The 56,644-nt window shown below is 69.3% G+C and carries 52 protein-coding genes (2 of these 52 only partly in view); 25 read left to right on the forward strand and 27 right to left on the reverse strand.

The window, feature by feature from the left end:
• Both BM396_RS10715 and BM396_RS10720 read right to left on the reverse strand, forming a co-directional pair.
• Positions 1–1,261, reverse strand: partial view of a phytoene desaturase gene (locus tag BM396_RS10715; protein WP_043379955.1) — the 5' portion only. It extends 263 nt beyond the left edge of the window; only the first 1,261 of its 1,524 coding nucleotides appear in the window; its start codon is at positions 1,259–1,261; the stop codon falls past the left edge of the window.
• A 73-nt stretch (positions 1,262–1,334) separates the two neighbouring features.
• Complete coding sequence (locus tag BM396_RS10720) at positions 1,335–2,759, reverse strand: hypothetical protein (protein WP_043380179.1); 1,425 nt, start codon at positions 2,757–2,759, stop codon at positions 1,335–1,337.
• 277 nt (positions 2,760–3,036) lie between these two features.
• Here BM396_RS10720 and BM396_RS10725 point away from each other — a divergent pair, with 277 nt between their 5' ends.
• From BM396_RS10725 to BM396_RS10735, 3 genes are all read left to right on the forward strand, one after another.
• Positions 3,037–4,008, forward strand: coding sequence for a GDP-L-fucose synthase (locus BM396_RS10725; protein ID WP_043379956.1), 972 nt, complete (start codon positions 3,037–3,039; stop codon positions 4,006–4,008).
• Positions 4,009–4,083: 75 nt separating this feature from the next.
• Complete coding sequence (locus tag BM396_RS10730) at positions 4,084–5,106, forward strand: lipase (RefSeq protein ID WP_043379958.1); 1,023 nt, start codon at positions 4,084–4,086, stop codon at positions 5,104–5,106.
• A gap of 3 nt (positions 5,107–5,109) precedes the next feature.
• The gene (locus tag BM396_RS10735) at positions 5,110–5,787 is read left to right on the forward strand and encodes a GDSL-type esterase/lipase family protein (protein ID WP_043379961.1); all 678 of its coding nucleotides are present in this window, start codon (positions 5,110–5,112) and stop codon (positions 5,785–5,787) included.
• On the opposite strand, the gene ilvD is transcribed toward BM396_RS10735, so the two are convergent.
• Positions 5,788–7,617, reverse strand: coding sequence for a dihydroxy-acid dehydratase (ilvD, locus tag BM396_RS10740; RefSeq protein ID WP_043357638.1), 1,830 nt, complete (start codon positions 7,615–7,617; stop codon positions 5,788–5,790).
• Positions 7,618–7,745: 128 nt separating this feature from the next.
• Between ilvD and ade the strand changes: the two genes are divergently transcribed.
• Together ade and BM396_RS10750 are read left to right on the forward strand one after the other, a co-directional pair.
• Positions 7,746–9,467 (forward strand): adenine deaminase, encoded by a 1,722-nt coding sequence (ade, locus tag BM396_RS10745; protein WP_043379963.1) that lies wholly within the window; start codon positions 7,746–7,748, stop codon positions 9,465–9,467.
• Positions 9,468–9,553: 86 nt separating this feature from the next.
• The gene (locus BM396_RS10750; RefSeq protein ID WP_043357630.1) at positions 9,554–9,979 is read left to right on the forward strand and encodes an organic hydroperoxide resistance protein; all 426 of its coding nucleotides are present in this window, start codon (positions 9,554–9,556) and stop codon (positions 9,977–9,979) included.
• Between the two features lie 171 nt (positions 9,980–10,150).
• On the opposite strand, the gene BM396_RS10755 is transcribed toward BM396_RS10750, so the two are convergent.
• From BM396_RS10755 to BM396_RS10780, 6 genes are all read right to left on the reverse strand, one after another.
• Positions 10,151–10,984 carry an HTD2 family dehydratase gene (locus tag BM396_RS10755; protein WP_043379965.1) on the reverse strand — a complete coding sequence of 278 codons (834 nt, stop codon included), beginning with the start codon at positions 10,982–10,984 and terminating at the stop codon, positions 10,151–10,153.
• A 1-nt stretch (position 10,985) separates the two neighbouring features.
• The gene (locus BM396_RS10760) at positions 10,986–12,134 is read right to left on the reverse strand and encodes an acyl-CoA dehydrogenase family protein (protein WP_043379968.1); all 1,149 of its coding nucleotides are present in this window, start codon (positions 12,132–12,134) and stop codon (positions 10,986–10,988) included.
• Between the two features lie 10 nt (positions 12,135–12,144).
• Positions 12,145–12,894, reverse strand: coding sequence for a glucose 1-dehydrogenase (locus BM396_RS10765; RefSeq protein ID WP_043356292.1), 750 nt, complete (start codon positions 12,892–12,894; stop codon positions 12,145–12,147).
• A gap of 42 nt (positions 12,895–12,936) precedes the next feature.
• A complete protein-coding gene (locus tag BM396_RS10770; protein ID WP_043379970.1) occupies positions 12,937–14,073 on the reverse strand; it encodes a CaiB/BaiF CoA transferase family protein in 1,137 nt (378 codons plus the stop codon).
• Positions 14,074–14,227: 154 nt separating this feature from the next.
• Entirely contained in the window at positions 14,228–17,392 is a 3,165-nt protein-coding gene (locus BM396_RS10775; RefSeq protein WP_043379972.1) for an efflux RND transporter permease subunit, read from the reverse strand.
• A 49-nt stretch (positions 17,393–17,441) separates the two neighbouring features.
• Positions 17,442–18,695 (reverse strand): efflux RND transporter periplasmic adaptor subunit, encoded by a 1,254-nt coding sequence (locus BM396_RS10780; RefSeq protein WP_091994798.1) that lies wholly within the window; start codon positions 18,693–18,695, stop codon positions 17,442–17,444.
• Between the two features lie 254 nt (positions 18,696–18,949).
• On the opposite strand from BM396_RS10780, the gene BM396_RS10785 reads away from it, so the two are divergent.
• Both BM396_RS10785 and BM396_RS10790 read left to right on the forward strand, forming a co-directional pair.
• A complete protein-coding gene (locus BM396_RS10785; protein WP_043353185.1) occupies positions 18,950–19,177 on the forward strand; it encodes a hypothetical protein in 228 nt (75 codons plus the stop codon).
• A 454-nt stretch (positions 19,178–19,631) separates the two neighbouring features.
• Positions 19,632–19,811 carry a hypothetical protein gene (locus tag BM396_RS10790; protein WP_043353187.1) on the forward strand — a complete coding sequence of 60 codons (180 nt, stop codon included), beginning with the start codon at positions 19,632–19,634 and terminating at the stop codon, positions 19,809–19,811.
• Here the strand turns inward: BM396_RS10790 and BM396_RS10795 are convergent, their stop codons facing one another.
• Genes BM396_RS10795 through BM396_RS10805 form a run of 3 tightly spaced genes read right to left on the reverse strand, consistent with a single transcriptional unit; the run spans position 19,812 to position 21,788 of the window.
• Complete coding sequence (locus BM396_RS10795; protein ID WP_236952948.1) at positions 19,812–20,000, reverse strand: hypothetical protein; 189 nt, start codon at positions 19,998–20,000, stop codon at positions 19,812–19,814.
• Between the two features lie 19 nt (positions 20,001–20,019).
• Positions 20,020–20,634, reverse strand: coding sequence for a cysteine hydrolase family protein (locus BM396_RS10800; RefSeq protein ID WP_043353190.1), 615 nt, complete (start codon positions 20,632–20,634; stop codon positions 20,020–20,022).
• Positions 20,631–21,788, reverse strand: a complete 1,158-nt coding sequence (locus BM396_RS10805; protein ID WP_244538858.1) for a GNAT family N-acetyltransferase — start codon at positions 21,786–21,788, stop codon at positions 20,631–20,633. The genes BM396_RS10800 and BM396_RS10805 overlap by 4 nt, the downstream gene beginning before the upstream one ends.
• A 193-nt stretch (positions 21,789–21,981) precedes the next feature.
• Between BM396_RS10805 and BM396_RS10810 the strand changes: the two genes are divergently transcribed.
• From BM396_RS10810 to ureG, 6 genes are all read left to right on the forward strand, one after another.
• Positions 21,982–22,995, forward strand: coding sequence for a LysR family transcriptional regulator (locus tag BM396_RS10810; protein WP_043379981.1), 1,014 nt, complete (start codon positions 21,982–21,984; stop codon positions 22,993–22,995).
• Positions 22,996–23,121: 126 nt separating this feature from the next.
• On the forward strand, positions 23,122–23,742 hold the full coding sequence (locus tag BM396_RS10815; RefSeq protein WP_051975955.1) for an urease subunit gamma: 621 nt from the start codon (positions 23,122–23,124) through the stop codon (positions 23,740–23,742).
• A 2-nt stretch (positions 23,743–23,744) separates the two neighbouring features.
• A complete protein-coding gene (gene ureC / locus BM396_RS10820; protein ID WP_043379983.1) occupies positions 23,745–25,472 on the forward strand; it encodes an urease subunit alpha in 1,728 nt (575 codons plus the stop codon).
• Positions 25,473–25,485: 13 nt separating this feature from the next.
• A complete protein-coding gene (locus BM396_RS10825; RefSeq protein WP_043379985.1) occupies positions 25,486–25,983 on the forward strand; it encodes an urease accessory protein UreE in 498 nt (165 codons plus the stop codon).
• Complete coding sequence (locus BM396_RS10830; RefSeq protein ID WP_043380184.1) at positions 25,970–26,659, forward strand: urease accessory protein UreF; 690 nt, start codon at positions 25,970–25,972, stop codon at positions 26,657–26,659. The genes BM396_RS10825 and BM396_RS10830 overlap by 14 nt, the downstream gene beginning before the upstream one ends.
• A gap of 9 nt (positions 26,660–26,668) precedes the next feature.
• Positions 26,669–27,286 (forward strand): urease accessory protein UreG, encoded by a 618-nt coding sequence (gene ureG, locus BM396_RS10835; RefSeq protein ID WP_043353197.1) that lies wholly within the window; start codon positions 26,669–26,671, stop codon positions 27,284–27,286.
• A gap of 39 nt (positions 27,287–27,325) precedes the next feature.
• Here ureG and BM396_RS10840 read toward each other — a convergent pair whose 3' ends face one another.
• Positions 27,326–27,556, reverse strand: a complete 231-nt coding sequence (locus BM396_RS10840; RefSeq protein WP_043379988.1) for a hypothetical protein — start codon at positions 27,554–27,556, stop codon at positions 27,326–27,328.
• A gap of 200 nt (positions 27,557–27,756) precedes the next feature.
• On the opposite strand from BM396_RS10840, the gene BM396_RS10845 reads away from it, so the two are divergent.
• Entirely contained in the window at positions 27,757–27,960 is a 204-nt protein-coding gene (locus tag BM396_RS10845; protein ID WP_043379990.1) for a DUF3311 domain-containing protein, read from the forward strand.
• Positions 27,957–29,417, forward strand: coding sequence for a sodium:solute symporter family protein (locus tag BM396_RS10850; RefSeq protein WP_043379992.1), 1,461 nt, complete (start codon positions 27,957–27,959; stop codon positions 29,415–29,417). The genes BM396_RS10845 and BM396_RS10850 overlap by 4 nt, the downstream gene beginning before the upstream one ends.
• Positions 29,418–29,423: 6 nt before the next feature.
• Here BM396_RS10850 and BM396_RS10855 read toward each other — a convergent pair whose 3' ends face one another.
• The 4 genes from BM396_RS10855 to BM396_RS10870 form a co-directional block, all read right to left on the reverse strand.
• Entirely contained in the window at positions 29,424–30,197 is a 774-nt protein-coding gene (locus BM396_RS10855) for an ABC transporter permease (protein WP_043379995.1), read from the reverse strand.
• Complete coding sequence (locus BM396_RS10860) at positions 30,194–31,108, reverse strand: ABC transporter permease (protein WP_043379998.1); 915 nt, start codon at positions 31,106–31,108, stop codon at positions 30,194–30,196. Before BM396_RS10860 ends, BM396_RS10855 begins: the two co-directional genes overlap by 4 nt.
• A 64-nt stretch (positions 31,109–31,172) precedes the next feature.
• Entirely contained in the window at positions 31,173–32,231 is a 1,059-nt protein-coding gene (locus BM396_RS10865) for an ABC transporter ATP-binding protein (protein WP_081948576.1), read from the reverse strand.
• Positions 32,232–32,235: 4 nt separating this feature from the next.
• Positions 32,236–32,922 carry a Crp/Fnr family transcriptional regulator gene (locus BM396_RS10870; protein ID WP_043353212.1) on the reverse strand — a complete coding sequence of 229 codons (687 nt, stop codon included), beginning with the start codon at positions 32,920–32,922 and terminating at the stop codon, positions 32,236–32,238.
• 244 nt (positions 32,923–33,166) lie between these two features.
• Between BM396_RS10870 and BM396_RS10875 the strand changes: the two genes are divergently transcribed.
• Entirely contained in the window at positions 33,167–34,069 is a 903-nt protein-coding gene (locus tag BM396_RS10875) for a UDP-3-O-acyl N-acetylglycosamine deacetylase (protein WP_043380002.1), read from the forward strand.
• Positions 34,070–34,097: 28 nt separating this feature from the next.
• On the opposite strand, the gene BM396_RS10880 is transcribed toward BM396_RS10875, so the two are convergent.
• Entirely contained in the window at positions 34,098–35,144 is a 1,047-nt protein-coding gene (locus tag BM396_RS10880) for an HD-GYP domain-containing protein (RefSeq protein ID WP_236952950.1), read from the reverse strand.
• A gap of 276 nt (positions 35,145–35,420) precedes the next feature.
• Here BM396_RS10880 and BM396_RS10885 point away from each other — a divergent pair, with 276 nt between their 5' ends.
• The gene (locus BM396_RS10885) at positions 35,421–37,286 is read left to right on the forward strand and encodes an ABC-F family ATP-binding cassette domain-containing protein (RefSeq protein ID WP_043380004.1); all 1,866 of its coding nucleotides are present in this window, start codon (positions 35,421–35,423) and stop codon (positions 37,284–37,286) included.
• A gap of 108 nt (positions 37,287–37,394) precedes the next feature.
• Here the strand turns inward: BM396_RS10885 and BM396_RS10890 are convergent, their stop codons facing one another.
• Positions 37,395–38,696, reverse strand: coding sequence for an aspartate aminotransferase family protein (locus tag BM396_RS10890; RefSeq protein ID WP_043380185.1), 1,302 nt, complete (start codon positions 38,694–38,696; stop codon positions 37,395–37,397).
• 95 nt (positions 38,697–38,791) lie between these two features.
• Here BM396_RS10890 and BM396_RS10895 point away from each other — a divergent pair, with 95 nt between their 5' ends.
• The gene (locus tag BM396_RS10895; RefSeq protein ID WP_043380005.1) at positions 38,792–39,646 is read left to right on the forward strand and encodes a LysR family transcriptional regulator; all 855 of its coding nucleotides are present in this window, start codon (positions 38,792–38,794) and stop codon (positions 39,644–39,646) included.
• Between the two features lie 72 nt (positions 39,647–39,718).
• On the opposite strand, the gene BM396_RS10900 is transcribed toward BM396_RS10895, so the two are convergent.
• Positions 39,719–40,399 (reverse strand): hypothetical protein, encoded by a 681-nt coding sequence (locus tag BM396_RS10900; protein WP_043353219.1) that lies wholly within the window; start codon positions 40,397–40,399, stop codon positions 39,719–39,721.
• 795 nt (positions 40,400–41,194) lie between these two features.
• On the opposite strand from BM396_RS10900, the gene BM396_RS10905 reads away from it, so the two are divergent.
• Complete coding sequence (locus tag BM396_RS10905) at positions 41,195–42,259, forward strand: WcbI family polysaccharide biosynthesis putative acetyltransferase (protein WP_043353222.1); 1,065 nt, start codon at positions 41,195–41,197, stop codon at positions 42,257–42,259.
• An 80-nt stretch (positions 42,260–42,339) separates the two neighbouring features.
• On the forward strand, positions 42,340–43,368 hold the full coding sequence (locus BM396_RS10910) for an alpha/beta fold hydrolase (RefSeq protein ID WP_043380007.1): 1,029 nt from the start codon (positions 42,340–42,342) through the stop codon (positions 43,366–43,368).
• Here BM396_RS10910 and BM396_RS10915 read toward each other — a convergent pair.
• Complete coding sequence (locus tag BM396_RS10915) at positions 43,337–44,071, reverse strand: dihydrofolate reductase family protein (RefSeq protein ID WP_043380009.1); 735 nt, start codon at positions 44,069–44,071, stop codon at positions 43,337–43,339. The two genes, BM396_RS10910 and BM396_RS10915, sit on opposite strands and share 32 nt — an antisense overlap.
• 187 nt (positions 44,072–44,258) lie before the next feature.
• Here BM396_RS10915 and BM396_RS10920 point away from each other — a divergent pair, with 187 nt between their 5' ends.
• From BM396_RS10920 to BM396_RS10935, 4 genes are read left to right on the forward strand one after another with little or no spacing between them, the layout of a single operon-like run.
• Positions 44,259–44,696 carry a GlcG/HbpS family heme-binding protein gene (locus tag BM396_RS10920; protein ID WP_043380013.1) on the forward strand — a complete coding sequence of 146 codons (438 nt, stop codon included), beginning with the start codon at positions 44,259–44,261 and terminating at the stop codon, positions 44,694–44,696.
• A gap of 2 nt (positions 44,697–44,698) precedes the next feature.
• Positions 44,699–46,285: a peptide ABC transporter substrate-binding protein gene (locus BM396_RS10925; protein ID WP_043380015.1), complete on the forward strand. Its 1,587-nt coding sequence runs from the start codon at positions 44,699–44,701 to the stop codon at positions 46,283–46,285.
• The gene (locus BM396_RS10930; RefSeq protein WP_043353232.1) at positions 46,282–47,205 is read left to right on the forward strand and encodes an ABC transporter permease; all 924 of its coding nucleotides are present in this window, start codon (positions 46,282–46,284) and stop codon (positions 47,203–47,205) included. Before BM396_RS10925 ends, BM396_RS10930 begins: the two co-directional genes overlap by 4 nt.
• Positions 47,172–48,305, forward strand: coding sequence for an ABC transporter permease (locus tag BM396_RS10935; RefSeq protein ID WP_081948577.1), 1,134 nt, complete (start codon positions 47,172–47,174; stop codon positions 48,303–48,305). The genes BM396_RS10930 and BM396_RS10935 overlap by 34 nt, the downstream gene beginning before the upstream one ends.
• A 25-nt stretch (positions 48,306–48,330) precedes the next feature.
• Here BM396_RS10935 and BM396_RS10940 read toward each other — a convergent pair whose 3' ends face one another.
• The 6 genes from BM396_RS10940 to ugpC form a co-directional block, all read right to left on the reverse strand.
• A complete protein-coding gene (locus BM396_RS10940) occupies positions 48,331–49,287 on the reverse strand; it encodes a D-2-hydroxyacid dehydrogenase family protein (RefSeq protein ID WP_170861851.1) in 957 nt (318 codons plus the stop codon).
• Positions 49,288–49,526: 239 nt separating this feature from the next.
• Positions 49,527–51,155 (reverse strand): dihydroxyacetone kinase subunit DhaK, encoded by a 1,629-nt coding sequence (locus tag BM396_RS10945; RefSeq protein WP_043380016.1) that lies wholly within the window; start codon positions 51,153–51,155, stop codon positions 49,527–49,529.
• A 132-nt stretch (positions 51,156–51,287) separates the two neighbouring features.
• Positions 51,288–52,175 carry a carbohydrate ABC transporter permease gene (locus BM396_RS10950; protein ID WP_043353258.1) on the reverse strand — a complete coding sequence of 296 codons (888 nt, stop codon included), beginning with the start codon at positions 52,173–52,175 and terminating at the stop codon, positions 51,288–51,290.
• Between the two features lie 47 nt (positions 52,176–52,222).
• A complete protein-coding gene (locus BM396_RS10955; RefSeq protein WP_043353236.1) occupies positions 52,223–53,179 on the reverse strand; it encodes a carbohydrate ABC transporter permease in 957 nt (318 codons plus the stop codon).
• A 23-nt stretch (positions 53,180–53,202) separates the two neighbouring features.
• Complete coding sequence (locus tag BM396_RS10960; protein ID WP_043353238.1) at positions 53,203–54,510, reverse strand: ABC transporter substrate-binding protein; 1,308 nt, start codon at positions 54,508–54,510, stop codon at positions 53,203–53,205.
• A 70-nt stretch (positions 54,511–54,580) separates the two neighbouring features.
• Entirely contained in the window at positions 54,581–55,642 is a 1,062-nt protein-coding gene (gene ugpC / locus BM396_RS10965; protein WP_043380019.1) for an ABC transporter ATP-binding protein, read from the reverse strand.
• Positions 55,643–55,942: 300 nt separating this feature from the next.
• On the opposite strand from ugpC, the gene BM396_RS10970 reads away from it, so the two are divergent.
• Positions 55,943–56,644: the 5' portion of a fumarylacetoacetate hydrolase family protein gene (locus BM396_RS10970; protein ID WP_043380021.1), read on the forward strand. It continues 492 nt past the right edge of the window; the window shows 702 of its 1,194 coding nt (coding positions 1–702); its start codon is at positions 55,943–55,945; the stop codon falls past the right edge of the window.

A 56,644-nucleotide genomic window follows, 5' to 3' on the forward strand; every position in this document is an offset into this window, starting at 1 on the left:
CGGGCATCACACTCGCCTCCAGCATGGCGGCGATCCGGCGCCGATACGGTTCGGCAAGCGCCTGCCAATCCTGGCCACCCGCGAGATTCGGCACCGGGGCCAGGACGTAGAAGGCGTCGCATCCCGGGGGGGCGAGACTCGGGTCGGTGGCGGTCGGCCGGTGCAGGTAGAGGCTCGCGTCCTCGGCCAAGACCTTCCGGTCGAAGATGTCGGCCAGCAGTTCGCGGTAACGCGGTCCGAGCAGAATCGTATGATGATCTACCCCCGGATACTGCCGATTGGTGCCGAAATACCAGACGAAGAGCCCCATCGACGAGCGGGCCCGCCGAAACCGGGTGCGGCTCCAGCGCTGCGCTTCCGGCAGCAGACTCGCATGCGTCACGGCCGAGTCGGCGTTGGAGACCACGAGGTCGGCGCCGATCACCTCGCCGCTGGTCAGTACGACACCCGTGGCAGCGCCCTCCTCCACCTCGATGCGCGCGACGTCGACGCCGAGGCGGAGGCGGCCGCCCTGTGTCCGGATCAGACGCACCAAGCCGTCGACCAGCTGCCCGGTCCCGCCCATGGCGAAGTGGACGCCCCAACGCCGCTCGAGATCGGCGATCAGGCAATAGATGGCGCTGGCTCGGAACGGGTTGCCGCCGATCAGCAGCGGGTGAAAGCTGAACACCGTGCGCAGCCGCTCGTCGCGGATGAACCGCGCCACCACCTCGTAAACGGAACGGTGTCCGGACAGGCGCAACAGGTCGGGTGCGATCTTGAGCATCGATCCGACACTGCCGAAAGGCACATGACCGAGCTGCTCGAAGCCGATCCGGCAAACGGCCCGGCTGTGAGCCATGAAGCGCTCGTAGCCCGCGACGTCGTCCGGTGCGAAGCGCGCGACCTCGGCGCGCATGCGATCCACGTCGCCACTGTAGGCGAAGGATGTCCCGTCGGCGAAGCGGATCCGGTAGAACGGATCCATCGGCACCAGCGTCACATCGTCCGCGAGCTGGCGGCCGGCGAGCTGCCAGAGTTCCTCGAAAAGCTGCGGGGCCGTGACGATCGTCGGACCGGCATCGAAGGTGAAGCCGTCCTGCCGATGGACCCGGGCACGGCCCCCGGCCTGGGCCAGGCGTTCGAGGACGGTGACGCGGTAGCCCCGCGCACCCAAACGGATCGCGGCGGCGAGACCCCCGAAGCCTGAGCCGACGACGACGGCGTGCGGACGCCCATCGATCGAATGCGCAACCCTGTGGTCGACCGCGAGTGTCAGCATTGGTTGACACTACTGCGGCCTTTCACCGACGCGCAAGGTCGAAGTGCCGTCCGCCGTGCCGGGTCCCAGTCGTTCAGAACTCGCCGGCCAGTCCGGCGCGGACGCCGACGGCGTTGTCGCCGCCATAGGCCATGCCGGCCGTGACCGCGATCGGGACGCAGCAGGTCGGCAAGCGGTGCGCTACCGCAAGGCCGCCGGCCCACTCGCCTCGATAGGTCGCGCCATTCGTTGCCCAGGTGGTCTTGCCCGGCGCGGACGGCATCGGCGCGGTCGCCATCGCGATGGCCATCGCCACGCCCTGCCGGGCCTCCTTGCGGGTCTGGATGGCGTAGCGCTGCACGGAATCCGTCTTGGCCTCCAGCGCGTTGACCTGTCCCTGGACCGAATCGATCCGGTTGCCGAGACCTGCGATCGTCGACGGCCCGTAGGCCGAGGCCGCAAGGTTGCCGCTGGCATCGGTGGTCACGAAGGCCGTCGCTCCGCTCTGAGCGGCAGCGCTCGCCTGAGATGCGACGCCGGCCAGCCGGTAGGTGTTGGCGGAATTGCCGATCGCCACTTGGTTGGCCTGCGTGGTCTTCACGTTGGCGCCGATGGCGATCGTGTTGGCTTGGTTGGCGGCAGCCCCGTTGCCGAGCGCGACGCTGTTGTTTCCGGCGGCCGAAGCGGCCGCGCCGATGGCGGTGGAACCTGTCCCGGTCGCGCCGGCGACGAACCCGAGCGCTGTGCTCCCGGCCCCCGACGCCGCAGACGCCGTACCGATGGCCGTTCCGCCGAGGCCCTGAGCGCTCGCCGCAAAGCCGAGGGCGACGCTGCCGGTATTCGCCGCGCTCGCGCCGGTGCCCACGGCGGTCGATGCAGAACCGGCCGCACTTGAACCGGCGCCCACCGCGAGGGCGTCGGCGCCGACAGCGATCGGGGCGGCCAAGCCGCTGGTGTTGTTGGCGGCGACGCCGGTGATGCTGGACAGCTGTGAGAGCCTCAGGTCGGTGATTACGGTCTGGCCCTGGGACTGCGTGATGGTCCCTGTGACGATGTAGAGACCCTGATTGGCGCTGGCGGCTGCTCCGCTTCCCGCTGTTCCGCCGGTCCCGCCGCCGGTCACATTTCCGCCGTTTCCGCCGGTGGTTCCAGTTCCGCCAGTTCCGGTTCCGCTCGCCGTCCCGAGGTTGAGACCGGTGCCGAGCAGTCCGTCGCCTGGGCCAGTCGTGCCGACGACCAGACCGGTTCCGAGGACGCCTCCGCTCGTGGTCCCGACGTTGAGGCCGGTCCCGAGGATGCCGGTCCCGGGAGCGGTGGTGCCGAGCGTCACGCCGGTGCCGAGAATGCCACTCTTGGTTGTGTCCAGGGTGCCGCGAAGAAGCTGCGCCTGGACCGGTGTCGTCTGCGCCGTGCAGATCAGGAGGCCGGCGGTGAGCGGGATGGTCGGCGTGATCCACCAGCGGGGGACGGCGAGCCAGGCAGCCCGGGCGTGAGCCGGCACGAGGGTCGAGGGACGCATCTGGAACTCCATTGCTGCGCAGCGGGACGGGGTTCCGAACCGGCCATGCAACTCAGCGATCAGCGAGCGGGAACAGAATGCATCTTCTAGTGGAATAATTAACGCTAACTTTCGGTTGTATTGATATTGGAAGTGCCCGTACAGATAGGTGTTCTCCCGGCGGCCGAGGGGGCACCGGCAGCCGCCTCAGAAAACGCGTGTTTGCGCGGCGATATCCCGACGGAAAGGGGCTATAGGGGCTTGGAAATCCGAGCTTTCGGCAGGGAACGGACGCGTGATGGACGGTCGAGGTCAGACCATTTTCGTGGCGGGCCATCGGGGCATGGTGGGCTCGGCGATCGTGCGTCGGCTGCGTGAGCTGGGCCACGAGCGCATCCTCACGGCCGACCGCCAGAGTCTCGACCTTCTCGATCAGGCGGCGGTCCGTCGCTTCTTCGCCGACAACCGAATCGATCAGGTCTACCTTGCGGCCGCCAAGGTCGGCGGCATCCACGCCAACAACACCTATCCCGCCGAATTCATCCACGAGAACCTGCTGATCCAGTCGAACCTGATCGACGCCGCGCACACGCACGATGTCGACCGGCTTCTGTTCCTCGGCTCGTCGTGCATCTACCCGAAGCTGGCCCCGCAGCCGATGCGGGAGGACGCGCTCCTGACCGGGCTCCTGGAACCGACCAACGAGCCCTACGCGATCGCCAAGATCGCCGGGATCAAGATGTGCGAGAGCTACAACCGCCAATACGGGCGGCGCTACCGCAGCGTCATGCCGACGAACCTGTACGGGCCGAACGACAATTTCCATCCCGAGAACGCCCATGTCCTGCCGGCGCTGATGCGCCGCCTGCACGAGGCGAAGGTCGAAGGCCGCCCGTCGGTCACGGTCTGGGGCACCGGCCGGGCGATGCGCGAGTTCCTGCACGTGGACGACATGGCCCGCGCCAGCGTCTTCGTGATGGAGATGGACGACGGGGTCTACGCGGCCAACACGCGGCCGGACCTGTCGCACATCAATGTCGGCACTGGCGAGGATTGCACCATCCGGGAGTTGGCCGAGGCGCTGGCCCAGGTAATCGGCTACGCAGGCCAGCTCGACTTCGACGCCACCAAGCCCGACGGGACGCCGCGCAAGCTGATGGACGTGTCGCGCCTCAGGGCCATGGGCTGGCGGCCGGAGATCGGCCTAGAGGACGGGCTGCGCCAGACCTATGGATGGTTCCTCGAGAACCACGCCTCGATTCGGAGCTGAACGGCCGCGCCGGCGCGGCCGCCTCATCCTTTCACTCCATCGCCACCGACCATCCGCTCGGGGAGGAGACGGTTCATGGCCCATCGGCCACCCGATGACAGCGCCGATGCGCGACGCCGAAAGTTCCTGCAGAGCTTCCAGAACTTCGACGCGAACAGCCGGTTTCCCGCACCGTACGTCCAGTTCGCCGGCAAGCCGCTGACGGTCGCGGGCGGCCAGGATTGGCGCTACGACGCCCTCGGGTATCGCAACGACGCGCATGCGGATACGCGGCCATCATCCGAGACGCTGCGGGTCTTCGTCGTCGGCGACAGCACCCTGATCGACGGACAGGTCTTCGCCGATACCGTGCCGGGGCGGCTGGAGACCGGGCTGAAGCAGGCCCATGGGGCGGGGGCGCGCGTCTACAATTTCGGCGCCGTCTCAGCCTGCCTGAATCAGATGATCGCCCTGGTCACGACGCGGCTGATGGATCTTCAGCCCGATGTCATCCTGATCGTCGGCGGAGCGACCGACATCTTTCAGCCCTGGAGCTTCGATCCGCGGGCCGGCGTTCCATACAATCACTTCGCCAATGAAAGTCTCTACGATTACTTCTTCGACCCGAGGAAGAGCGCAGAGGACACGGTAGCACTGTCCTATGACGGCCTGCAGGCGATGATCTTCGACCGTCTCGAGAATCTGCGGGCGCTGACGAACTGGCAGTCCGAGATCTGGGAATGGGAGGTCGTGCGGCAGTTCGAGCTGGCGCTCAGGCGGCTCGCGCGACTCGCTCCCGGCATCGGTGCCCCGGTTCGGTTCCTCCTGCAGCCCACGATCGTCCGCAAGGGCGCGCCCGTCGGCACGGAGGCGGGCACGGCCTCCGACGCGTTCCTGGCCTATCTCGATCGCCAGTATGCACGTTTCGAGGGTGTTCTCGGCCGGCTGGATACGCAGGATTCAGCCTTTGCGGCCCGGGACCTCAGCCGCCTGTTCGAAGGCGACGCCCGAAACCTTTTCACGGACATCGTTCACGTGACCTCAGAGGGCCGGCAGATGATGGCGGACCGCCTCCAGGCGGAGGTGGCCGAGACCCTCGGGACCGCGACGCCGGCCTGAACCGTGCGCGAACCGATCGTCTTCATCGGGGATTCGATCACCGAATTGTGGGGCTTCCACCGGGCCGGCACCTTCGAGGCCTACAACCTGATCCCCCGCGGCGGGTCCGGTCAGACGGCCCGCTGGATCACCATGCGGTTTCGGCGCGACCTCGAGGAAACGCGAGCCCGGGGCGTGCATCTTCTGTGCGGTGTGAACGATATCGGCCGCAACGAGGGCTTCTTCGTCCCGGCCGACGAGATCGCCCGAACGCTCGCCGGCATGCTCGACGAGGCCCGTGCCATGGGCGTGAAAGCCTGGATCGGCTCGATCATGCCCGCCGCCAGCATCCCCTGGAATCCGGAGGTGCGCGACGCGCCGGCGATGATCGCGGCGGTCAATGCATGGTTGCGAGACCATGCGCACGAGCACGGCGCGACATTCATCGACTACCATGCGGTGCTGGCGACCGAGACAGGCGGACTCCGGCCCGAATACGGCACCGACGGGCTTCATCTGAGCCCGGCCGGCTACGCCGCCATCGAGCCGCTGATGCTCGCCGCGCTCGGACGCATCCCGCCGCCGACGCCCGGAGGGGTGGGGCGGGGCGCAGCCAAGGTCCGCCGGCGGTGGATCGGTCTTGCGGTGGCGGCGGCAGCGCTCCTCGGTGCTGCCGCCGTTCTGGTTCTCGGCGCCCGCTGATCAGAGCCGGCGCACCGCCCCGTGGGCCGCGCTGGTCGTCAGCATGGCATAGGCACGCAGTGCCGTACTCACCTTGCGCTTGCGCGGGGTCGCCGGCTGCCAGCCCGCCGCGTCCTGCGCGATCCGCCGCCGATCCAGCTCCGCCTGATCCACGTCCAGATGAATGCGCCGGTTCGGGATATCGATGGCGATCCGATCGCCATCGCGCACGAGGCCGATCAGGCCACCCTCGGCGGCCTCCGGCGAGACGTGGCCGATGGACAGGCCCGAGGAGCCGCCGGAGAACCGCCCGTCGGTGACGAGGGCGCAGGCCTTTCCGAGCCCCTTCGATTTCAGGTAGCTCGTCGGATAGAGCATCTCCTGCATGCCGGGGCCGCCGCGGGGCCCCTCGTAGCGGATCAGCACCACCTCGCCGGCCGTGACCTTGCCGTTGAGGATGCCGTCGACGGCCGCATCCTGGCTCTCGAACACCCGCGCCGTCCCGGTGAAGGTCAGGATCGAGGCATCGACGCCTGCGGTCTTCACGATGCAGCCCTGCTCGGCGAGGTTGCCGTAGAGGACCGCGAGCCCGCCATCCTGCGAATAGGCGTGTGCGGCATCGCGGATGACGCCGCCTTCCCGGTCGAGATCGAGTTCGTCGAAGCGCGATTCCTGGCTGAAGGCCACCTGGGTCGGCACGCCGCCCGGGGCCGCCCGGTAGAAGGTCTGGACCGACGCGCTCGGCGCGGCGCGCACGTCCCAGCGGGCAAGGGCGTTGCCCAGCGTGCCGGCCGAGACGTTGCCGACCTCGGTGTCGATCAGACCGGCCCGGTCGAGCTCGCCGAGGATCCCCATGATGCCGCCGGCCCGGTGCACGTCCTCCATATGGACGTTGGCCACCGCAGGGGCGACCTTGCACAGCACCGGCACCCGCCGGGACAGCCGGTCGATATCGGCCATGGTGAAGGGCACCTCGCCCTCGTGCGCCGCCGCCAGCAGGTGGAGGACCGTGTTGGTCGAGCCGCCCATGGCGATGTCGAGGGTCATGGCGTTCTCGAACGCCTTGAAGCTCGCCACGGCGCGCGGCAGCACGCCCGCGTCGTCCTGCTCGTAGTGGCGGCGGGCGAGATCGACGATGAGGTGACCGGCCTCCACGAACAGGCGCTTGCGGTCGGCATGGGTGGCGAGCACCGAGCCGTTGCCCGGCAGCGCAAGGCCCAGCGCCTCGGTGAGACAGTTCATGGAATTCGCCGTGAACATGCCCGAACACGATCCGCAGGTCGGGCAGGCCGAGCGCTCGATCACCGCGACATCCTCGTCGGAGATGCGGTCGTCGGCTGCGGCGATCATCGCGTCGACGAGATCGACCTTCCTGGCGATGCCCGGCAGCTGGACCTTGCCGGCCTCCATCGGGCCGCCCGAGACGAACACCGTCGGGATGTTGAGGCGTAAGCTGGCCATCAGCATGCCGGGTGTGATCTTGTCGCAGTTCGAGATGCACACCATCGCGTCGGCGCAATGCGCGTTGACCATGTACTCGACGGAATCGGCGATCAGCTCCCGGGACGGCAGCGAGTACAGCATCCCGTCATGGCCCATGGCGATGCCGTCATCCACCGCGATGGTGTTGAACTCCTTGGCGACGCCGCCGGCGGCCTCGATCTCGCGGGCGACCAGCTGGCCGAGATCCTTGAGGTGGACATGGCCGGGCACGAACTGGGTGAACGAGTTCACCACGGCGATGATCGGCTTGCCGAAATCGGCATCCTTCATGCCGGTGGCGCGCCAGAGGCCGCGGGCGCCGGCCATGTTGCGGCCGTGGGTGGTGGTGCGGGAACGATAGGCGGGCATCGAGAGCTTCGACTGGTTCAAAGGTGAAAGGCTTCTGCGCCGGTGCTCGCGCCTCTGCAAGCGTCGCGGAAGGGGCCGCCCCCGTGGCATGCTCCTGGCAGATGGCAGGAGGGAGGGAGCATATCGTGATGACACAGGTGGAATCGCTCCGGCGGGCTATCGCGCAGGGCCAGGGTCGCACGGAGGCTGACCTCGTCCTGAAGGGCGGCCGTTTCCTCGACCTCGTCACCGGGGCGCTTGTCGCCTCCGATATCGCGATCTGCCGCGACCGCATCGTCGGCACCTTCGGCCACTATCGCGGGGCGCGGGAGATCGACATCTCCGGCAAGGTCGTTGTGCCGGGCTTCATCGACACGCATTTCCACGTCGAATCCTCGCTGATGCCCCCGCAGGAATTCGAGCGCTGCGTTCTCCCCCACGGCGTCACCACGGGGATCTGCGACCCGCACGAGATGGCCAACGTTCTCGGAACGGACGCCTTCCGATGGTTCCTCGCTTCGTCCGAAACGCTGGCGATGGACCTGCGCGTGCAGCTCTCGTCCTGCGTCCCGGCCACCGACCATCTGGAAACCTCGGGGGCGCGGATCGACGCGCAGGATCTGTTGTCCTTCGTCGGCCACCCGAAGGTCATCGGGCTCGCCGAATTCATGAACTTCCCCGGCGTGCTGGCGGCCGATCCCGGCGTGCTCGACAAGCTCGCCGCGTTCCAGGGCCGGCATATCGACGGTCACGCCCCGCTCCTGCGCGGCCTCGGACTGAACGCCTACATCGCGGCCGGCATCCGCACCGAACACGAGGCCACCACGCCGGAAGAAGCCCTGGAGAAACTGTCCAAGGGGATGATGGTGCTGATCCGAGAGGGCTCGGTCTGCAAGGATCTGCACGCGCTGGCGCCGATCCTGACCGAGCGGACGGCGCCGTTCCTGGCCTTCTGCACCGATGACCGGAATCCCCTCGACATCGCCGAGGAGGGGCATCTCGACTTCGTCATCCGGACCGCCATCGCCCTCGGCGTCCCACCCCTCGCCGCCTACCGTGCGGCCTCGTGGTCGGCGGCCCGGGCGTTCGGGCTTTACGACCGGGGGCTCGTCGCCCCCGGCCAGCGCGCCGATCTCGTTGTGCTTGACGATCTCGACACCTGCGCCGTGTCCCAGGTTCTCAGTGCCGGACGCCCGGTGAACGAGGCGTTGTTCGCCACGCGACCCGCCGTGGAGCCGATCGGCCGCGGCAGCGTGCGGGCGCGGCGGGTCAGCGCCGCGGATTTCGCCGCGCCGGGCTCCGGGCCTTCGACGCCGGTGATCGGGGTGATCCCGGGCCAGATCATCACCCTGCGTCACGACCTCGCCCTGCCCTATTCCGGCGGGGAGCGCCGGATCGACCTGGACCAGGACGTCATCAAGGTCGCGGTGGTCGAACGGCACGGCCGCTCCGCGCCGGGGGTGCGCGGCATCGGGGTCGCGTTCGTGAAAGGCTTCGGCCTGAAGCGGGGGGCCATCGCCTCGTCGGTCGGGCATGACAGTCACAACATCACGGTCGTCGGGGCGGATGATTCCGACATGGCCGTGGCCGTGAACCGTCTGGGCGAGATCGAGGGCGGCTTCGTCGTGGTCGAGGGTGGCGAGGTGCGCGCCGAGATCGCGCTGCCCGTCGCCGGCCTGATGAGCCTGATGCCGTTCGACGACATCCGCCGGTCGCTCGTGACTCTGCGGTCGGCCGCCAGAGGCCTCGGTGTCGTGCTGCCGGAGCCCTTCCTGCAGGTGGCGTTCCTGCCGCTCCCGGTCATCCCCCATCTCAAGATCACCGACCGGGGGCTTGTGGATGTCGACCGTTTCGCCCTGATCGACCCTTGATTTCGATTGTGCGCAATTTAAATGGGGCTGTGCGAAGGCCCGCCGGCGCCTACATGCCGACTTTCTTCCTCCAACCGGAGATCGATATGTCCGTAGATGTGAAGTATCGCACCACCGCCACCGCCACCGGTGGCCGCGACGGTGCCGCCCGCACGGCCGACGGCAGCTTCGAGGTCAAGCTGTCGACGCCGAAGGAGCTCGGTGGCGCGGGTGGCCCGGGCGCGAACCCGGAGCAGCTCTTCGCCTCCGGCTACTCGGCCTGCTTCCTCGGCGCCATGAAGGCCGTGGCCCCGTCGCTGCAGCTCAAGGTCCCGGCCGATACCAGCGTCACGGCTGACGTCGGCATCGGTCCGCGCTCCGAAGGCGGTTTCGGCATCACCGCCGATCTCACGATCAGCCTGCCGGGCCTCGACCGCGCGGACGCGCAGAAGCTCGTGGACGCCGCTCACCAGGTCTGCCCGTACTCCAATGCGACCCGCGGCAACGTCAACGTCGGTCTGAAGCTGGCCTAAGACGGTGTCCGGCGGGTTTCGCGTCCGCGAGGCCCGCCGTCGCACCACCCGCGGGCTCGATCCGCGGGTCGATGCCGTGCCGTCGTGGCGCCGCGACGCGTACGCTGATGGCGCCGGTCCGCAATCCGTGCCGGACAAGGCCGCCCTCCGACTGACCTCGCGCGCCGGATCTCACATGTCGGCGCGGGCGCGCATGCAGACCTTCCCGGCTGCATCGAGGGTCACACCCTCGAACCCGGACCCGCGGGTTCGGCCGCAGACGCGAAAGGTCTGGTTGGCCGTCATCGGCGAGACGCCGCGATAGGTGAACGTCCGCGGCACGTGTCCCAGGAGCGTGGCTGCGAGGTTCATCAGCAGCGTGGCCTGCATCGGGCCGTGGACGACGAGATCGGCATAGCCCTCCACCTGCGTCGCGTAGGGCTGATCGTAGTGGAAGCGGTGGCCGTTGAAGGTCATCGCCGAATAGCGGAACAGCAGCGTCGGCGTCGCGGGCACTGCCCAGATTGCCGCGTAGTCATCGGGATCGTCGCGTTCGGGCGCGGCATCGGTTCCGGTCTGCGCACCGGCCGCCTCGCGATAGACGATGTCCTGCCGTTCACGGATCGCGACGCCCCGTCCCGTGGCGACGGCGTGCTCGACGGTGACGAAGCACAGGCTTCCGCTTCGCCCGTCCTTGAAGACGACGTCCCGCACCGTCTCGGTGCGGGTGACGGCGTCTCCCGCGCGCAGATCCGAAAGGGTCTCGATCTGTCCGCCCGCCCACATCCGCCGGGGCAACGGCACGGGCGGGAGGAACCCGCCCTTCGCGACGTGGCCGTCCGGCCCGAGGGCGTCGGCGGCCGGCGTCTCCGGGGCGAGACACCAGTGCAGCGCCGGCCACGCGATGCCGTCGGCGACCGGGGCGAGATGCGGCCCGAGTGTCGCGCGGAACTCGGCCATCAGGCGTGGGGTGACGAGGTCGGAGGCCTCGCGTGTCCGGCCGATCCAGGCGGCGAAATCGGTCATGTCAGTACGAACGCGGCAGGCCGAGCACATGCTCGGACAGGTAGGCGAGGATCAGGTTCGTGGAGATCGGCGCCACCTGGTAGAGGCGGGTCTCCCGGAACTTCCGCTCGATGTCGTATTCCTCGGCGAAGCCGAAGCCGCCATGGGTCTGGATGCAGGCGTTGGCGGCCTCGAACGAGGCGTCGGCCGCGAGCATCTTGGCCATATTGGCCTCGGCTCCCGGATTCGCGCCGCCCTCGTAGAGGGCCAGCGCCTCCCGGACCATCAGCTCGGCCGCGCGCATGTTGGCGTAGGCCTTGGCGATCGGGAACTGCACGCCCTGATTGGCACCGATCGGACGGCCGAAGACCGAGCGCTCGCCGGCATAGATCCGTGCCTTCTCGATGAACCACTTGGCGTCGCCGATGCATTCGGCGGCGATCAGGATCCGCTCGGCGTTCATGCCCGACAGGATGTAGCGGAATCCCTTGCCCTCCGCGCCGATGAGATTCTGGGCCGGCACCCGGAGGTTGTCGAAGAACACCTCCGTGGTGGCATGGTTCATCATCGTGCGGATCGGCCGGATGGTGAGGCCGTTGCCCCTGGCCTCCCGCATGTCGACGAGGAGCACCGACAGGCCGTCGGTGCGTTTCATGCCCTCGGTCCTGGGCGACGTGCGCGCCAGAAGCAGCATCAGGTCCGAATGTTCGGCACGGCTGGTCCAGATCTTCTGGCCGTTGACGACGTAGTGGTCGCCCTCCAGGCGGGCCGTGGTCTTGAGGCTGCCGGTGTCGGTGCCGGAGGTGGGCTCGGTCACGCCGAAGGCCTGGAGCCGCAGGCGGCCTTCCGCGAGGGCCGGCAGATATTCGGCCTTCTGCGCCTCGGAGCCGTGCCGGAGGAGCGTGCCCATCGTGTACATCTGCGCGTGGCATGCGCCCCCGTTGCAGCCGGCCCGCTGGACCTCCTCCAGGATCGCGGCCGCGGCCGAGAGCGGCAGGCCGGAGCCGCCATACGCCTCGGGGATCAGAACCGACAGGTAGCCGCTCTCGGTGAGCGCGTTCACGAACGCGGTCGGGTAGGCCATCTCCCGGTCGAGGGCCCGCCAGTACGCGCCAGGGAAGCCGGCGCAGAGCTTGGCGACCGCCTCGCGGATCTCGGTATAGGCTTCCATCGACATCTCCTCAGGCCGTGCGGCCGCCGTCGACCGGCAGATCGACGCCGGTGATGAAGGCCGCCTCGTCGGAGGCGAGGAACAGGGCGGCCGACGCGATGTCGCTCGCCTGGGACAGGCGGCCGAGCGGGATCGTGGCGATGAACCGGTCGCGGTTCTCGGGGGTATCGGGCACGCCCATGAAATGCTCGAGGAGCCCGGTGGCGCCCATGACCGGGCAGAGGGCGTTCACCCGGATCTTCCAGGGCGCCAGTTCGAGCGCCAGGGACTTCGAGGCGAGGCTCGCCGCGCCCTTGGAGGCGTTGTACCACGTCAGCCCCGGCCGCGGCCGCAGAGCCGCCGTCGAACTGACGTTCAGGATAACGCCGCCGCCCGCATCGCGCATGAGCGGGGCGACCTCCCGGACGTAGTGAAAGATCGACTTCACGTTGACCCGGAAGACCCGGTCGAAGTCTTCTTCGGTGACCTCCATCAGCGGCTTGTTGCGGTGTGTGGTGCCGGCGTTGTTGACCAGGATGTTCGGCAGACCGAAGCGCTGCCGTGTCTCGTCGACGCTGGCGATGACATCGGCGGCGAGGCCGACATCTGCGGCGATGGCGATGGCGTTGTCGCCCAGATCCGCCGCGACCCGCGCGGCGGCCGCGCCGTCGATGTCGATGCAGGCGACCTTCGCGCCCTCGGCGACGAAACGCTGGGCGATCCCCGCTCCAAAGCCGCTGCCGGCGCCCGTCACGAGCGCGATCTTGCCGTCGAGCCTCATCGTGTCCTCCCCGCGTGTCGTTCGGTGTCGATCTCTAGGTCCTCAGGTGCCGGGCGCGAACTCGGCCCGGATACGCGCGCCGTGCGCGTCGATCGCCGGGACGGGGCCGAGGGCGCGGATCTGCCCGTCGACCAGCACCGGCGGCGCGACGATGCGGGCGGATCCGGCGGGTGTCCCGACCTCCGTGCGGATCAGCGCCGGGTGGGTGGCGAGGTCCGCAAGCGTGTTGACGAAACCGTAGGCGGTGCCGGCGGCCTTCAGCCGGGCGGCGGCGGCGTCGCGGCTCAGCCGCACCAGCTCGGCGCCGATGCGCAGGTCGACGGCGGCGCGGTTGGCGACCCGGGCGTTGTTGGACGCGAAGCCTTCGGCGCGGGCGAGATCCGGCTCCCCGAGCACGCCAGCACAGAAGCGCGCCCATTCGCGCTCGTTCTGGATCGAGATCAGCACGAGGCTGCCGTCGGCCGTGGGGAAGGCGCCATAGGGACAGATCGAGGGATGGGCGAGGCCGACCCGCTGCGGCGCCTGCCCGGTTCCCTCGAAATAGAGCAGCGGCACGTTCATCCAGTCGGCGGCGGCGCTGAACAGGCTGACCTCCAGGGCGCAGCCCTGCCCGGAGATGCCCCGGGCGATCAGAGCCTCCAGCACGGCCGCATGGGCATCCATGCCGCAGGCGACGTCGCAGACGGACACGCCGACCCGGCCGGGTCCCGCCGGATGGCCGGTGATGCCCGCGAGCCCGCTCTCCGCCTGGACCAGCAGGTCGTAGGCCTTCATGTCGCTGTAGGGGTTGCCAGCGCCGTAGCCCGATATGTCGACGGTGATCAGCCGGGGATAGCGTGCACGCAGCTCCGCCGATCCGAAGCCCGCGCGCGCCGCGGCGCCGGGGGCGAGGTTCTGCACGAACACGTCGGCCCGCGCGAGGATCGCGTGCAGGAGCCGGGCATCGGCCGGGTCCTTGATGTCGGCGACGAGGCTCTCCTTGCCGCGGTTGAGCCAGACGAAGTAGCTCGCCAGGCCGTCGACCGCCGCGTCATAGCCGCGAGCGAAATCGCCTTCCGGCCGCTCGATCTTGATGACCCGGGCGCCGGCATCGGCGAGCCGTGAGGTGCAATAGGGGGCGGCGACGGCCTGCTCCAGGGCGAGCACGGTGAGCCCTCGCAACGGCAGGTTCTGGCTCATCCGCACCCTTCGTCTTTGCGCCGCCCCGCGAGGCCGGAGCTGGAACAAGTGGAACGGCCGGAGGCTCCGCCAAGCGGGCGGCGGTGACAGGGCTGCCCGGTCGTGGGCCTCCGGCCGGGATTTCACCCGGTGCCGGCGAGGCCGGCGGTCGAGCCTACTCGGCTGCGTGCAGCGTGGGCGGTCCGCGGACCTCCTCCACCGGCTCCGCGTCCGCGCGGGCGACCTGCGTCGTCTCCGGCCGGTCGCGGAAGGACAGGCGGTGGGCCAGCCGGTCGAGATAGATGTAGATCACCGGCGTCGTGAACAGCGTCAGCACCTGGCTCACCGCGAGGCCGCCCACCATGGCGTAGCCCAGGGGCTGCCGGATCTCCGAACCGGTGCCGGTGGCGACCATCAGCGGGATGCCGCCGAGGAGCGCCGCCATCGTGGTCATCAGGATCGGCCGGAAGCGCAGCAGCGCGGCCTTCCGGATCGCGGCCTCGGGGGTGAGCCCCTCCTCGCGCTCGGCGACGATGGCGAAGTCGACCAGCATGATGCCGTTCTTCTTCACGATGCCGATGAGGAGGATGATGCCGATCAGCGCGATCAGGCTGAAGTCGAACCCCGCCCACATCAGCACCGCCAGGGCGCCGACGCCGGCGGACGGCAGGGTCGACAGGATCGTGATCGGGTGGATGAAGCTCTCGTAGAGGATGCCAAGGATCAGGTAGACCACGAACAGCGCCGCCAGGATCAGGAGCGGCACCGTCGAGAGCGATTGCTGGAAGGCCTGGGCGGTGCCCTGGAAGCCGCTCACCACGGTCGGCGGCACCTGCAGCTCCCGCATCGCCCGGCCGATCGCCTCGGTCGCTTGGCCCAGTGCTACGTCGGGAGCGAGGTTGAAGCTGATCGTCACCGCCGGGAACTGGCCCTGGTGGTTCACGGCGAGCGGCGCCACCGGAACGGTCGTCCAGCGGGCGAAGGCCGCCAGCGGTACTTGCCCGCCCCCGATCGGCGCCTTGATGTAGATCCTGTCGAGGCTCTCGACGCTGCCCTGCAGCGCCGGCAGAACCTCCAGCACGACGTGGTAGCTGTTCAGCTGCGTGAAGTACTGGGCGATCTGGCGCTGGCCGAACGCGTCGTAGAGCGTGTCGTCGATCAGCTGAGGCGTGATGCCGTAGCGCGAGGCGGCGTCGCGGTCGATCGACAGCGTCAGCGTCGTGCCGCGCGTCTGCTGGTCGGTGGCGACGTCGCGCAGCTCGGGCAGGGTCTTCAGCGTGTCGAGGATGCGCGGCGCCCAGGCGTTCAGCTCGGCGAGATCCGGATCCTGGAGCGTGTACTCGAACTGGGTCCGCGAGGTGCGGCCTCCGGTGCGCACGTCCTGGGTGGCCTGGATGAAGGTCCGGATGCCCTCCACGCGCTCGAGTTTCGGCCGCAGGCGGCCGATCACCTGGAAGGCATTGGCGTCGCGCTCGTCGCGCGGCTTGAGCGTGATGTACATGCGCCCGGAATTGAGCGCCTGGCCGTTGCCGCCGAGCGACATGCCGACGGTGGCCACCGCCGGATCGGCCTGGACGATGGCGCCGACCTTCTCCTGCAGCGCCTGCATCGCCGAGAACGAGATGTCCTGCGACGCCTCGGTGACGCCGATCATGAAGCCGGTGTCCTGCTGCGGGAAGAAGCCCTTCGGGATCGCGACGAACAGGTAGCCCGTCAGTGCCAGCGTGGCGAAGAACACCAAGAGCGTGACGCGGCGGAACCGCAGAGCCACGTCGAGGGCATCGGCGTAGACTGCAAGCAGCCCGTCGAACGCGGCCTCGCTGATCCGGTAGAGGCGGCCATGGCGCTCGCCGTCGTGCGGCTTGAGAAGCCGCGAGGCCATCATCGGGGTCAGCGTCAGCGACACGAAGGCCGAGACCGCGATCGTCATCGACAGCACCACGGCGAACTCGCGGAACAGCCGGCCGATGATCCCGCCCATGAGCAGCAGCGGGATCAGCACCGCGATCAGCGACACCGAGATCGAAACGATGGTGAAGCCGATCTCGCCCGCGCCCTTGAACGCGGCCTCCATGGGCCGCATCCCCGCCTCGACGTAGCGGCTGATGTTCTCGAGCACGACGATGGCGTCGTCCACCACGAAGCCCACCGAGATGGTGAGCGCCATCAGCGAGAGGTTGTCGAGGGTGTAGCCCGCCATCCACATGAGCGCGCAGGCGCCGAGCAGCGCGAGCGGCACCGTCACGCTCGGGATCACCGTCGCCCAGAAGCTGCGCAGGAAGACGAAGATCACCCCGACGACCAGCACGATCGTCAGCATCAGGGTGAATTGCACGTCCTCAACCGAGGCGCGGATGGTCTGGGTGCGGTCGCTGAGGATGCCGACCTTGATGGCGGCCGGCAGGGTGGCGGTCAGGCGCGGCAGCTGCGCCTTGATGCTGTCCACCGTGTCGATGACGTTGGCGCCGGGCTGCTTGAACACGACGAGGAAGATGCCGCGCCGGCCGTTGGTCCAGCCAGCCTGCTTGGTATCCTCGGGGCCGGCGACGGCTTGTCCGATATCGCGCACGCGCAGCGGCGCGCCGTCGCGATAGGCGATGATGACGTCGTTCCAGTTCTGCGCCGCAGTGAGCTGGTCGTTGGCGTAGATCGTGTAGCTGTGGCTGCCGCCGTCGATGCTGCCCTTGGGGTTGTTGACGGTGGTCAGCGTGAGCTGCGCGCGCACGTCCTCCAGAGACAGGCCCTTGGCCACGAGCTTGGCCGGGTCGATCTGGACGCGGACCGCCGGCTTCTGCTGGCCGCCGATGAAGACCTGGGCGACGCCGGAGATCTGGCTGATCCGCTGGGCCAGCTGCACGTCGACCGCGTCGTCCACATCGATCAGCGGCAGGCTGTCGGAGGTGGCCGAGAGCAGCAGGATCGGCGAGTCGGCCGGATTGACCTTGCGGTAGGTCGGCGGGGTCGGCAGGTTCTTCGGAAGCTGGCCGCTGGCGGCGTTGATCGCCGCCTGGATGTCGCTCGCCGCGCCGTCGATGTTGCGGTTGAGATCGAACTGGACCGTGACCGTCGAGATCCCGAGGGAACTCGTCGAGGTCATCTGCGCCACGCCCGGGATCTGCGAGAACTGCCGCTCCAGCGGCTGCGCCACCGACGAGGCCATCGTCTCCGGGCTCGCGCCGGGGAGCTGCGCGGTCACCTGAATCGTCGGGAAATCGACCTGCGGCAGCGGTGCGACGCCCAGCAGCGGATAGGCCACGACCCCGAGGAACAGGATGCCGACCATGATCAGCGTGGTCGCCACCGGAAACCGGATGAAGGGTGCCGAGATGCCGCCTTTCACCGCTCGGCCTCGCGCGGAACTGCTCTCGTCATCGCCGCCTCGCTCACCCTCAACGCACCGCCTCCGCCTGCGCGGTGTGGGCGGCGTGCGGGTCACCCACGAGGCTGCCGTCCTGGACCTTGTACTGACCGGCGACGATCACCCGCTCGCCGGGCTGCAGATCGCCGCTGAGGATCCGGGTCCGACCGGAATCGGAGCGCCCCGCTTTCAGAGCGCGCTGATGGGCGTAGTTTCCGTCATCCACCGAGAAGACGAACAGGCCGTCGGGACCGTGCTGGATGGCATTGTCCGGTACGGTCATGGCGACGGCGACCGTGCCGACCCGCATCTTGGTGGAGACCGACAGGCCCGGCCACAGGGCGTGGATCTTGTTCTCGAAAACGGCCTTGAGGCGGATCGTGCCGGTCGCCGTGTCGACTTGGTTGTTGAACAGGGCGAGCTTGCCGTCCGCGAGCTTCGTCAGCCCGTCCGAACTCCAGGCTTCCACCGGGACGTCGCCCTTGCGCAGGGCTGCGGCGATCGCGGGCAACTGATCCTCCGGCGCCGTGAAGACGACGAAGATCGGCTCCACCTGCGTGATCGTGACGATCGGGGTCTGCCCCGCCGCGTTGACGATATTGCCGATATCGACCTGCCGGAAGCCGGTGACGCCGTCGATGGGCGCGCGGACCGTCGCGTAGCCGAGCTGCGTCGTCGCGTTGTCGATGGCGGCCTGATCGGACGCCACCTGCGCGGTGAGCTGGGCGACCAGGGCGGTCTGCGTCTCGGTCTGCTGCCGGGAGGCGTAGGCGCCCAGTCCGGTGTAGCGGACGAGGTCGGCTTTGGCGTTGCCGAGATTGGCCGTGTCCTGTTCCTTCTTGGCCTTCGCCTGAGCGAGCGCCGCCTGATAGGGTCGCGGGTCGATCTGAACGAGGACATCGTCCTTGTGGACGGTCTGTCCCTCCCGGAACGCCACCTGCTGGATCTCGCCGTCGACCCGCGTGCGGACCTGGACGGTGTTGTAGGCCTGCACGGTGCCCAGGCCGTTCGAGACCAGGGCGAACGGACCCTGCTCGACCGTTCCGAGCGTAACGGGCACAGGAAGCGGCGCCGCCGCCACGGGCTTCGCGACGGGCCGGTTCAGATACGTGTAGCCGTAGGCGGCGCCGCCCGTGATGGCGAGGAGGAGCAGGCCCAGACTGGCCGCGCCGGAGCGTCTCGATGCGGGGCCCGGCGCCGGTCGATGGACGCCGTCGTCGTCCGTGCGCGTCACCGGCGCGTCGGATCGAAGGGTGTCGCGCTCACGCACGTCCTCATTCAGCATGCGCCGTTATCCGCCCCTTGGCCCGAAAGCTCCGCACAGCCGGAAGATTTTGCATCCATTAGCATACAATCCGCGTTCCGGACATCGTGGCGTCCCGCCGATCACGGCAAAGTTCCCCGACGTAAAGCGTGCAAGCGCCGACGGCAGAGGGTAGCGTCACGCCGTCCGACACCCCGTCCGGACGATCCGTGCCTGGTGCGGCGGCGCGGAACATCCGCCGATGCCGCGCCGAGGATGTGAGACCGGGACGCCGCATGGCCTCGACGCTGGAACTGGATGGCCTGAACGAGCTGCGCGATGCGCTGATCGAGGAACGGCAGATCATCGTCGCATCGGTGCGGAAACTGCGCGACGCGCGGCGCCGGAAAGGCACATTCGTACTGGGTGACGGCGCCGATGCCGGTCCGCGGCTGGTCGCCGTGCAGGAGCAGATCGAAGTGGTCGAATCCATCATCGCCGCGCTCACGCAATCCCGGACCTGACGCGACCCGGATCCGCATCGTCGGAAAATCCGTTCCGGGCGCCTCGTCCGGAATGCCGTTGTCCGGCACTGCCACAGTTCGATGTCCGGGATGTTTCTGAGCTTTTTGCTCGGCCTTCCCGGGATCGGATATGCGCCGCTCGGTCGGCCCTTGAAGTCAGACGCCGGTGTGCCGAGTCATCGATCAGTCCTGCGGCAGGATTCGACGCCGCGCTTTGCCGAAAAAAGGCCCTTGATCCAGCCCTGCACAATATTGGTACCCCGGCGTTTCTGGCAGGTCCCGGCAGTCGAATGGGACGGCGCGTTGCCGCGGCGTCGGTGCTCGTTTGCCGGTTATGGATTCGCCCGGGCGTGACGATCCACGCGGCTTGTACAGGCTCTGCACATCTTTCGGGCTGGACGATCGCGATACCGTGCTGTTAGCCCAACGCAACTCAAGGCGCAGGACTACGAAGATGGACGCCTTCGATCACGCCGGAACGGCGCACGACGCCGACGAAACCCTCGATACGCCTCACGAGACCGAGCTTCTGGCCCTCTGGCGCGCCCTCGCGGCCGACAGGCGCGCGCGGGACGAGCGCATGGCACGCCTGCGCGCCATGCGCCTGATCGGCGGAGACGACGGAACCGACTGATCAATCGGTCTCCGGCATCCCGTCCTGAATGCGGCTCGCCAGGACGAAGCCGACCGCCATCGCCATAGCTTCGGCCTGTGCGATCAGCGTCGGCTCGCCGGCATCGCGCGCCGCCTGCAGCAGCTGGATCGCGTGGCGGCCCAGACGGAGGTTCACGTCCTCTTCGCCCGCTGGGTCGTCGTCCGGCATCCCGTGACTCTGGGCGCGGTCAGTCATTGTCGTGCCTCGATCTCGGGGCGGCTGGCATGGGCTTGAACGGCGAGGAGGTTGCGATCCACGATTGCGTGTCCGTGACGTCGCCGAAGACCCGCATCACCGCGCTCACCGACCGGTGGATCTCTTCGGCGCCGATGTCCTCCAGATCGTGGCTGGCGGAGGCATCGGACAGGAAGGTCACGTCCTGACCCCGGTGGAAGCCGTCGACCGCCGTCGCGAGGCAGGAGGATTCGGCGGCGAAGCCCGCCATGACCAGGGGCGGGCTTCCGCGCTCCATCGCGTCGGCGAAGGCGGGGCTCGCGTAGCAGGAGGGGCGGTCCCGGTCGAAGATCATGTCGCAGCCGTGGGGCTCGAACCCCTCGATCCAGCGGGCGTAGCGGCTGCCCGCCTGGAACAGCGGCGCCCCGACCCAGCGGACATAGGCCACCTGTATGCCGCTCGCGCGGGCATGCGCGAGGGCGCGGCGGCAGTTTTGGAGCGCGGGCTCGATCCCCGACAGGGCGAGCGGACGCCCGGCGATCTCGTATTCCTGCTGCATGTCCACCAGCACCAGAACCGGGACGCTGCGGGGCCGGCGATACAGCGCCGGATTGATCGGCCGGTTCATCGCGCCGCCACCGTCCGGTCCACGGAGGGCCGCGTCACGGCCCGGCTGCGAGACCGGTCGAGGGTCCCCGCCCGGTGCCAGCGTCCTTCCGGCCGGATGATGACATAGGGGTCGGCGCCGAGCCCGATGGCCTGCGGATGCGGCTCTGCCTCCATCAGCATCTCGACGTAGTCGAAGTCCGAGAAGACCAGTTCCTGCGCACCGTCGAAGATCCGGAAGCCGAAGCGGCTCCAGAAGCCGACGAGGCGCTTCTGGGCGTGGCCGTAGAGCCGGCGGTAGCCCTTCACCCGCGCGAGTTCGATGCCGGCCCGGACCAGGGCGAAGGCCAAGCGGGTGTTGCGGAACTCGGCCCGGACCGCAAGTCGCTCGATCTTGGCGAAATCCGCGAAGAACCGGATGCGCAGGCAGCCCGCCGGCTCGTCCCCGACATAGCCGATCAGGTGCGTCGCCGAGAGGTCGTTGCCGTCGAACTCCTCCTCGTAGGGGCAGGCCTGCTCTGCCATGTACACGGCGGCGCGCAGGGCGATGACCCGAGTTAGATCCTCCAGGTTCCGCGCGACCGCGACGCTGGTGCCGGCCCCGCCCGGCTTGTGGCTGTCGTAGAGCGGTGCGGCCTCCGTCTTCGGCCCGCGGGCGAAATGGTACAGGTCCACACAGCCGGTCTTGCGGACCGTGAAGCCGAGCGTCGTGAGCAGATCCGCGCCCTCGGGCGTCGCCGCCCGGGCGTAGAAATCGACGCCGCGATAGGTTGGGCTCGACAGACGGTCGAAGACGAGGCTGACGCCACCGGCAAGCCGCCGCCGCGCGTAGACCGCCCAGACATAGATCCCGGCCGGACGTTCGTGCTGACCGGCCAGCATCGCGGCCGGTGGATCCGACGCATCGAGCGTTCCCGTCTTGAGCGCGGCCAGGCCGGCCGCATTCAGCATCAGGCAGGCGACGAAGCCGTCGCCCTGCGGATGTGCCGCATCGAACTTGTGTTTCTGGGCAATCGCCAGGACGCTGTCCGGATTGATCGACATCACGCGCTGCACGACGTGCAGGGGTGCCAGATCCGGCAGATCTGTACGCGCATCTTCGATCAGGCGTCTGAGATCGTCCGGCGCCGGCATGAATACGACGAGATGACGGGCGATACGATCGACGCGCAACATGCTCAGGTCATGCCGCGGCTCCACAGTGACTGACGCTGGACCAAGTTGATCCGTATCCCCCGCCACGAACTGGCCGCGAGCCATGTGCAGTGTCATCGGATGACCTGTCATTCGGTTTCGGATTGACGGTCCAGCACTTCGCATCTAGCGCTCTGGCTGTATGTGCAAAAATTGAAACAGGGGTGTTCCGTCGATGGAACAGACGGAGGCAAGCCGGGGCTCGATGCCCGACTGGCAGAGCATCCGAGTCTTCCTGACGCTCCAGCGGTCCGGAAGCTTCCGATCGGCGGCCGCCAAGCTCGGCCTGTCCGTGAATTCGGTGCGTCGCCGGATCGGCGATCTCGAGGCCCTGATCGGTGCCCCGCTGATGACGCGCCATGTCGACGGGATCCGTCTGACCACCGAAGGCCAGGCGATCCTGGACGCGGCCAACCGCATGGAGGCTGCGGCGTTCAGCCTGGTGCGCACGGGCGAGGTCGCTCCGTTCGCCGAGACCGGCGAGGTCCGCATCGCGGTGACGGAAGGGCTGGGGGCGTTCTGGCTCGCGCCGCGGCTCGTCGAGTTCCAGCGCGCCAATCCGCGCCTGACCGTCGACCTGCGCTGCGCCATGGAATCCGCCGACGTCCTGCGGCTTGAAGCGGACGTTGCCATCCAGCTGACGCGCCCGACGAGCCCGGACCTGCGCGTCGTCAAGCTCGGCCGGATCCACATGGTGCCCTATGCCGGGCGGAGCTACGTGGAGACGTATGGGCTTCCCGATCGCCCCGAGGATCTCGCGCGCCACCGGATCGTGGTTCAGGACGGCAGCCAGACCATGCGCCTCGAGGATTACGTGCGCTCAGTGCCGGGCTTTCCCGCGACGGTGCCGATCACCCTGAAGATCAATGTCAGCAGCGCGTATTACTGGGCGATCGCGAAGGGCGCCGGGATCGGCCTGCTGCCGACCTATGCCAGCGCGATCGGCGCGCAGGTCGTCCCGGTGGACAATCTCGGCCGCTTCGGCGTCGACATCTGGCTGACCTATCACCCGGATGCGGAGCGGATCGGCCGCGTGCGGCGGACGATCGACTGGCTGCGGGCGTCCTTCGATCCGAAGCGCTATCCCTGGTTCCGGGACGAGTTCATCCATCCTCGTGACCTGCCGGGCACCGTCAAGGGCGAGCCCCTGCCGGACCTGTTCGCCGGGTTCATCGCCATGACCTCGTGACGTCGCCGGGACCCTGAGCGGCCCCCGACCGTCGATGGCCCGAAGCGTCTCCACCGGGCCCGCCTTGGCCTTGACCGCGCAACGCGCATGATCCTTGCTCCGGCGGCCACGACGACGAGGTTGCCCGTGCTGCTGACACCCCGCGAAAAGGACAAGCTGCTGATCGCCATGGCGGCACAGGTGGCGCGCAACCGCCTCGCACGGGGCGTGAAGCTCAACCACCCGGAGGCGGTGGCGCTGATCACCGATTTCGTGGTCGAGGGCGCCCGGGACGGCCGCACCGTGGCCGATCTGATGCAGGCCGGCGCCAAAGTGCTGACCAGCGATCAGGTCATGGAGGGCGTGCCGGAGATGATCCACGACATCCAGGTCGAGGCCACCTTCCCGGACGGGACCAAGCTCGTCACCGTGCACCACCCGATCCGGGGGACGGCCTCGGCAGACGTCCCCGGGGCCGTGACGACGCTGCCCGGCGAGATCGTCTTCAACGCAGACGCCGAGCGGACCGTGCTCGAAGTCGCCAATGTCGGGGACCGGCCGATCCAGGTCGGCTCGCACTATCACTTCTTCGAGGTCAATCCGGGCCTCGTGTTCGAGCGGGAGCAGGCCCGCGGCAAGCGCCTCGACATCGCGCCGGGCACCGCCGTGCGTTTCGAGCCGGGATCGACGCGGGAGGTCGCGCTGGTGCCGCTCTCCGGCGGACGCACCGTGTACGGTTTCCGCGGCGACGTGATGGGCAAGCTCTGACCATGGCCAATTCGCCCAAGCCCGCCAGCCTGCCCCGGTCCGCCTACGCCGACATGTTCGGCCCCACGGTCGGCGACCGTATCCGCCTCGCCGATACCAGCCTGGAGATCACGGTCGAGCGCGACTTCACCACCTACGGCGAGGAGGTGAAGTTCGGCGGCGGCAAGGTCATCCGCGACGGCATGGGCCAGAGCCAGGCGACCAACGCCGACGGCGCCGTCGACACGGTGATCACCAACGCCGTGGTCCTCGACCATTGGGGCATCGTGAAATGCGATGTCGGAATCGTCCGCGGCCGGATCTTCAAGCTCGGCAAGGCCGGCAACCCGGATGTGCAGCCCGGAATCGACATCGTGGTCGGCCCGGGCACGGAGGTCATCGCCGGCGAGGGCAAGATCCTGACGGCGGGCGGCTTCGACAGCCACATCCACTTCATCTGCCCGCAGCAGATCGAGGAGGCGCTCTGCTCGGGGATCACCACGATGCTCGGCGGCGGCACCGGGCCGGCCCACGGCACCTTCGCCACCACCTGCACCCCGGGCCCCTGGCACATCGCCCGGATGATCGAGGCGGCCGACGCCTTCCCGATGAATCTCGCCTTCGCCGGCAAGGGCAACGCGTCCCGGCCGGACAGCCTCGTCGAGATGGTGCGGGCGGGTGCCTGCGCGCTGAAGCTGCACGAGGATTGGGGCACCACGCCCGCGGCGATCGATACCTGCCTGTCCGTGGCCGATGCCCACGACATCCAGGTCATGATCCACACCGACACGCTTAACGAATCGGGCTTCGTCGAGGACACGATCGCCGCCTTCAAGGGCCGAACGATCCACGCCTTCCACACCGAGGGCGCCGGCGGCGGGCACGCCCCCGACATCATCAAGGTCGCCGGGCTCCCGAACGTGCTCCCGTCGTCCACGAATCCGACGCGGCCCTACACGTGGAACACGATCGACGAGCATCTCGACATGCTCATGGTCTGCCACCACCTCGACCCGTCGATCCCCGAGGATCTCGCCTTCGCAGAGAGCCGGATCCGGCGCGAGACCATCGCGGCCGAGGACATCCTGCACGATATCGGCGCGCTCTCGATGATGTCCTCCGACAGCCAGGCCATGGGCCGGGTCGGCGAGGTCATCATCCGCACGTGGCAGACCGCCGACAAGATGAAGCGGCAGCGGGGCGCACTGCCGGGGGATGCCTCCGGCACCGACAACCTGCGGGCGCGCCGCTACATCGCCAAATACACGATCAACCCGGCCATCGCGCACGGCATCTCCCGGCACATCGGCTCGGTGGAGCCCGGCAAGCTCGCCGACCTCGTCCTCTGGACGCCGGCCTTCTTCGGGGTGAAGCCCGATCTCGTGCTGAAGGGCGGCAGCATCGCGGCCGCCCCCATGGGCGACCCGAACGCCTCGATCCCGACGCCGCAGCCGGTGCATTACCGGCCGATGTTCGGTGCCTACGGTCGGGTCCCCTTCGCCACCGCCCTGACCTTCGTCTCCAAGGCCGCCGTCGACGACGGCCTGCGGGAACGGCTCGGCGTCCAGAAGGACCTGGTGGCCGTGGAGAATGTGCGCGGCGGCATCTCGAAGAAAAGCATGATCCTCAACGACGCCACGCCCGAGATCGAGGTGGATCCCGAGACCTACGACGTCCGGGCCGACGGCGAGCTGCTGGTCTGCGAGCCCGCCGAGGTGCTGCCCATGGCGCAGCGCTACTTCCTGTTCTGAGCGGTCCCGTCCGATGATTCGCGCCACCCGCATCCTTCGCCGGGACGCACTGTCCGGCGGCGAGATCGTCGACCGCGTCGTGCTCGATCACGGCGACCGGCATCGCCGCCGGGTCGCCATGCGCGGCGCAGGCGGGCTGGGCTTCCTGCTCGACCTGCCGGAGCCGGCCGTGCTGGAGGACGGCGACGCCCTGGTCCTGCAGGACGGCCGGCTTGTCTGGGTCGAGGCGGCGCCGGAGCGCCTTCTGGAGATCCGCGCACCGGACGACCATGCCCTCAAGCGCCTGATCTGGCACATCGGCAACCGGCACATCCCTGCCGAGATCGGCGCGGACGCGGTGTGGATCGCCGATGACCATGTGCTCGCCGATATGGTGCGCGGTCTCGGCGGCACCGCCGAGCCCGTGGAGCGACCGTTCCGGCCCGAGGGCGGTGCCTATTCCGGCGGCCACGCCCACGAGCATGACCATCCCCACGGCGGCCACCACCATCACCACCATGCCGGCGGCTGAAACCCTGGATTCGCTGCGTGTGATGGCGTGGCTGTCGCCGGGTTACCCGGTGGGCGCCTACGCCTACTCGCACGGCCTGGAATGGGCTGTCGAAGCCGGAGATATCCGCGACGAGGCCGGCCTGACGCTGTGGCTCGAGGACGTCTGCACCCGCGGCGCCCTGCGCAACGACCTGATCCTCGCGGCCGAGGCCCACAGGGCGGCAGGCGCCTCCGACGGCGTCGGCCTCATCGCCGTCAACGATCTCGCGCTCGCCCTCGCCCCGTCCCGGGAACTGCACCTCGAGACGAGCCAGCAGGGGCGAAGCTTTCTCGACGCGACACGCGGCGCCTGGCCCTGCCCGGCGCTTGCGGCGCTCTCCGAAGAACTGCCGGGTCCGGTCGCCTACCCGGTCGCCGTCGGGCTCGCCGCCGGGGCGCATCGCATGGCGCTGGGGCCGGTTCTCGCCGCCTACGGCCTCGCCTTCCTTCAGAACCTCGTCTCGGCGGCCCTGCGGGCGGCGCCCGTGGGCCAGGCAGCCGGGACCCGGGTGATCGCCGCCCTTGCTCCGCGGCTCGTGCCGCTGGCCGCCGCCGCCGCTGAGGCGGGGCTCGACGCCCTCGGTGCCGCAACCTTCCGCCTGGATCTCGGCTCCTTTCGGCACGAGACCCAATATTCCCGCATCTTCCGATCCTGAGCCTGAAGCATGACCTCCTCGAACGGCCCCCTCCGCGTCGGCATCGGCGGTCCCGTCGGCTCCGGCAAGACCGCCCTGATGGAGCAGCTCTGCAAGCGCTTCCGCGACCGCTACGAGATCTGTGCGATCACCAACGACATCTACACGAAGGAGGATGCGCGAATCCTGACCGTGGCCGGCGCCCTCCCCGAGGAGCGCATTCTCGGTGTCGAGACCGGCGGCTGCCCGCACACCGCGATCCGAGAGGACGCCTCGATCAACCTCGCCGCCGTCGCCGAGATGACCCGGCGGTTCCCCAAGCTCGATCTGGTCCTGATCGAATCCGGGGGCGACAATCTCGCGGCGACGTTCTCGCCCGAACTCGCCGACATCACCCTCTACGTCATCGACGTCGCCGGCGGCGAGAAGATCCCCCGCAAGGGCGGCCCGGGCATCACGCGCTCGGATCTGCTGATCGTCAACAAGACCGACCTCGCGCCCCTCGTCGGCGCCGACCTGTCGGTCATGGAATCCGACACGCAGCGGATGCGCGGCGCGCGGCCCTACGTGTTCGCGTCCTTGCGGGAGGGGGCGGGCGCGGATTCCGTCGCGCGCTTCGTCGAAGAGGCGGGCGGTCTCGGTCGCTGAACCGATGAGCCGGTCGCGTCGAACGCGTGCTGCTCGACTCTAGCGCCCGGCTTCGGCGGAGCGGGCGCGAACCGACGACGATTTCGGCACACCCATGAGCGCGTCGAGGCGGCTCATGCGGGCGTTGAAATCGTTCATGACGGTCTGGCGCGCCTTGAGTGCGGCGCTGGGCTGGACCTTGGCGGCCGCCTGACGCGGCCGTGCCTCAGCCTGGACCGTCGGAACGGCGAGAAGCGCCGCCAGCGCGGCGATGGTCAGGGTCGGTTTCATCGCGCGAAATCCCTCGTGCATCCGCGGCGCCGAACGTCGCGAAGCCGCACGAGATTAGGCGTGCCGGACCCGGGGCCGCGTGCGCGAGCACACAACACGTAAGATTGATCTGTCTGCGCATCGAGCTGGCTCCGTCAGGTTGACAGTCCGTCGCGACTGATTCAACCCGCGGTATCGGGGCCTTCTGGACGGTATCGCGCATGCGAAATCTGCGGTGGCTCGCCGCCCTGCCCTTTCTGGGCATCCTGATCGGTCCGTTCTTTCTGAACCGGGTCGAACCCTTCGTTCTCGGCCTGCCGCTGCTCCTCGCCTGGCTGGTGTTCTGCGTGATCGGGACCTCGGCGGTGATGGCGGTGATCTATCTCGCCGATCCCCAGAACCGAAGCCCGGAGGATCCGCGATGAGCGTCGCCCTCATCATCGTGGCGGCCGGGTTCGCGCTGGCGATCGGCCTCGGGCTCTACGCACGGTTGGGCCGTGAGATGGGCCTGGAACAGTGGACGGTGGGCGGCCGGGGCTTCGGCACCACACTCGTCTTCCTGCTGATGGCCGGCGAGATCTACACGACTTTCACGTTCCTGGGTGGGTCCGGCATCGCCTACGGCAAGGGCGGCCCGGCCTACTACATCCTCTGCTACCTGACCCTCGCCTACGTCACCTCGTATTGGCTGCTGCCGCCCGTCTGGCGCTACGCGAAGCAGAACGGCCTCTACACGCAACCCGATTTCTTCGCCCGCAAGTACCGAAGCCCGGCGCTCGGCATGCTGGTGGCTCTGGTGGGGATCGTGGCGCTGGTCCCCTACCTCGTGCTCCAGTTCAAGGGCCTGGGGATCATCGTCTCCACAGCGTCCTACGGGGCCATCTCGTCGACCGCCGCGGTCTGGATCGGGGCGGCCGCCCTCACCGTCTACGTGGTCGTCTCGGGCGTCCACGGCTCGGCCTGGACGGCGGTAATCAAGGACACCAGCATCCTGTTCGTAGTGGTCTTCCTCGGGATCTACCTGCCGGTGCACTATTACGGCGGCTATGGAGGGCTGTTCCAGGCCATCGAGGCGGCGAAGCCCGGCTTCCTCGCCCTGCCCGATCGCGGCCAGAGCCCGACCTGGTTCACCACGACGGTCCTGCTCACCGCCCTGGGCGGATACATGTGGCCGCACACCTTCGCGTCGCTCTACACGGCGCGCGAGCCCGGCGCCTTCCGGCGGAACGCCGTGATCCTGCCGATCTACCAGCTGATCAATCTCTTCGTGTTCGTGATCGGCTTCACGGCCGTCATGCAGGTGCCCGGCCTCATCGGCCCGGATGTCGATCTGTCGCTGTTCAAGCTCGCCCTCGCGACCTTCCCGCCCTGGGTCATCGGCCTCATCGGCGCCACCGGCGTGCTGACCGCTCTGGTCCCGGGATCGATGATCCTGATCGCCGGCGTGACGCTGGTGGCCAACAACCTCGTCCGGCCCCTGCGACCCGGCATGGACGATGCCGCCACCGCCCGGCTGTGCAAGATTCTGGTGCCGGTTCTGGCGCTGGTCTGCGTGGGCTTCACCCTGTCGGGCGGAGACACGATCGTGCAGCTCCTGTTGATGGGCTACAACTTCGTCACGCAGCTCTTCCCATGCTTCATCGCCAGCCTGATGCGGCGCAACCCGCTCGATCGGCGCGCTGCGATGGCCGGCATCGTCGCGGGCGTCGCCACCGTGGCGGCGACCGTTCTGAGCGGGTTCAGCCTGTCCAGCCTCTCCGCCCTCGGACCGCTCCAGGACGTGAATGTCGGCATCGTGGCGCTGATGGTGAATCTCGTGGTCACCCTCGCGGTGGCGCAACTGATGCGCGTCGGCGCGACCGCCGCGCAGGCCGCTGAGTGACGGGTCTCAGGCCCGCCCGCGCCGGGTCGTGAGCCAGGATGCCAGTAGCACCGCGGCGCTCACCAGCCCGACCAGGAGGGTCGAGGCCGCGTTGATCTCCGGGTTCACCCCGAGTCTGACCTGGCTGTAGAGCCGCATCGGCAGCGTGGTCGAGCCGGGGCCGGACACGAAGCTCGCGATGACGAGGTCGTCGAGCGACAGGGTGAAGGCGAGGAGCGCCCCGGCGGTCAGAGCGGGCGCCAGAAGCGGCAGGGTGACGGTCATCAGCACCCGCGCCGGCGTCGCGCCGAGGTCGGCCGCGGCTTCCTCCAGGGATCGATCGAGACCGCGCAGGCGCGCCCCGACCACCACCGCCACGAAGCCCGTGCAGAACGTCGTGTGGGCGATGACGATCGTGAGGAGGCCCCGGTCCAGCCCGATCCCGATGAACATCAGCAGGAGCGAGAGGCCGATCATCACCTCCGGCATCACGATCGGTCCGACGACGAGGCCGGTGAACAGCGCCCGTCCGCGGAAGCGGCCCTGCCGCTCGAGGACCAGGGCTGCGAGGGTGCCGAGGATCGTGGCGAGCAGGCTCGCGAGGATCGCGACCTTCAGAGAGACCCAGGCGGCTGCGATGAGCGGCGCGTCGGACATCAGCGCACCGTACCAGCGGGTCGAGAAACCGCCCCAGACCGTGACCAGGGGCGAGGCGTTGAACGAGTAGACGATCAGCACCACGATCGGCGCGTAGAGGAAGACGAGGCCGGCCGCGAGGGCGGTGCGGGTGACCCAGGTCACGGGGACTCTCCCTCGCCGGCGCGCAGGCTGTCCCGGAACAGCACCACCGGGCCGATGACGATGGCGAGGATCAGGACCGCCACCGCGGAGGCCAGGGGCCAGTCGCGGTTCGAGAAGAACTCGGTCCAGAGCACCCGGCCGAGCATCAGGGTTTCCGAGCCGCCGAGAAGGTCCGGGATCACGAACTCGCCGATCATCGGGATGAAGCACAGGCCCGCGCCGGCCGCGATCCCGGGCAGGCTGAGCGGCAGGGTCACGGTCCAGAACACCCGGGTCGGCGAGGCGCCGAGATCCGCAGCGGCGTCCCGCAGCGTCGGGTCGAGGCGGTTCATCACCGCGTAGAGCGGCAGGACCATGAAGGGCAGATACGCGTAGACGAGGCCGATGATAACCGCGGCGTCGGTGTTGAGGATCGTGAGCGGCTCGCCGATCAGCCCGAGCCGGATCAGCGTGAGGTTGAGCAGACCCTCCGGTTTGAGAATCGCGATCCAGGCGTAGACCCGGATCAGGAAGCTGGTCCAGAACGGCACGACCACCAGCGCCACGAGGAGCGGCTGCCATCGGGACGGGGCGCGGGCCAGCGCGTAGGCGAGCGGTGTGCCCAGGGCGACAAGGATCAGGCTGGCCAGGGCGGCGTAGGTCAGCGAGCCGAGGACGGCGTCCCGATAGAGCGGGTCGGCGTAGAGCGTCAGGTAATTGTCGAAGTTCAGGGCTTCGAGAAAGCTCGACCAGCCGTCGAGGCCGGCCCGCCAGTCGAGCACCGGCAGATAGGGGGGAATCGCCGTCGCCGGCTCCGACAGGCTGATCTTGAGGGTGATCGCGAACGGCAGCAGGAAAAACGCCGCCAGCCAGAGGAAGGGTGGCAGCCGCACGAGACGATCGAACAGCCGTGCCGTTATCCGGCCGCTCACCGGCGGGCCCCCGGATCGCGCCGCCCCGGGCGGGCATGCGGATCGGCCGACGGCGCGATGGGCCTCATGCCGGCAGGATCACGGCGGCCTCGGCCGCGAAGCCGGCATGCGATGCCGATCCGAGCGCCTGCCCGGCCTCCGTCGGTCGCCCGCTCGCCCGCAGCGTCGTGCCGTCGGGCAGGCGCAGGGTCCGACGCAGCCTGTCTCCGAGAAAGACGGAATCGGCGATCACCACCGGCAGCCCCTCCGTGCCGAGAACGAGGTCCTCCGGCCGCACGGCGACCACGACGGCGGCCCCCGTCTCCAACGTGCCCGCCGCGACGCCCCGCACGGCGCCATAAGCGGTCTCGACTTCGTGAGCGCCGCCGGGCCCTCTCGCGCCGAGGCGGCCGGGGATGAGATTCACGTCGCCGAGCAGACCCGCCACGAAGCGGCTCGCTGGGCGTCGGTAGAGCTCCGCCGGAGGTCCGACCTGGATCAGGCGCCCGCCTTCCATGACGCCGATCCGGTCGGCAAGCATCATCGCCTCCTCGGGATCGTGCGTGACGACGATGAAGGCGGTGCCGAGCCGCCGCTGGACGGCGCGCAACTCGCCCTGCGTCTCCTCGCGCAGGCCGCGATCCAGGGCGCCGAGCGGCTCATCGAGAAGCAGCAGCTGCGGCTCCCGGGCCAGCGCCCGGGCCAGGGCGACCCGCTGCCGCTGACCGCCCGAGAGCGTGTCGGGTCGGCGGTCGCCGAACCCGTCGAGGCGCACGAGCCGGAGCAGGTCCGCCACCCGGTTAGCGGCGGCGGCGCGGCCGAGGCCCTTGAGACCGTAGCCGATATTGCCGGCCACGCTCATGTGCGGGAACAGGGCATAGGACTGGAACATCATGTTGACCGGCCGCCGGTGGGGCGGCAGCGCGGTCAGATCGGCCTCCCCCAGCAGGATCCGCCCGGCGGTCGGTCTCTCGAAGCCCGCGATCATGCGCAGGAGGGTGCTCTTCCCGCAGCCGGACGGCCCGAGCAGACAGAAGAACTCCCCCGGCTCGAGATCGAGCGTCACGGCCTCGACGGCGTGGTGCGTGCCGAAGCGTTTGGTCAGCTCCTCGAGCCGCAGGCGCGGCGCCGGCAGGCCGGACAACGGATCAGGAATCCTCGCGCAGCGCCTCGGCCACGCGCGCTTCCAAGAGATCCGGCCGCCGCAGGACGAGGGCGCCGCGGGTGCGGTCGACCAGACCCTCGGCGGCCATCGCGGTGAATTCCCGGGTCACCTGCTCCCGCCGGCAGCCGATCCGGGCGGCGAGGACGTGGTGGTAGGGCGGGGGCGACACCACCCGCTCGCCCCCCGCCCCGGCCCGCGGCACGGAGAGGCGCAGCAGCTCGGCATACAGCCGGTGCTTGAGATCGAGCAGGGCGTGCTCCATCAGCCGCGTATTCAGCTCGCGCACGCGCTTGGCCAGGAGCCGGAACAGCCGGTCGGCGATCGCCTCGGACGCGAAGACGATCTGGCGGAACACCGGGGCCGGCACCACGCAGACCTCGCCGCGCGTCAGCGCCGTGACGTTGGCCGAGCGGCCGATTCCGTCGATCGCGGCGAGTTCGCCGAAGAAGGCCCCGCCCCGCATCTCCCCCAGGATGACCTCCTTGCCGGACTGGGTCCGGTTCAGGATGCGGACCTCGCCGGAGGCGATGAAGTACACGTCGGTGGAGATGTCGTCGAAGTCGACCAGAACCTCGTTCTCGTCGAAGCGGCGCCAGTGGCAGCGGGGCTCGTAGGGCCCGAGCTCAATGCCCGGATCCTTGAAGAAGGGTATCGTCCCCAACCGCGCCATCGATCGTGTTCCCTCAACTCCGGCCTCCGTCCCTGCCCTGACGGGGGCCAGCCAGCAGATCTGGGGACGGGAGCAGCCCGTACAGTGACGTCGCGCTCCGCCGGGGCGGTGCTGGATCGATCGGGCATAATGATCGTGACGGTCGCGGGCTGGACGGTCAAGCCGCGTCCCGATGAACAGGAGTTTATTGGCGTGGATCACCCATGAGGGCTAGGTTCCCTGTCCGCTGCGGCGGCCTGACTCGATGCATCAAGACGTTCCATTCCCGCTCTCGACAGCCGCTCCAGGCCCTCGGCTTCAGGCGACCTTGTCTCATCCGTTCGAGCGGTCGGGACGCAGCCTCCATTCGGGGCGACACGCCACGGTCCGCGTCAGCCCGGCGCCGGCCGGCCACGGCATCGTCTTTCGGCGTCGTCTGAAGGATGGTCGCACGGTCGATGTGCCGGCCGATTGGCGACTTCGGGAATCGCAGCCGCTGTCCTCGGCGGTGCGGCGGGAGGGGGTCCTCGTCCGCACGATCGAACACCTCATGGCATCGCTGAGCGCCTTGCGGATCGACAACGTGCTGGCCGAGATCGACGCGGACGAGCTGCCGATCTTCGACGGCAGCGCCACGCCGTGGTGCGAGGCCATCCGGGCCGCGGGCCGGAGCGAGCAGACCTTGCCCTGCCGGGTCATCCGCCTGCTGCGGACCGTTGCGGTCGAGAACGGGCGGCGGCGGCTTCAGATCGAGCCCGGCGACGGACTCCACATCAGCGGCCACCTCGCGCTGGCGCATTTCGGGTCGGTCGACTGGTCGGGTGCGATCACGCCCGAAGGCTTCGAGCGGGAGATTGCGCCGGCGCGCAGCTTCGGTCGCTACCTGCGAGCCATGGCGGGGCGCGCCTACGGCTTCGTCCGGGGGACGGACTTCCTGCAGGGCGTATCGCCCCGCTCGGCGGCGCTCCTCGTGCGCGGGCACGTGCTCGGCGGGATGCGGGTCCCCGATGAGCCGGTGCGGCATCGCATCCTCGATCTCGTCGGCGATCTCGCTTTGGCGGGGCACCCGATCGAGGGCCGCATCTCAGCCTTCCACACGGGACACGAACTCAACCACGCCCTGGTCGCGGCCCTGATGAGCGACAGCTCGGCCTGGGAACTCGTTTGAGGCGCGGCCGACAGACCGGGGGGAGGCCTCAGGCGGAGGCAGGTCGAGGGGGTTCGCAGGCGGCCGCGACCTCACCGAAGGCTCGGACCAGATCGACATCGAGCTTCGCGGTCATCTGCCTCAGGATGGCGTAGGCCTCCGGGGCCGATTTCGGCGCCTTGTAGGGGCGCGCCTCGATCAGCGCGGCGAAGATGTCGCAAATGGTGATCAGACGGACGAGATCCGGGATCTGCGACCCGCGCAAGCCGTCCGGATAGCCCGAACCGTCGAGATATTCGTGGTGCGAGCGGACCACCGACAGGGTCAGCGCGTCATAATCGCCCGTCAGCAGCATCGCGTGACCGAGCGCCGGGTGACGATCCATCTCCTTGCGCTCGAGGGGCGTCAGCGGTGCCGGCTTGTTCAGGATGGCGAGCGGGATCTTGGCCTTGCCGATGTCGTGGAGCAGCGCCCCTTTGACCAGGTACCGGGAATCGGCCTCGCTGAGCCCCAGAATACGGGCGAATTCGGCTGCGATCCCGGCCACGCTCAGGCAGTGGCGGTGGGTGACGTCGTCGAAGTTCGCGACGACGTCGAGCCAGTTGCGCACCTTCGCCTCGCGGATGGCCTGATTGACCAAGTCGGCGCCGCTTTCGACCACCGCCGGCGGGGGTGCCTGATCGGCCCGGAACAGGCTGACGAAGGCCGCATGTGCCTCATGGATCTGATGCCGCCACCGGCGGGCGGATCGCGTATCCGGCCCGCCGTCGGTCAGGGTCGCGACCGCATTCAGCAGCAGGGCGCTCGCCGTGGAGGCCGCCATCACCCGGGTCGCCCCCAGAGCCGTCGCCTGGATCTCGCCGCGCCCGAGATTGCCGTGGATCAGGGCGAGAAACGGGACCCCGGGCGCCCGCACCGTGGACAGGACCTGACGCAGGCGCCGGACGGATTCGGAGGTCAGTGCGCTGACGTCGCTGATGATCAATGCGGCGCCCGATGGCGGGGCCGCGTCGCCGTAGAGGTCGTGCAACATCACGGAAATGCCGCCGCCGAGGTTGCGCGCGAGCCGCCCGCCCCGCTCGAGATCGTCGGTCAAGATCAGGGTCTGGCCCAACAACTCCCCCCGTCGCTCGCCTCGTTCCGGGCGTCCAACGTGTGTGAGCGCACTCTAACCAATGATCGGCCTATCGAAATCTGGATAGACGTCGCTCAAGATAATTATAGTCGCATTACGTTAAAATTTTAGCCGCCCAGGCAGGTATTCTCCGCTTCAATCAGGTATCCAACCCGTCACATCGAGGCCTCGCGAATCGTGTCGGTCGGCGCGGAGCCGACGCTTGCCTCGCCGCGTCCGGACAGCCAGAACGCCGTCATGCTGCGCGTCAATGACCTCACCTATCGCATCGGCGACCGTCTGATCCTCGATTCGGCGAGCTTCACGATCCCGGAAGGCGCCCGCGTCGGTCTCGTCGGGCGCAATGGGGCCGGCAAGACCACGCTGTTCAAGGCCATTCTCGGCGATCTGCCGGTGGATGCGAAATCGGTGGCGCTGCCCAAGGGCATGCGGATCGGCGCCGTTGCCCAGGAGGCACCGGCCGGGCCGGAGACGCTGCACGCCGTCGTGCTCGCCGCCGACACGGAGCGCGCCCGGCTGATGGCGGAGGCCGAGCATGCGGACGGCTTGCGCCGCGCCGAGATCGAGACCCGGCTCGTCGATATCGGCGCCCACTCGGCGCCGGCCCGGGCCGCCGCGATCCTGCACGGCCTGGGGTTCGATGCGGCCGCCCAGGGGCGGCCCTGCTCGGACTTCTCCGGCGGCTGGCGGATGCGCGTGGCGCTGGCCGCCGTCCTGTTCTCGGAGCCGGACCTGCTGCTCCTCGACGAGCCGACCAACTATCTCGACATCGAGGGCACGCTCTGGCTGTACGATTACCTGGAGCGCTACCCGCGCACCGCCATCATCATCAGCCACGACCGCGACCTGCTCGACACCAGCGTCGATCACATCCTCCATCTCGACCGCGGCAAGCTGACGATCTACCGCGGCGGCTATTCGAGCTTCGCCAAGCAGCTCTCGGAGAAGCGGGTGCTCCAGGCCAAGGCGAAGGCCAAGCAGGATGCCGAGCGCGCGCATCTCCAGAGCTTCATCGACCGGTTCAAGGCCAAGGCCACCAAGGCGCGGCAGGCCCAGTCGCGGATGAAGCGGCTGGCCAAGATGGAGCCGATCGCGGCGCTGCTCGACGACGACGTGCCGGTGATCCACCTGCCGAGCCCGGAGAAGCCCCTGTCGCCGCCGATCGTGGCGATGGAGCGGGTCAAGGCCGGCTACGGGGACCGGATCGTCCTGACCGGGCTCGACCTCAGCCTCGCGCCGGACGACCGGGTGGCGTTGCTGGGCGCGAACGGCAACGGCAAGTCGACCTTCTGCAAGCTGATCGGCGGGCGGCTCGGCCCCGTGGCCGGCGAGGTCAAGCGCTCCTCCAAGATGGAGGTCGCCTATTTCGCCCAGCATCAGCTCGACGAGTTGCGGCCCTCCGAGAGCGCCTACGCGCATGTCCGAACCCTGATGCCGGACGTTCCGGAGGCCAAGGTGCGCTCCGCGACGGCGCGGCTGGGCTTCGGCGCCAACAAGGCCGACACGCCAGTCGAGAAGCTCTCGGGCGGCGAGAAGGCGCGGCTGCTCATGGGCCTCGCGGCCTTCCACGGCCCGCACCTCCTGATCCTCGATGAGCCGACCAACCACCTCGATATCGAGAGCCGGCAGGCCCTCGTGGAGGCGATCAACGACTACGAAGGGGCCGTCATCCTCGTGTCCCACGACCGCTTCCTGGTCGAGGCCTGCGCCGACCGGCTCTGGCTCGTCGCGGACGGCACGGTGAAGACCTTCGACGGCGACATGGACGATTACCGGCGCTTCGTCCTGTCGGGGCCGGAGCGCGAGGCGGAGCGCGAGACCGAACCGTCCGGCGGCCAGAAGGCCGAGGCGCGCCGGGCCGGCGTCGAGCGCCGCGCGGCCCTGGCGCCGCTGCGCAAACGCCTGGAGGCCATCGAGGCCCGCATGGCCAAGCTGACCGCGGCGATCCAGAAGATCGATGCGGCGCTGGAGGACGGGTCCGCCTTCCGCGAGAACGCCGCCAAGGCGGGCGAGATCGCCAAGATGCGCGCGGACGCCGCGCAGGCGCTCGCCTCCGCCGAGGAGGAATGGCTGAATGTGAGCGCGGAGATCGAGGCCGCCTGAGGCGTTCCCCGGCGCGCTCGGACCCCTTGAGGCCGGTGGTTCCCATCCGTTCGGGCGCTGCGAAACCATCCAGCAGCGCCACGGCAGGCCGGGCGGCGCGATGCTTGTTCAGAGCGACAGTTCGATCGCCCGCTCCAGGATGTCGACGCCGAGGTCGATCTCCTCGTCGGTGGCGGTCAACGGCGGGGCGATGCGGAACACGCCGCCCATGCCCGGCAACTGCACGATGTTCATGCTCAGCCCGAGGTCCAGGCAGCGCCGGGTGATCGCATCGCCCAGATCCGGCGCAGGCACCTTCGTGCCCCGGTCGGCCACGATCTCGACGCCCTGCAGAAGCCCGCGGCCCCGGAGGTCGCCGATGCAGGCGAAGCGCTGCTGAAGGGCGCCCAACCGCGTGGCGAGCCGGGCGCCGGCCTCCTCGGCCCGGGCGACGAGGCCGTCGCGCCGGACAATCTCCAGCACCTTGAGGCCCACCGCTGCGGGCAGCGGATCGGAGACGTGCGTGGTGTAGAATAGGAACCCGCGGGCGTGGCAGAGATCCTCGATCTCCGGCGTGGTCAGGACCGCCGCGAGCGGCAGGCCGGCGCCCAGGGTCTTCGACAGGGTGAGGATGTCCGGGACAACGCCGTCGCGTTCGCAGGCGAACATCAGGCCCGTGCGGCCGATGCCCGTCTGGGCCTCGTCGAGGATCAGCAGCATCCCCCGCTCCGCGCATTTCCGCTTGAGCGCGGCGAGGTAGCCCGGTGGCAGTTCGAGGATGCCCCCGGAGCTGAGGATCGGCTCGGCCAGGAACGCCGCCAGGTTGCCGGTCGATTGCCGGTCGACCAGCGCGAAGGCGTAGTCGAGTTCGGTCTGCCAGTCGGGGGCTCCGTCCTTCTCGAAGGTGGGGCGGTAGGCGTTCGGCGCGGGGATCGCGAAGGAGCCGACGGAGGCCGGGCCATAGCCCTTGCGGCCGGCGCTGTAGGTCGCCCCGGCCGCCCCCGCCGTCATCCCGTGCCAGGATTGCGCGAAGCTCACGACCTCCCAGCCGCCCGTGGCGAGCTTGGCCATGCGCAGGGCGGCCTCGTTGGCCTCTGCGCCGGTGGTCAGCAGGAGCGTCCGTTCGAGGTCGCCGGGGGCGATCCGGGCCAATTCCGTCGCGAGATCGACCACGGGCCGGCTCAGCATGCCGCTGAACAGGTGGTCGAGATGTCCGACGTGATGCGCGGCCACCGCGGCGATCTCGGGATGCCCGTGGCCCAGAATCGCGCTCATCTGGCCGGAGGTGAAATCGAGGATCTTCCGGCCGTCCGCGTCGTAGACGAAGCTGCCCTCCGCCCGCTCGATGATGACCGGCGCGAAGGAGCCGCCGTACCGCACGAGATGCCGACGTGCGCGCGTCCAGAAATCGGCGTCGTCGTTCCGTGTCATCGTCGGTCCTGCACCCGGGTCCAGCCGCGCCATGCTAGGACCGCCGCGGACGGCAGAAAAGCTTATCGTTCTGAACCGAGAGTTCAGAGGTTCTTATGGCTCACAGCCTCGACATCGATCTCCTGCGCAGCTTCGCCGCGGTGGCGGAGACCGGCGCCCTGAGCCGGGCGGCGGAGCGGGTCAGCCGCAGTCAGGCTGCCCTCAGCATGCAGATGAAGCGCCTGGAGGATCTCGTCGCGCAGCCGCTTCTGCGGCGGACGGGGCGCGGGGTCTCCCTGACGGTGCAGGGGGAGCGCCTTCTAATTCATGCGCGCCGGATCCTGTCCGCGCACGACGACGCCCTGGCTGAATTGTCCGGACGGAGTCTCACCGGCACGCTGCGGATCGGCTGTCCGGACGATTATGCGCAGGCGTTCCTGCCGGCCCTGCTGCGCGGCTTCGCACCCCGACACCCCGCGGCGGCGATCGCGGTGGTCTGCGCCGCGACGCCCCGTCTGGAGGAGCGATGGCAACGCGGTGGACTGGATCTGGCGCTGGTTTCCGTTGCCCGCTCGGCCGAGGGGGAGATCCTCCGGCACGAGGATCTCGTCTGGGTCGCACCGCGCGGTGCGCCCGCGGCTTGGCCCGACCCGCTGCCGCTCGCCCTCGGCGATCCCGATACCCTCGATCATCGGGCGGCGCGGGCCGCCCTCGACAAGGCGGGGCGCCCATACCGGATCGCCTACGCGAGCGGCAGCCTATCGGGCCTGCTGGCCGTGACGCGCTCCGAGCAGGCCGTGGCGGTCCTGACCCGCGCCGCGGTCCCGCCCGATCTGCGCATCCTGACCCGCAGCAGCGGATTGCCGGCGCTGCCGCGCATCGGTCTGACGATCCGCCTGGATGAAGCGCATGCCACTCCGCTCACGCGGGCCTTCGCCGCCCATGTCCGGTCCGTTCTGCCGGCGCTCTGAGCCCGCGATCGATCGGCGAGGGAAAGCCGATCGACCACGACGGTGAAGCCCAGCGCCGCCGCATGCCAGGATCTACGCTTCGTCACCGGATTTCGGCCAGAATACAACGATGTCGTCGTTGTCGACATCGATCCAATTGAAGTGCGTCTTCGGGTTGTCCTGACTGATGCTCTCGAAATGCGCGCTGTTGCACAGAACGTAGACCTCCCGCTCCGGCCCATGGAAGCCGATATCGATCTCCAACTGGCGAAGGGCCGAGCGGAGGTCCGTATCGGACAGGTGCGCGCCCCGGAATTTCCGGCCAGCCACGTCCGGAAAGGCCGCGCTCCAGGCTGCCATGACCCGGGGATTGTCATACTGAACGACCGTGTCGGTTCCCACGACGCGGGATGGGCTGTGATCCAGCCGGACATCCTCGCTCCAGTTGCGGTTGGCGGCGCCGATCGTCTTCGTCGTTTCCGGAGAGACGACAGGCGTCGTCGCCGTGACCGTCGCCATGGCCGCCGCGGCAATCTGGCTGCCGCGCCGATCCGGCGGATCGAACGGCATGGCGTCGATCGCCCGGATCTGGGTTTCGGCCAGCGCGAAGACGGCGCCGGCCGCCTCCGGCGAGAGCGTGTAGATGGACCGGGGATCCGGTGCAGCCGAGACGGCGGCCGGCGCCGTCTTCGCTGTCGTCAGCCCGAGTTCTTCGGCGTGGTTCGCTTTCTGGGTGGCAGCCGTGACGGCAGCCAGGGGAGGTATGTAATCCATCGCGCGGTCTCCATCTCATCGAGCCGATGCGCTCCCATCGCCGCTCAACGTGAGCGGCGTGCCTCAGCGTGCTGCGCCGGCAGACAGACGTGCCGGCGGTACAGCGGGCGAATGCCGTCCGGACCGGCAACCGGCGCGGCGACGCCCGGCAAGGCCGGGCCGAGCTGCGGTGTCGCCGCGCGGCGCGACCAAGCGCGTCAGCGGTCGCGCCTGCCGGGTCATGCCGTAGGCGGCCGGCTGCGCAGAGCGGGCCTGTTCAGAACTGGACGCGCCGGTCCGTGATGCCGGTTAGGCGGAGTGGCGGGGATGCAAGCGGGAAACGCCTCGGCTCTCGGGCGCCACGCGGCCCTCATGACCACCGGCACCCCATCCGCGAGCTTCATGCTCCGTTAATTCTTACGTGCACTCAAACACTTGAAGGTGTCAAGTCTATTCCGGCCGTGCCCGCGCCTTTCCACGGTGTCGGCGACGATGTGCGAAGACAATAGGCCTGTAACGCAACAGAGTTTTCTATTTTTATACTGAAACATGTAGTGGATGACACGCAGTTTTTGGCGGTCATGCCAAGGCATGCCCCATCATGCCATGAGCCGTCCCGATTCACAGGATGCGTGGTGCGCCTGTGCCGTGGACACCCGGTGGATGCCATGCGGCGGTCAGCGGCCCGGTGATCGGGCGACCCGGTGGCCGGGGGCGACGGTGCCCTTCGTCCGGCAAACGCCGCCGATTCCCACGTCCGATGGGCGGTCGAAGGCTGCGTTTGCCCGCAGCCCGCGGACATGCGAGAGAGGCCGAATGTTGACCGTCGATAGCCTCTGGCGCGCGCGGCACCGGCTCGCGCAGTTCGGGAAGAAGCGGACCGGATCGCCGCGCATCCTCGTGATCGGCGTCTGCCAAGCGGGGTCCATCGCCAAGACGATGCGCTACCTGCTGCCCGAGGCGCGGGTGGATTTCGTTTCGGCCTTTACGGCGGCCCGCCGGTTCCCGCGTCTCGCGGACCTGATGGCGCATGCGGACGGCTACGACCACGTCTTCAGCAGCATCTACCTGCCCCGGTTCAAGGGCGGCGGCACGATCGACACGCTGCGGACGCACCCGAAGGTGCGGTTGATCCCCACCATCGTGTTCAGCGCCTATCATCCGGATCTCGTCCATGTGGGCGTGCAGGATTCCGTCACGCTCAACGGCCTGATCTCGGGGCCGATGGGGCATTCGCACTCGGCGATCACGCTGTTCGCCTACCTCTCCGGATTCTCGCAGGCGCAGGCGCTGCGCCTGTTCTCCGAGCCGGTCTTCGAGCGCCTCGGGTATTTCAATCTCTGGGACGAGTCGGTTTCGTATCTGCGCGGGCTCGGCGTCCAGGCGGGGTACGATCTGGACACGCACCTCACGCGCTGGGCGCGCCGGGGCTGCTTCATGCACTCGATCAACCACACGAAGCTCTACGTCGTCGCCGACCTCGCCCGGGGCCTGCTGACCCGGGCCGGCGTCCCGTTCGAGGAATGCGATCTCGACGCGTTCCTTCCGGACGATCTCGGCGGTCAGGGCAGCTGGCCGGTCTATCCGGAGATCGCCCAGCATTACGGCGTGCCCGGCAGCGCTCTGTTCTTCAAGGCGGAGACGCGCCGGTCCGGTCCCGCGCGCACGATGAGCCGGGCCGAGTTCGTCGCCGCCTCCTACGCGAATTACGACCGGCGCGAGCGCAAGCTTCTGATCTCGCAGCGTGTCCAGGGCTGGCTCACCGACCCGCCGACGGTGGATTTCCTGCGTGAGGCCGCGGGGCGCGACGCGGCGCCGGCGCGGTCGGAGAGCCGGGCCCCGGCCCTGAGCGCCGGCAGCCTCGCCGGACACGCGTCTTAAGGTTCGGGCGGGCACTTCCCATCGGTCCCGGCGTTGTCGCGCACGGCCCGCGGCTGCGGGATGGACGTCGAGGTGGTTCGATGGGCTCTCAGTCCCGGCACAGCGCCGGTCGCTTCGCGGCCGCGGCGGCCCTGACGCTCGTCGGCTCGGCCGCGGCCCTGGCCGGCTGGAGCGGGCTCGCGGTGAACCGGCGGATGCGCCTGCCGCCCGCCCTGCCGGGGCGGCACGAACGGCTCCGGACCCGACGCGCCGGCGAGATCTCGCTCTACGGATCGACCGAGGCCGAGGGCGTGCCGCTCCTGCTGATCCATTCCATCAACGCCGCGGCCAACGCCTATGAGGTGCGGCCGCTCTATCTGCGCTACCGCGGCACGCGGCCTGTCTACGCCCTGGACCTGCCGGGTTTCGGCTTCTCGGAACGGTCGCGCCGCCGTTACACGCCGCGGCTGATGGTTGAAGCGATCCACGCCGCGGTCGATGAGATCCGGCACCGGCACGGCGGCTGGGCGATCGATGCCCTGGCTGTCTCGCTGTCGGCCTCGTACCTCGCGCGGGCCAGCCTGGAACGGTCGGATGCCTATCGCAGCCTCGCGCTGATCAGCCCGACGGGATTCGATGGGCGGCTCTCGGGGGACGGTCCCCCGGACGGCCATCGCGGCCGGGACTGGCTACGCGACGCCCTCGACCGGCCGCCCCTGGGCCGGCCGCTGTTCGATGCCCTGGTCACGCGGCCGAGCATGCGCTTCTTCCTGCAGAAGACCTTCGGCTCGTCCGCCATCGACGGGGGTCTGCTCGCCTACGATTACGCGTCGGCGCACCAGCCCGGTGCCGAGCACGCCCCCTGGTGCTTCATCGCCGGTCACCTGTTCCCCACCGACGCGACGCGTCTCTACGAGCGCCTGCGCCTCCCGGTCTGGATGGTGCACGGCACGCGCGGCGACTTCGTCGATTACCGGCTGGCGCCGCGGGTCGCCGACCGGCCCAACTGGCGCGTCGAGACCCTGCCGACCGGCGCATTCCCGCATTTCGAGCAGCCGGCGGCGGTCGCGGCCGGCTACGACGCGTTCCTGGCGAGCATCATCCGGCTGCCGGCGGCTCGACCGGCGTGATCCGGTAGCGCAGCCACACCACGCCGTCGGAAAGGCGCTCGCAGGCCGTCAGGTCGAGCTTGCGGCGGCTGCCCATCGTGTCCGCCTCCTCGCCGGCGAAGTCGAACACCGCGGGCGTCCCGGTCAGGCCATCGACGGCGGGCACCAGGAGCAGGCTCAGTTCGTCGATGATCCCGGCTTTCAGCATCGAGCCGTTGATGTGGCCGCCGCCCTCGACGAGGAGCCGCTCGATCCCGAACAGGGTGCGCAGCTTCGCCGCCGCCAGGGCGAAGTCGACGGTCCGCTCGCCCGCGAACAGGTAGGACTGGCTGCCGGCCCGGAGCGCGCGCAGATGCGAATCTGGCACGGATTCGGTGAGCACCACCACCACATGGTCCCCCTCGATCGTATTGCGCGCGCCCCAATCCAGACGTCCGCGCGCGTCGAGGGCCACGGCGTAGCCCGGCGCGTCGCGGCGGGCGACATGATCCGTCCGCGGGACCGGAACGCCGTCGTCCCGGATCGGCTCGGGCAACGGATCGGCGCTGTCGGCATAGCCCTGCATCGTCACCCGCCCGCACATCCACGCATCGCCCTTAAGCTCGCCGTGGACGCGCTCGTAATGGCTGTCGGCATCCAGCGTTTTCCAGCGGCGCACCTTGATCCGGCCGTCGACCGACGAGGTCATGTGACAGATCACGTACGGGCGTTCGGCGGATGCCATGGACGATCCTCGTTCAGCGCGCCGGGGCTCTCCCCCCGCGAACACCCGCGAAACTAGGCGGATCGTCCCTTCGGCCCAGGGCGGCGCGCGGGATCGAACGCCGCAGCGATCCGCGTCTGTGGACCCGGCGCGCCCCGGTCCGTAAGAATGCGGCGGCCGCCGGGAGCGGCGTCCGTATTGGATTCCAATGATCGACCTGACCCTCGAGGCCGCCCGCACCATCGTCGACACCGCCCTGCGGGAGGCACGGACACTGACGCTCAAGCCTCTGGCCGTCGTCGTCTACGATGCCCGCGGCGCCCTCAAGGCGGCCGCGGTCGAGGACGGGACCTCCCTGCGCCGGGCCGAGATCGCGAGCGGCAAGGCCAACGGCGCGCTGGCGCTGGGTCTCGGCTCCCGGGCGATCCACGCGCGGGCGGAGCAGCAGCCCTATTTCGTCGCCGCCGTGACCCATCTCGCCGGCCCCGCCGCCCTCGTGCCGGTGCCCGGCGGCGTGCTGATCCGGTCCGGTGAGGGACGGCTCCTCGGCGCGGTCGGCATTTCCGGCGACACCTCCGACAACGACGAGATCTGCGCGGTGGCCGGCATCGAAGCCGCCGGCCTGAAGCCGGAAACCGGCGCCTGATCATGCGCCTGCGTCGGCGCGACTGGCTGGCCGGCGCGATGGCCCTCTCGGCCGTGCCGCCCGCCCGCGCGGCCGAGGCGCTCTACCGCCGCGGCAACGACGCCGATCCCGAGACCCTCGACCCGCACCGCTCGTCCACGGTCGCGGAGGCGCATATCCTGCGCGACCTCGGCGATGGGCTGCTCACCTACGACAATTGCGGCGCCATCATCCCGGGCGCCGCACGCGCCTGGACCGTCTCGGACGACGGCGCGACCCTGCATTTCGACCTGCGGCCCGACGGTCGCTGGTCGAATGGCGAGCCGGTCACCGCGGCGGATTTCGTCTACTCGCTCCGCCGGATGCTCGATCCGGCCACGGCGGCGAAATACGCTGAGATCCTGTTCCCGATCCGCAACGCCGCCGCCGTGAACCGCGGCGAGAAGCCGGCCGACGCCCTGGGCGTGGTCGCGGAGGCGCCGCTGCGGCTCGCGATCACCCTGGAACAGCCGACGCCCTACATCCTGGAACTCCTCACCCATCAGACCGCCCTGCCGGTCCACCGCGCCTCGGTCGAACGCTACGGCGACAGTTTCACCCGGCCGGGAAACCTCGTGACGAATGGGCCCTATCGGCTCGCCGACCGCGTGCCGGGCGGCGCCATCACGCTGGAGGCCAACCCGCACCATCCGGATGCGGCGAGCCTCGCGATCCGCCGGGTCGCCTTCCTGCCGACGCCCGACATCGCATCGGCCGTGCGCCGCTACGCCGCCGGCGAGATCGACTCGCTCTCCGACCTGCCCGTCGACCAGATCGCCGACCTGCGTCGCCGCTTCGGAACGCAGGTGGTGCTCGGACCCTTGCTGGGACTGGCGGCGCTGGTGGTGAACACCCGCAAGGCGCCGTTCTCGGACAGGCGCGTCCGACAGGCGCTGTCGCTCGTGATCGACCGGGAATACTTGGCCGACGGGCTTAACAGCGGCACCATGAGTCCCGCCTATTCCCTGTGTCCGCCCGGCCTCGACAATTACCGGACGCCGCCCGAAACCGAGGGCCGCCGCAGCCTGCCGATCGACCACGAGGCGGAGGCGCGCCGACTGCTCGCCGAAGCGGGCTTCGGCCCGGACCGCCCGCTCACCCTGGAGTACCGGTTCAACATCAGCGACAACAACCGCACCGTCGCGGTGGCGCTCGGCGACATGTGGCGCGATCTCGGGATCAGGACCCGCTTCGTCTACACCGACGCCAAGACGCATTTCGCCCATCTGCGCGACGGCGGCGATTTCGACGTCGCGCGCATGAGCTGGCTCGCCGACTATTCAGACCCGCAGAACTTCCTGTTCCTGCTCCAGACCGGAAATGACGGCATGAATGCCGGCCATTGGTCGGATGCCGCCTACGACACCCTGATGGCGCAGGCGGCCGCCGAGCGCGACCTCACCCGACGGGCCGGCCTGCTCTACGACGCGGAGGCCATCGCCCTGCGCGAACTGCCCTGGATCCCGCTGATGCATTACCGCTCCAAGGCGCTGATCGCGCCGCGGCTGCACGGCTACCATCCGAACCTGCGCAACGCCGCGCCGACGCGGTTCCTGAGGCTCGACGCGTGATCCGCTTCATCCTGCGCCGCCTCCTGCAGGCGGTGCCGACGCTGCTCGCCGTGGTGACCGTCAGCTTCTTCTTGATGCGGCTGGCCCCGGGCGGACCGTTCGACCTGGAGCGGCCGCTGGCGCCCGCCGCCATGGAGAACCTGCGCCGGGTCTACGGCCTCGACCGGCCGCTCGTCGCGCAGTTCGGCAGCTATCTCGCGGCGCTGGTGCGGGGCGACCTGGGCCCCTCCTTCTCGTTCCGCGACCAGAGCGTCCTCGATCTGATCGCCCGGGGCCTCCCGGTCTCCGCGACGCTGGGCGCCCTCGCCCTCGTGCTGGCCACCGCGCTCGGCGTCGGGCTCGGGATCGCGGCGGCGCTCCGGCGCGGCGGCGTCATCGATCGGCTCCTCGGCGTCGGTGCGGCCCTGACCCTCTCGCTGCCGAGCTTCGTGGTCGCGCCCCTGCTCCAGATCGCCTTCGGGCTGACGCTGCGCTGGCTGCCGCTGGGAGGCTGGAACGACGGCGCCCCGAGCCACCTGGTCCTGCCGGTCGTGACGCTGGCCCTGCCGCAGGTCGGTGCCCTGGCCCGGCTGACCCGGACCTCGCTGGCCGAGACCCTGCGGACGCAGCCGGTCCGCACCATGCGCAGCCTCGGCCTGCCGCCGGCCCGCGTCACCCGCCACGCCTTGCGGGGCGCGCTCCTCCCGGTTGTGGCCTATCTCGGGCCGCTGGCCGCGTCCCTGCTCACCGGCTCGGTGGTGGTGGAGACGATCTTCGGCCTGCCGGGGATCGGCCGCTACTTCGTCGAGGGCGCGCTCAACCGGGACTACACGCTGGTGATGGGCACGGTGCTGCTGGTCGCCGGACTGGTCATCGCCCTCAACCTCGCCGCCGACCTCGCCTGCGCATGGCTCGACCCGCGCCTCCGGGCGGCGTCGTGACCATCACCGCCGCGGCTCCGGGGCCGGCCCGGCGCGCCGTTCTCCGCTTCGCCCGGGAACGCACCGCCATGGCGGCCCTCGCCGTGCTGATCCTGATCGCCCTCGCCTGCCTGATCGGTCAGGGGCTCACCGGCCACGATCCCGAGCGCGCCTATCCGGACCTGCGTCAGCTCCCGGCCGGCCTCACCGCACAGCCCGATGCCGAGCATCTCCGGCCGGCGCTTGAGCGCCTCGCCTTCCGGATGCGGGTCCGGCTCGACGCAGTCGCGCGCGATGGCGACACGCTGCGGCTCACCCTCGGGTCCGACGCGGGCGTCGATCGGCGCAGTCTGGCCTACCTGCCGCGCTCGGCGCTCTTCGGATCCCCCGACATCCTGGACGAGCGCGACGGCGGTCGGAGCCTCGTCGTCGTGGTGCCGATCCGGCGCCTGCACTTCCTCCTCGGCACCGACATCCAGGGCCGCGACCTGCTGACCCGCTGCCTCGTCGCCGGCCGGATCTCGCTGGCGATCGGGCTCGCCGCCAGCCTCGTCGCCCTGCTCATCGGCGTCGCCTACGGTGCCACGGCGGGTTTCATCGGGGGCGCCGTCGATGCCGTGATGATGCGCGGCGTCGACGTGCTGTACGCCCTCCCCTTCGTGTTCTTCGTGATCCTCCTGCTGGTGTTCTTCCGCCCGAGCCTGCTGCTCATGCTGGTGGCGATCGCCGCGGTGGAATGGCTCGACATGGCCCGGGTGGTGCGCGCCGTGACCCTGTCGCTGCGCGAGCGCGATTTCGTCCGCGCCGCACGGGCGCTCGGCCTCGGGACACCCCGCATCATCCTCCGGCACATCGTGCCCAACACCCTCGGTCCGGTGGCGGTGACCGCCACGCTGCTGGTGCCGCAGGTGATCCTGCTGGAGAGTTTCCTGTCCTTCCTCGGGCTCGGGGTGCAGGAGCCGCAGACGAGCTGGGGCGTCCTGATCGCCGAAGGCGCCCGTTCCATCGAGGGGGCGCCCCACATGCTCGCGGCCCCGGCCGCCTTCCTGATCGCGACCCTGGTGGCCCTCAACCTGATCGGCGACGGCCTCGCGGATGCGCTGGACCCCCGCGGAGACTGATGCCGCGGTCGGCGGCTTCCTCGACTCAGCCCAGCTGCCGGATCGGGGCACCGGCGAGCCAGGCTTCGATGTCCTCGACGGCCTGGGTGAAGAACGTCCGGTAATTGTTGCGCGACACGTAGCCGAGATGCGGCAATGCCAGCACGTTCGGCAGGCGGCGGAACGGGCTGTCGGCTGGCAGCGGCTCGGTCTCGAAGACGTCGAGGCCCGCGCCGGCGATCCAGCCCTCGTCCAGGGCCCGCACCAGGGCGTCCTGATCGATGATCGGCGCCCGTGAGGTGTTCACGAGGAACGCGTCGCGCCGCATGCGGCGCAACTCGGCCGGCCCCAGGAGGCCGCGCGTCCGATCGCCCAGCACGAGGTGGATCGTGACGACATCGCTCGCCTCCAGCAGCGCCTCCTTCGAGGCTGCCCGCTCGACCCCCGCGGCGGCCGCGCGGGCCTCATCGAGGTTCGGGCTCCAAGCGATCACCCGCATGCCGAAGGATCGCCCGATCTGGGCCACCCGCGTCCCGATCTTGCCGAGCCCGAGAATGCCGAGGGTGGCGCCCGCGAGATCGGTTCCGATCGTGCTCTGCCAGGGCCCCCCCTCGCGCATGGCCCGGCCCTCAGACGCCACGTGACGCGCCAGTCCAAGGATCAGCGCCCAGGTCAGCTCCGTCGGCGGCGTCGGACTCGAATCCGTGCCGCAGACGACCACGTTGCGCGCCCGGGCGGCCGCAAGGTCGATCGCGAGGTTGCGCATGCCGCTGGTGACGAGCAGCTGAAGCCGGGGCAGCCGCTCCAGCAGGGCTGCGGGGAACGGCGTGCGCTCCCGCATGATCACAAGAATCTCCGCCTGCGCGATCCGCGCCACGAGGGCATCCGCATCCGGAATGTGCTCGGCGATGGCCGAGACGGCGACGTGATCGGCGAGGCGCGTCCAGTCTGCGAGCGCGAGGGCTGCCTGCTGGTAATCGTCGAGGATGAGGCAGGTGCGCATGGCGATGGGGTAGGCCTCGGTGGGCAGAGCGTCAACGAAGTCCGATCGATGACACGACGTCGGCTCTTCGAAACTGCGGTGCGGTCAAGCGAGCCCGTCACGCCACGACCGCGCCGTCCAGCCCGGAGCCCGGGATCGACCAGGCCTTCGGGGCGGACGGCCAGTATGAGAGATCCCCCCTCTGTCGGGGCTCTCCCGACATTCGGCCGGCGGGATCGCGGAGGAGACGCGGACGGCTCCTAGGCCTCGGCCAATGCTGTGAACGCCACCGCGACGCCGGCGGCGCCGGGATCCTCAACACCGACGAGATCGCCCATAGCCAGGTAGCTCGAGCGGCCGGCGCCGGCGCGGGTCATGCGGGCCGTGGCTTCGGCACCGGCTCGGGCCGCCGCAGCGGCGGCGGTCAGATCTCCACTCCCCAGGGCCTCGACGGCGGGAATCAGCGCGTCGAGCAGGGTGCGGTCGCCGGCCTGAGCGCCGCCATGGCTCTGGACGCGCGCGACGCCCTGCCCGAGCGCCGTGGGCCATGCGGCCCCGTCGGCAAGGGCCGAGGCCGTCGCGGCGAAGAAGATCGAGCCGAGCACACCGCTCGATCCGCCGACGGCGCGGCCGATCCGCTCGGCCAGGGCCCGGCACAGGGCGGCCGGATCGGCCAGCGGCAGTCGGTCGAACTCAGCCCGTACGGCGCGCGCGGCCCCCGCGAAGGTCGTCCCAGCATCGCCATCGCCGACCTTGGCGTCGAGACCGTTGAGGGTCTCCTCAGCCTCGATCAGCGCCTTTGTGACGGCAGCGATGCGAGCCCCCGTGACGGCGTCGTGCGACGGCGTGAAGGTCTCACCCGCAAGCCCCTCCGGCACCGGCCGTAGGATCGGCGGCGCGATCCGGACTGCCGCCGGCCAGGCCGCGACCGGCACGGGCTCCGACAGGGCCCGCTCCAGCGCATCGTCGAGCGGGAGGACCGACAGCGAGGCGCCGTGCATGTCCAGCGCCGTCATCAGCGGCGCCGGACCGAGCAGCAGACGGACGCGCCGGCCCAGATCGGTGGCGAGCACCGCCCGCGTGAGAATCTGCATCTCCAGGGCTGAGGCGGAGCCGAGATTGTTCACGAGGAGGGCCAGACGGTCGGCGCCCGCGATCGCCCGCGAAAGCCTGTCGGCCATCATGTGGGCGAGATCGCTGGCCCTCGGCAGGGTGATGCGTTCCACGCCCGGCTCCCCGTGGATGCCGAGGCCGAGCTCGGCCTGACCCTCCGCCAATCGCTCGCTGCGCGGCGAACCGGGGATCGTGCAGGTCGAGACTGCGATGCCGAGCGACTTCGCCGCTTCGGCTGCCCGGCGGGCGAGCGCCGCAACGGTTTCGAGCGATTCCCCGGCTTCCGCAGCATGACCCGCCGCCTTGTGGACGAACAGCGTTCCGGCGACGCCGCGCGGCTGCTTGGCGTCCGGCAGGGCGATGTCGTCGGCGACGATCACGGTCTCGACCTTATGGCCCAGCGCCCGGGCCCGCTCGGCGGCGAGACCGAAATTCAGCCGGTCGCCCGCATAGTTCTTGATGACGAGCAGGCAGCCGGCCGGTCCCGTCACCGCGAGGATCCCGGCCAGCACCGCGTCGACGCTCGGCGAGGCGAAGACGTCCCCGCAGACGGCCGCGCTCAGCAGACCCGGCCCGACGAAACCGGCATGGGCCGGCTCGTGACCGGAGCCGCCACCGGAAACCACAGCGACCTTTCCGGGCTCCGGTACGGCGCGCAGGATCACGCGGATCCCAGGATCGCCCTCGAGCCGCGCAAGGCGCCCGCCGCTGGCTGCCAGCAGGCCGTCGAGGGCGTCGTTGACCAGGGTTGCGCGGGCGTCGATGACATGGGCCATGGCGTGACCTTCGATGGGGCGGTCACCGATTCTGGGTCGGCGGATCCGCACGCAGTGTCGGCGCAATCCGGTCGCCCAGGCAACGGCCTCGTCACGCCGTTCGCGATGATGGAGGCGTCGAGCCGGCCTCCGTCACTCCTTCACGGCGCCTGTGAGCGCCGACACGTAGTACTCGACGAAGAACGAGTAGAGGATCACCAGCGGGAGCGAGCCGAGCAGCGCGCCGGCCATCAGCGAACCCCACTTGTAGACGTCGCCGTCCACGAACTCGCTCACGACGGCGATGGGCACCGTCTTGTTCTGTGTCGAGGACAGGAAGGTCAGCGCATAGATGAACTCGTTCCAGCACAGCGTCAGAGAGAAGATGCCGGCCGAGATCAGCCCCGGGAAGGCCAGCGGCAGGATGATCTTGGTGAGGATCTGCCACCGGCTGGCGCCGTCCATCAGCGCGCATTCCTCCAGCTCGTACGGGATGGTCTTGAAGTAGCCCATCAGGAGCCACGTCGAGAACGGGATCAGGATCGTCGGGTAGGCGAGGATGAGGGCGATCGGCGAGTCGAACAACCCGTAGGCCTGCACGATCGTGGCCAGGGGGATGAACAGGATCGAGGGCGGCACGAGGTAGGCGAGGAAGATCGCCGCGCCGACCCAGCCCGCGCCCCGGTAGCGCACGCGGACGCAGGCATAGGCGGCGAGCACGCTGGCGAACAGCGACAGCACGGTCGCCGCCACCGACACGTACATCGTGTTCCAGAGCCAGCGCGGATACTGCGTCTCGAACAGCAGCTTGTGGATGTGCTTGAACGTCGGATCCACGACCCAGAACGGGTTGAACCGCTCCATGTCGATCAGCTGCTCGTCCGGTTTGATGGCCGTCAGCGCCATCCAGTAGAACGGGAACAGCAGCACGGCGAGGATGACGAGGAGCGGCAGGTAGGTGGTCACGAGCCGCCGGGGCAGGCGCTCGAGATAGGCCATCCCCTCCGAATTGTCGGTGAGCCCGGCCGGCCGCGCCTCCATCACGGGGGCGAGGTGCGGGTCGACGTGGGCGGGCGGTGCGGGCGCGCTCATCGGTCGGACTCCCCGGCCTGCCAAGCCCGGCGCTGCAGGCCGAACCACGAGATTCCGATGGCCGCGAGCAGGAACGGCACCATGGCGGTGGCGATGGCGGCGCCCTCCCCCAGGGTCCCCGAGAGGATGCCCCGCTGGTACGAGAGCGTCGCCATCAGGTGCGTGGCATTGACCGGTCCGCCGCGGGTCATGGCCCAGATCAGCTGGAAATCGGTGAAGGTGAACAGCACCGAGAAGGTCATCACCACGGCGATGATCGGTGTCAGCAGCGGAAGCGTGATCCGCGAGAAGATCTGCCAGTTCGAGGCGCCGTCGAGGGTCGCGGCCTCGTAGAGGGACGGCGAGACCGTCTGCAGGCCGGCGAGCAGCGTGATGGCGATGAACGGCACGCCCCGCCAGATATTGGCGAAGATCACGCAGGCTCGCGCCATCGCCGGATCACCGAGGAAGTCGATGTTGCCGTCGATGACGCCGAGATGGCGCAACGACCAGGAAATGATCGAGAACTGACTGTCGAAGATCCACCAGAACGCGATGGCCGAGAGCACGGTGGGAACGACGAACGGGATCAGCACGATCGAGCGGATGATCGCCTTGAACGGCATGTTCTTGTTGAGCAGCAGGGCGAGATAGAGCCCGATGCCGAACTTCACCACCGAGGCCACCGCCGTGTAGAGGCAGGTGTTGAACACCGAGAGCCAGAAGACGTCGTCGTCCCAGAGCCACGCGTAGTTCTCCAGGCCGATGAACACGCCCTCGCGGCCGATCCGCGCGTTGGTGAAGGACAGCCAGATGCCCTTCAGCAGCGGATAGGCTAGGAACAGGCCGAGGATCAGCGCCGTCGGCAGCATGAACCAGAAGCCCGCCCAGCCGCGGCTCGCGCGCAGGCGCTGCCAGCCCGAGCGGATCGGGACAGCGACTGGCGCCGGCTCTGTCAGTGCGGAATGCGCCATGGTCTCGCCTCCGGCAGCCGCGCTCAGGTGTTCCGGAAGATGCGGGTCGCTGCGCGTTCGGCGTTCTTGATCGCGCCCTTCACGTCCTCACGGCCGGTGCAGTGGCTCGCGAACATGTCGACGATCACGAAGTCGGCGAGCACCGCGGCGATGCGCTCGCTGACCGGTGCGAGGCCGCCAGCCGCGAGGGAGCGCCGGCCGGCCTCGGCGAAGACCGCGTTCTTCGGGTCGCTAGTCCAGATCGGGTTCTTGGGGTAGTTCGACAGCGGCTCGCACAGGTAGCCCTGCGCCGCTTCGAGCCAGGGATTGTAGTTCGCTGCCTCCATCATGAAGCTGATGAAGGCCTTACAGGCGTTCGGCACCTTCGAGTATTTGAAGGCCAGGATCGGGAAGGCGAGCTGGAACTCGGTGGGCTTGCCGGCGGGGCCGATCGGCCAGACGGCGTGGTCCATGTCCTCGGCGAGCTTCGGGTTGTCCTTCTTGGCCGCGGCGTAGATCGAGATGCCGTTGTTGGTGAGGTACAGGTCGCCGGCGAGGAACGCCTTGTTGTTCGACGAGTCGTTCCACGACACCGTGCCGGGCACGAAGGTCTCGTAGAGGGATTTGACGTATTCCAGCGCCTTGGCGGTCTCGGGCGAGTTGATCACGATCTTCTCGTTGGCGTCCACGAGGTTGGCGCCGTGGGACCAGAGGGCCCAGTGGCACCACGTGTTGCCGTCGCCCGTGGCGTGACCCAGCGCGAAGCCCGCCGGCGTGTTGTTCTTCTTCAGGCCCCGACAGAGTTCGAGGAATCCGGCCGTGTCGGTGGGGAACTTGTCGAAACCGGCCTTCTTCATCGCTGAGATGCGGTAGTTCGGATAGCCGCCGTTGAAGGCGACGGGGATCGCGATCCACTTGCCCTTGACCTTGCCGTAGGCCTCCGCCGACGGGAACCAGGGCCCGTATTTCTTGGCGAGCGCGTCCGCCACGTCCTCCAGCGGCAGGCACTTGTCGGGGAAGAGTGCCGGGAACGAGAACAGGCCCCAGACCATGTCGGGGCCCTGTCCGGTATTGGCGGCCACCGATGCCTTGGGCTGGATGTCGTCGAAGGATTCGTTGGTCACCGTGACCTTGACGCCCGTCGCCTTGGTGAAGGCGTCGACCATCTTCATGAACGCCTCGTCCTCGCTCGGAACGAAGCGCTTCCAGCGCAGGAGCGACAGACTGGCGCCGGGCTCGGGCTTCCACTCGGTGCTCTGCGCCCAGGCCCGGGCGAAGCCGAGGAGGTCGCCGCCGGCGAGGCCGGTCGCGGCGGCACCGGCGAGGAGGGAACGGCGGTCGAGAACGGGCATCGGTCTTCTCCCTCAGTGAATCTGCTTCAGGTGCGCGCCGCGCGCGCGCCCGCATCGGCCCCGATGCAGGTCAGTTCGGCAGGCGACGGCCGGTCTCGGCGTCGAAGAAATGCACGCGGTTCGGACGCAGGGAGACGGTCTCGCCCGGCCGCTCGCGCACGCGCTCGCGCAGCACGCAGGTGAGCTCCTGGCCGAGGGCCCGGACCGCCAGCATGGTCTCGGATCCGGTCGGCTCCACGACCACCACCTCGGCGGCGATCCCGTCGGATGCGAGGTCGAAATGCTCGGGCCGGACGCCCAGGATGAGGGGGCGCCCCTCGACGCCGGAGGGGGCGTCGGCAAGCGGGATCGTCAGGCCGGTCTCGGTGGTGAAGGTGAGACGTCCGTTCGCCCGGACCTTCCCGGGCACGAAATTCATGGCCGGCGAGCCGATGAAGCCCGCGACGAACAGGTTGTCGGGCCGGTCGTAGAGTTCGAGGGGCGGCCCGATCTGCTCCACGACCCCGTCGTGCATCACCACGATCCGGTCGGCCATGGTCATCGCCTCGATCTGGTCGTGGGTGACGTAGATGGTCGTCGTCTTCAGGCGCTGGTGCAGCTCCTTGATCTCGGTGCGCATCGCCACGCGCAGCTTGGCGTCGAGATTCGAGAGCGGCTCGTCGAACAGGAACACCTGCGGGTCGCGCACGATCGCCCTGCCCATGGCGACGCGCTGGCGCTGGCCGCCGGAGAGCTGGCGCGGGTAACGGTCGAGCAGGTGGGTGAGACCGAGGATCTGCGCCGCCTTGTTCACGCGCAGGTCGATCTCGGAGGCCGCGGCCTTCCGGATCCGCATCGAGAACGCCATGTTCTCGCGGACCGTGAGATGCGGGTAGAGTGCGTAATTCTGGAACACCATGGCGATGTCCCGCTCTTTCGGCGGAACATCATTCACGACGCGCTCGCCGATCCGGATTTCGCCGCCGGAGATATTTTCCAGCCCGGCGATCATCCGCAGAAGCGTCGATTTTCCGCACCCCGACGGACCGACCAGGATCACGAATTCCCCGTCCCGGATGTCCACGGACACGCCGTGCAGGACGTTCGTCGACCCGAAAGCCTTGCGAACCTCGCGGATTCCCACCGAGGCCATGCTTCCTCCCGATCAAGGCCGCTCTATCGGCGGCTCTAGGGCGGCAGTACAAAGGAGGGGCCGGGGGAAAGCAAGCGGGGACCTGGGTAAAGCTACAGATAATCTTCGTTCTGTCAGGCGGCGCGATCTGTACCCGTGACGAGGTCGCCGTGGTGAAACCAACCGTCGCGTCTCGGCGCGCCGGGGATGGTATGGGACCGCGATCCGGTCTCGCTGCCGGCAGGCCGATCCGGAATCGTGGCACCGAACCCCCGTCGCAGCGGGCTGCCCGGTTCCCGGACATCCGAGAGAGGTGAGCGCATGTCGTCATCGGGTCTGACTGCACGGGAGATCCTCCCCGCCGACGGATGCCGTGGCGCGCTCGTGGGCCGGGTCTGGCGTCCCGATGCGGCCGGGCCGAGCGTCGTGGCGATCCGCGCCGATTCCGTGGGTGAGGCTCGCGTCGTCGACATCACCGCGGCCTTCCCGACGGTCAGCGACCTGTGCGAGGCGCGCGACCCGGAATCGGCCCTGCGCGGCGCGGCGGGCGAGGATCTCGGAGGCCTGGACGCCATCTTGGCGAACACGCCGCCGGATGACCGCGACCCGGCCCGGCCCTGGCTCCTCGCACCGGTGGATCTGCAGGCGCTTAAGGCGGCCGGCGTGACCTTCGCTACCTCCATGCTGGAGCGGGTCATCGAGGAGCGCGCCCGGGGCGATCTCGCCGCCGCTGCGGCGATCCGTGCCGAGGTCGAGCGCTTGGTCGGCCACGACCTGCGTCGGCTGAAGCCCGGATCGCCCGAGGCCACGGCGCTCAAGGCGGTGCTGGTCGCGCAAGGGGCCTGGAGCCAGTATCTCGAGGTCGGCATCGGCCCCGATGCCGAGATCTTCACCAAGGCACAGCCGCTCTCGGCGGTGGGGTGCGGCGCGGATGCGGGCCTGCACCCGGATTCGCGCTGGAACAATCCCGAACCCGAAGTGGCCCTCGCCATCGCCTCCGACCAGCGAATCGTCGGCGCGACC

The organism is Methylobacterium sp. UNCCL125 (assembly GCF_900116795.1).
Classification (GTDB): domain Bacteria; phylum Pseudomonadota; class Alphaproteobacteria; order Rhizobiales; family Beijerinckiaceae; genus Methylobacterium; species Methylobacterium fujisawaense.

Bases quoted from the DNA above. Each gene is read 5' to 3' on its own strand.
- BM396_RS10760 (WP_043379968.1), bottom strand. From the start codon at position 12,134: ATGGAAGCCTATACCGAGATCCGCGAGGCGGTCGCCAAGCTCTGCGCC.
- BM396_RS10720 (WP_043380179.1), bottom strand. From the start codon at position 2,759: ATGCGTCCCTCGACCCTCGTGCCGGCTCACGCCCGGGCTGCCTGGCTC.
- BM396_RS10725 (WP_043379956.1), top strand. From the start codon at position 3,037: ATGGACGGTCGAGGTCAGACCATTTTCGTGGCGGGCCATCGGGGCATG.
- ade (WP_043379963.1), top strand. From the start codon at position 7,746: ATGACACAGGTGGAATCGCTCCGGCGGGCTATCGCGCAGGGCCAGGGT.
- BM396_RS10840 (WP_043379988.1), bottom strand. From the start codon at position 27,556: ATGAAACCGACCCTGACCATCGCCGCGCTGGCGGCGCTTCTCGCCGTT.
- BM396_RS10905 (WP_043353222.1), top strand. From the start codon at position 41,195: ATGTTGACCGTCGATAGCCTCTGGCGCGCGCGGCACCGGCTCGCGCAG.
- BM396_RS10875 (WP_043380002.1), top strand. From the start codon at position 33,167: ATGCATCAAGACGTTCCATTCCCGCTCTCGACAGCCGCTCCAGGCCCT.
- BM396_RS10780 (WP_091994798.1), bottom strand. From the start codon at position 18,695: ATGCTGAATGAGGACGTGCGTGAGCGCGACACCCTTCGATCCGACGCG.
- BM396_RS10765 (WP_043356292.1), bottom strand. From the start codon at position 12,894: ATGAGGCTCGACGGCAAGATCGCGCTCGTGACGGGCGCCGGCAGCGGC.
- ilvD (WP_043357638.1), bottom strand. From the start codon at position 7,617: ATGCCCGCCTATCGTTCCCGCACCACCACCCACGGCCGCAACATGGCC.
- BM396_RS10890 (WP_043380185.1), bottom strand. From the start codon at position 38,696: ATGACACGGAACGACGACGCCGATTTCTGGACGCGCGCACGTCGGCAT.
- BM396_RS10885 (WP_043380004.1), top strand. From the start codon at position 35,421: ATGCTGCGCGTCAATGACCTCACCTATCGCATCGGCGACCGTCTGATC.
- BM396_RS10790 (WP_043353187.1), top strand. From the start codon at position 19,632: ATGGACGCCTTCGATCACGCCGGAACGGCGCACGACGCCGACGAAACC.
- BM396_RS10940 (WP_170861851.1), bottom strand. From the start codon at position 49,287: ATGCGCACCTGCCTCATCCTCGACGATTACCAGCAGGCAGCCCTCGCG.
- BM396_RS10900 (WP_043353219.1), bottom strand. From the start codon at position 40,399: ATGGATTACATACCTCCCCTGGCTGCCGTCACGGCTGCCACCCAGAAA.
- BM396_RS10785 (WP_043353185.1), top strand. From the start codon at position 18,950: ATGGCCTCGACGCTGGAACTGGATGGCCTGAACGAGCTGCGCGATGCG.
- ugpC (WP_043380019.1), bottom strand. From the start codon at position 55,642: ATGGCCTCGGTGGGAATCCGCGAGGTTCGCAAGGCTTTCGGGTCGACG.
- ureG (WP_043353197.1), top strand. From the start codon at position 26,669: ATGACCTCCTCGAACGGCCCCCTCCGCGTCGGCATCGGCGGTCCCGTC.
- BM396_RS10830 (WP_043380184.1), top strand. From the start codon at position 25,970: ATGCCGGCGGCTGAAACCCTGGATTCGCTGCGTGTGATGGCGTGGCTG.
- BM396_RS10795 (WP_236952948.1), bottom strand. From the start codon at position 20,000: ATGCCGGACGACGACCCAGCGGGCGAAGAGGACGTGAACCTCCGTCTG.
- BM396_RS10770 (WP_043379970.1), bottom strand. From the start codon at position 14,073: ATGAGCCAGAACCTGCCGTTGCGAGGGCTCACCGTGCTCGCCCTGGAG.
- BM396_RS10960 (WP_043353238.1), bottom strand. From the start codon at position 54,510: ATGCCCGTTCTCGACCGCCGTTCCCTCCTCGCCGGTGCCGCCGCGACC.
- BM396_RS10870 (WP_043353212.1), bottom strand. From the start codon at position 32,922: ATGGCGCGGTTGGGGACGATACCCTTCTTCAAGGATCCGGGCATTGAG.
- BM396_RS10850 (WP_043379992.1), top strand. From the start codon at position 27,957: ATGAGCGTCGCCCTCATCATCGTGGCGGCCGGGTTCGCGCTGGCGATC.
- ureC (WP_043379983.1), top strand. From the start codon at position 23,745: ATGGCCAATTCGCCCAAGCCCGCCAGCCTGCCCCGGTCCGCCTACGCC.
- BM396_RS10730 (WP_043379958.1), top strand. From the start codon at position 4,084: ATGGCCCATCGGCCACCCGATGACAGCGCCGATGCGCGACGCCGAAAG.
- BM396_RS10910 (WP_043380007.1), top strand. From the start codon at position 42,340: ATGGGCTCTCAGTCCCGGCACAGCGCCGGTCGCTTCGCGGCCGCGGCG.
- BM396_RS10845 (WP_043379990.1), top strand. From the start codon at position 27,757: ATGCGAAATCTGCGGTGGCTCGCCGCCCTGCCCTTTCTGGGCATCCTG.
- BM396_RS10915 (WP_043380009.1), bottom strand. From the start codon at position 44,071: ATGGCATCCGCCGAACGCCCGTACGTGATCTGTCACATGACCTCGTCG.
- BM396_RS10920 (WP_043380013.1), top strand. From the start codon at position 44,259: ATGATCGACCTGACCCTCGAGGCCGCCCGCACCATCGTCGACACCGCC.
- BM396_RS10935 (WP_081948577.1), top strand. From the start codon at position 47,172: ATGGCTCGACCCGCGCCTCCGGGCGGCGTCGTGACCATCACCGCCGCG.
- BM396_RS10810 (WP_043379981.1), top strand. From the start codon at position 21,982: ATGGAACAGACGGAGGCAAGCCGGGGCTCGATGCCCGACTGGCAGAGC.
- BM396_RS10825 (WP_043379985.1), top strand. From the start codon at position 25,486: ATGATTCGCGCCACCCGCATCCTTCGCCGGGACGCACTGTCCGGCGGC.
- BM396_RS10945 (WP_043380016.1), bottom strand. From the start codon at position 51,155: ATGGCCCATGTCATCGACGCCCGCGCAACCCTGGTCAACGACGCCCTC.
- BM396_RS10750 (WP_043357630.1), top strand. From the start codon at position 9,554: ATGTCCGTAGATGTGAAGTATCGCACCACCGCCACCGCCACCGGTGGC.
- BM396_RS10955 (WP_043353236.1), bottom strand. From the start codon at position 53,179: ATGGCGCATTCCGCACTGACAGAGCCGGCGCCAGTCGCTGTCCCGATC.
- BM396_RS10805 (WP_244538858.1), bottom strand. From the start codon at position 21,788: ATGTTGCGCGTCGATCGTATCGCCCGTCATCTCGTCGTATTCATGCCG.
- BM396_RS10950 (WP_043353258.1), bottom strand. From the start codon at position 52,175: ATGGAGGCGCGGCCGGCCGGGCTCACCGACAATTCGGAGGGGATGGCC.
- BM396_RS10800 (WP_043353190.1), bottom strand. From the start codon at position 20,634: ATGAACCGGCCGATCAATCCGGCGCTGTATCGCCGGCCCCGCAGCGTC.
- BM396_RS10925 (WP_043380015.1), top strand. From the start codon at position 44,699: ATGCGCCTGCGTCGGCGCGACTGGCTGGCCGGCGCGATGGCCCTCTCG.
- BM396_RS10755 (WP_043379965.1), bottom strand. From the start codon at position 10,984: ATGACCGATTTCGCCGCCTGGATCGGCCGGACACGCGAGGCCTCCGAC.
- BM396_RS10895 (WP_043380005.1), top strand. From the start codon at position 38,792: ATGGCTCACAGCCTCGACATCGATCTCCTGCGCAGCTTCGCCGCGGTG.